The 57,671-nt window shown below is 58.9% G+C and carries 46 protein-coding genes and 1 tRNA gene (2 of these 47 only partly in view); 31 read left to right on the top strand and 16 right to left on the bottom strand.

Annotated elements, in window-relative coordinates; genetic code table 11:
- Together HPY65_04150 and HPY65_04155 are read right to left on the bottom strand one after the other, a co-directional pair.
- Nucleotides 1–2,470, bottom strand: the 5' portion of a protein-coding gene (locus HPY65_04150; GenBank protein NPU83659.1) for a CHASE2 domain-containing protein. The gene continues 152 nt to the left of window position 1, outside the view; 2,470 of the gene's 2,622 nt are visible here — the first part of the coding sequence; it begins with the start codon at nt 2,468–2,470; the stop codon falls past the left edge of the window.
- A 39-nt stretch (nt 2,471–2,509) separates the two neighbouring features.
- Nucleotides 2,510–4,198: a LysM peptidoglycan-binding domain-containing protein gene (locus HPY65_04155; GenBank protein ID NPU83660.1), complete on the bottom strand. Its 1,689-nt coding sequence runs from the start codon at nt 4,196–4,198 to the stop codon at nt 2,510–2,512.
- Between the two features lie 530 nt (nt 4,199–4,728).
- On the opposite strand from HPY65_04155, the gene HPY65_04160 reads away from it, so the two are divergent.
- Nucleotides 4,729–6,411, top strand: coding sequence for a glutamine--tRNA ligase/YqeY domain fusion protein (locus HPY65_04160; GenBank protein NPU83661.1), 1,683 nt, complete (start codon nt 4,729–4,731; stop codon nt 6,409–6,411).
- A 542-nt stretch (nt 6,412–6,953) separates the two neighbouring features.
- Here the strand turns inward: HPY65_04160 and HPY65_04165 are convergent.
- Together HPY65_04165 and HPY65_04170 are read right to left on the bottom strand one after the other, a co-directional pair.
- The gene (locus HPY65_04165; protein NPU83662.1) at nt 6,954–7,814 is read right to left on the bottom strand and encodes an alpha/beta hydrolase; all 861 of its coding nucleotides are present in this window, start codon (nt 7,812–7,814) and stop codon (nt 6,954–6,956) included.
- Between the two features lie 32 nt (nt 7,815–7,846).
- The gene (locus HPY65_04170) at nt 7,847–8,935 is read right to left on the bottom strand and encodes a DMT family transporter (protein NPU83663.1); all 1,089 of its coding nucleotides are present in this window, start codon (nt 8,933–8,935) and stop codon (nt 7,847–7,849) included.
- A gap of 83 nt (nt 8,936–9,018) precedes the next feature.
- Between HPY65_04170 and HPY65_04175 the strand changes: the two genes are divergently transcribed.
- Nucleotides 9,019–9,558, top strand: a complete 540-nt coding sequence (locus HPY65_04175) for a DUF2284 domain-containing protein (protein NPU83664.1) — start codon at nt 9,019–9,021, stop codon at nt 9,556–9,558.
- A 148-nt stretch (nt 9,559–9,706) separates the two neighbouring features.
- On the opposite strand, the gene HPY65_04180 is transcribed toward HPY65_04175, so the two are convergent.
- Nucleotides 9,707–11,326: an NAD(P)/FAD-dependent oxidoreductase gene (locus tag HPY65_04180; protein ID NPU83665.1), complete on the bottom strand. Its 1,620-nt coding sequence runs from the start codon at nt 11,324–11,326 to the stop codon at nt 9,707–9,709.
- 612 nt (nt 11,327–11,938) lie between these two features.
- Between HPY65_04180 and HPY65_04185 the strand changes: the two genes are divergently transcribed.
- The 5 genes from HPY65_04185 to HPY65_04205 all read left to right on the top strand — a co-directional run bounded on the left by HPY65_04185 (nt 11,939) and on the right by HPY65_04205 (nt 22,051).
- Complete coding sequence (locus tag HPY65_04185; protein ID NPU83666.1) at nt 11,939–14,308, top strand: PAS domain S-box protein; 2,370 nt, start codon at nt 11,939–11,941, stop codon at nt 14,306–14,308.
- Nucleotides 14,309–14,375: 67 nt separating this feature from the next.
- The gene (locus tag HPY65_04190; protein ID NPU83667.1) at nt 14,376–17,681 is read left to right on the top strand and encodes an AAA family ATPase; all 3,306 of its coding nucleotides are present in this window, start codon (nt 14,376–14,378) and stop codon (nt 17,679–17,681) included.
- A gap of 190 nt (nt 17,682–17,871) precedes the next feature.
- Nucleotides 17,872–19,146: an alpha/beta hydrolase gene (locus HPY65_04195; protein NPU83668.1), complete on the top strand. Its 1,275-nt coding sequence runs from the start codon at nt 17,872–17,874 to the stop codon at nt 19,144–19,146.
- A gap of 49 nt (nt 19,147–19,195) precedes the next feature.
- Nucleotides 19,196–20,773 carry a carboxylesterase family protein gene (locus tag HPY65_04200; protein ID NPU83669.1) on the top strand — a complete coding sequence of 526 codons (1,578 nt, stop codon included), beginning with the start codon at nt 19,196–19,198 and terminating at the stop codon, nt 20,771–20,773.
- Nucleotides 20,774–20,839: 66 nt separating this feature from the next.
- Nucleotides 20,840–22,051 (top strand): DUF1624 domain-containing protein, encoded by a 1,212-nt coding sequence (locus HPY65_04205; GenBank protein ID NPU83670.1) that lies wholly within the window; start codon nt 20,840–20,842, stop codon nt 22,049–22,051.
- A 298-nt stretch (nt 22,052–22,349) separates the two neighbouring features.
- Here the strand turns inward: HPY65_04205 and HPY65_04210 are convergent, their stop codons facing one another.
- The 3 genes from HPY65_04210 to HPY65_04220 form a co-directional block, all read right to left on the bottom strand.
- Nucleotides 22,350–23,189, bottom strand: a complete 840-nt coding sequence (locus HPY65_04210) for an OmpA family protein (protein ID NPU83671.1) — start codon at nt 23,187–23,189, stop codon at nt 22,350–22,352.
- A 216-nt stretch (nt 23,190–23,405) separates the two neighbouring features.
- Nucleotides 23,406–24,197, bottom strand: a complete 792-nt coding sequence (locus tag HPY65_04215) for a 1-acyl-sn-glycerol-3-phosphate acyltransferase (protein NPU83672.1) — start codon at nt 24,195–24,197, stop codon at nt 23,406–23,408.
- 62 nt (nt 24,198–24,259) lie between these two features.
- On the bottom strand, nt 24,260–24,748 hold the full coding sequence (locus tag HPY65_04220) for a hypothetical protein (protein ID NPU83673.1): 489 nt from the start codon (nt 24,746–24,748) through the stop codon (nt 24,260–24,262).
- A gap of 272 nt (nt 24,749–25,020) precedes the next feature.
- On the opposite strand from HPY65_04220, the gene HPY65_04225 reads away from it, so the two are divergent.
- Entirely contained in the window at nt 25,021–25,260 is a 240-nt protein-coding gene (locus HPY65_04225; protein NPU83674.1) for a tyrosine-type recombinase/integrase, read from the top strand.
- A 663-nt stretch (nt 25,261–25,923) separates the two neighbouring features.
- Here HPY65_04225 and HPY65_04230 read toward each other — a convergent pair.
- From HPY65_04230 to HPY65_04245, 4 genes are all read right to left on the bottom strand, one after another.
- Nucleotides 25,924–26,214: a hypothetical protein gene (locus HPY65_04230; protein ID NPU83675.1), complete on the bottom strand. Its 291-nt coding sequence runs from the start codon at nt 26,212–26,214 to the stop codon at nt 25,924–25,926.
- A 141-nt stretch (nt 26,215–26,355) separates the two neighbouring features.
- Nucleotides 26,356–26,429: transfer RNA gene (locus HPY65_04235), tRNA-Gln, on the bottom strand.
- A 135-nt stretch (nt 26,430–26,564) separates the two neighbouring features.
- On the bottom strand, nt 26,565–27,059 hold the full coding sequence (locus HPY65_04240; protein NPU83676.1) for a PaaI family thioesterase: 495 nt from the start codon (nt 27,057–27,059) through the stop codon (nt 26,565–26,567).
- A 106-nt stretch (nt 27,060–27,165) separates the two neighbouring features.
- Nucleotides 27,166–30,312, bottom strand: a complete 3,147-nt coding sequence (locus HPY65_04245; GenBank protein ID NPU83677.1) for a sigma 54-interacting transcriptional regulator — start codon at nt 30,310–30,312, stop codon at nt 27,166–27,168.
- A 297-nt stretch (nt 30,313–30,609) separates the two neighbouring features.
- Between HPY65_04245 and HPY65_04250 the strand changes: the two genes are divergently transcribed.
- The 11 genes from HPY65_04250 to HPY65_04300 all read left to right on the top strand — a co-directional run bounded on the left by HPY65_04250 (nt 30,610) and on the right by HPY65_04300 (nt 43,540).
- On the top strand, nt 30,610–31,770 hold the full coding sequence (locus tag HPY65_04250) for an isovaleryl-CoA dehydrogenase (protein ID NPU83678.1): 1,161 nt from the start codon (nt 30,610–30,612) through the stop codon (nt 31,768–31,770).
- A 36-nt stretch (nt 31,771–31,806) separates the two neighbouring features.
- Nucleotides 31,807–32,949, top strand: coding sequence for a thiolase family protein (locus HPY65_04255; GenBank protein NPU83679.1), 1,143 nt, complete (start codon nt 31,807–31,809; stop codon nt 32,947–32,949).
- Nucleotides 32,950–32,960: 11 nt separating this feature from the next.
- Nucleotides 32,961–34,127 (top strand): hypothetical protein, encoded by a 1,167-nt coding sequence (locus HPY65_04260; GenBank protein NPU83680.1) that lies wholly within the window; start codon nt 32,961–32,963, stop codon nt 34,125–34,127.
- Nucleotides 34,128–34,150: 23 nt separating this feature from the next.
- Entirely contained in the window at nt 34,151–34,612 is a 462-nt protein-coding gene (locus HPY65_04265; GenBank protein NPU83681.1) for a Zn-ribbon domain-containing OB-fold protein, read from the top strand.
- A gap of 250 nt (nt 34,613–34,862) precedes the next feature.
- Nucleotides 34,863–36,194 (top strand): 4-hydroxybutyrate CoA-transferase, encoded by a 1,332-nt coding sequence (locus tag HPY65_04270; GenBank protein NPU83682.1) that lies wholly within the window; start codon nt 34,863–34,865, stop codon nt 36,192–36,194.
- Between the two features lie 174 nt (nt 36,195–36,368).
- Complete coding sequence (locus HPY65_04275; protein NPU83683.1) at nt 36,369–37,523, top strand: isovaleryl-CoA dehydrogenase; 1,155 nt, start codon at nt 36,369–36,371, stop codon at nt 37,521–37,523.
- Nucleotides 37,524–37,734: 211 nt separating this feature from the next.
- Nucleotides 37,735–39,102, top strand: a complete 1,368-nt coding sequence (locus HPY65_04280; protein NPU83684.1) for a hypothetical protein — start codon at nt 37,735–37,737, stop codon at nt 39,100–39,102.
- 324 nt (nt 39,103–39,426) lie between these two features.
- Nucleotides 39,427–40,569: an acyl-CoA dehydrogenase gene (locus HPY65_04285; GenBank protein NPU83685.1), complete on the top strand. Its 1,143-nt coding sequence runs from the start codon at nt 39,427–39,429 to the stop codon at nt 40,567–40,569.
- Nucleotides 40,570–40,740: 171 nt separating this feature from the next.
- Entirely contained in the window at nt 40,741–41,991 is a 1,251-nt protein-coding gene (locus HPY65_04290) for an acetyl-CoA C-acyltransferase (protein NPU83686.1), read from the top strand.
- Between the two features lie 216 nt (nt 41,992–42,207).
- Nucleotides 42,208–42,735 (top strand): GNAT family N-acetyltransferase, encoded by a 528-nt coding sequence (locus HPY65_04295; protein NPU83687.1) that lies wholly within the window; start codon nt 42,208–42,210, stop codon nt 42,733–42,735.
- Nucleotides 42,736–42,775: 40 nt separating this feature from the next.
- A complete protein-coding gene (locus HPY65_04300) occupies nt 42,776–43,540 on the top strand; it encodes a 3-oxoacyl-ACP reductase FabG (GenBank protein ID NPU83688.1) in 765 nt (254 codons plus the stop codon).
- A 76-nt stretch (nt 43,541–43,616) separates the two neighbouring features.
- On the opposite strand, the gene HPY65_04305 is transcribed toward HPY65_04300, so the two are convergent.
- The 4 genes from HPY65_04305 to HPY65_04320 form a co-directional block, all read right to left on the bottom strand.
- Nucleotides 43,617–45,047, bottom strand: a complete 1,431-nt coding sequence (locus HPY65_04305; protein ID NPU83689.1) for a sigma 54-interacting transcriptional regulator — start codon at nt 45,045–45,047, stop codon at nt 43,617–43,619.
- Nucleotides 45,048–45,205: 158 nt separating this feature from the next.
- A complete protein-coding gene (locus HPY65_04310; protein ID NPU83690.1) occupies nt 45,206–45,550 on the bottom strand; it encodes a hypothetical protein in 345 nt (114 codons plus the stop codon).
- Entirely contained in the window at nt 45,550–46,431 is an 882-nt protein-coding gene (locus HPY65_04315) for a patatin family protein (protein ID NPU83691.1), read from the bottom strand. Before HPY65_04315 ends, HPY65_04310 begins: the two co-directional genes overlap by 1 nt.
- Nucleotides 46,432–46,482: 51 nt before the next feature.
- Entirely contained in the window at nt 46,483–47,931 is a 1,449-nt protein-coding gene (locus HPY65_04320) for a 4-hydroxybutyryl-CoA dehydratase (protein NPU83692.1), read from the bottom strand.
- A gap of 646 nt (nt 47,932–48,577) precedes the next feature.
- Here HPY65_04320 and HPY65_04325 point away from each other — a divergent pair.
- The 12 genes from HPY65_04325 to HPY65_04380 form a co-directional block, all read left to right on the top strand.
- Entirely contained in the window at nt 48,578–48,937 is a 360-nt protein-coding gene (locus HPY65_04325) for a hypothetical protein (GenBank protein NPU83693.1), read from the top strand.
- 10 nt (nt 48,938–48,947) lie between these two features.
- Nucleotides 48,948–49,322, top strand: coding sequence for a hypothetical protein (locus HPY65_04330; protein ID NPU83694.1), 375 nt, complete (start codon nt 48,948–48,950; stop codon nt 49,320–49,322).
- 210 nt (nt 49,323–49,532) lie between these two features.
- A complete protein-coding gene (locus HPY65_04335) occupies nt 49,533–49,835 on the top strand; it encodes a hypothetical protein (protein ID NPU83695.1) in 303 nt (100 codons plus the stop codon).
- A 29-nt stretch (nt 49,836–49,864) separates the two neighbouring features.
- Nucleotides 49,865–50,218, top strand: coding sequence for a hypothetical protein (locus tag HPY65_04340; protein NPU83696.1), 354 nt, complete (start codon nt 49,865–49,867; stop codon nt 50,216–50,218).
- 413 nt (nt 50,219–50,631) lie between these two features.
- Nucleotides 50,632–51,033: a hypothetical protein gene (locus HPY65_04345; GenBank protein NPU83697.1), complete on the top strand. Its 402-nt coding sequence runs from the start codon at nt 50,632–50,634 to the stop codon at nt 51,031–51,033.
- Nucleotides 51,034–51,185: 152 nt separating this feature from the next.
- Entirely contained in the window at nt 51,186–51,539 is a 354-nt protein-coding gene (locus tag HPY65_04350) for a hypothetical protein (protein ID NPU83698.1), read from the top strand.
- A gap of 22 nt (nt 51,540–51,561) precedes the next feature.
- Nucleotides 51,562–51,942: a hypothetical protein gene (locus HPY65_04355; GenBank protein ID NPU83699.1), complete on the top strand. Its 381-nt coding sequence runs from the start codon at nt 51,562–51,564 to the stop codon at nt 51,940–51,942.
- Nucleotides 51,943–51,966: 24 nt separating this feature from the next.
- Nucleotides 51,967–52,434: a hypothetical protein gene (locus HPY65_04360; protein NPU83700.1), complete on the top strand. Its 468-nt coding sequence runs from the start codon at nt 51,967–51,969 to the stop codon at nt 52,432–52,434.
- A 161-nt stretch (nt 52,435–52,595) separates the two neighbouring features.
- Entirely contained in the window at nt 52,596–52,955 is a 360-nt protein-coding gene (locus HPY65_04365) for a hypothetical protein (protein NPU83701.1), read from the top strand.
- 852 nt (nt 52,956–53,807) lie between these two features.
- Nucleotides 53,808–55,382: a TolC family protein gene (locus HPY65_04370; protein ID NPU83702.1), complete on the top strand. Its 1,575-nt coding sequence runs from the start codon at nt 53,808–53,810 to the stop codon at nt 55,380–55,382.
- 13 nt (nt 55,383–55,395) lie between these two features.
- On the top strand, nt 55,396–57,180 hold the full coding sequence (locus tag HPY65_04375) for a PAS domain-containing protein (GenBank protein ID NPU83703.1): 1,785 nt from the start codon (nt 55,396–55,398) through the stop codon (nt 57,178–57,180).
- Nucleotides 57,155–57,671, top strand: the 5' portion of a protein-coding gene (locus tag HPY65_04380; GenBank protein NPU83704.1) for an ABC transporter ATP-binding protein. 173 nt of this gene lie beyond the right edge of the window; 517 of the gene's 690 nt are visible here — the first part of the coding sequence; it begins with the start codon at nt 57,155–57,157; its stop codon lies beyond the right edge, outside the window. The genes HPY65_04375 and HPY65_04380 overlap by 26 nt, the downstream gene beginning before the upstream one ends.

Raw genomic sequence — 57,671 nt, forward strand, 5'->3', positions numbered from 1 at the left:
TGGCGCGAAGGGCGTCAAACGTCTGCCCGCCTCCCATCCCCGGCATGACCATGTCCAGGATGACCAGGTCGATCGAGTCTTTTCTCATCATGAAGACGGCCGTTGCTTCCTGACCGCTGCCGGCGCAGACGATCCGGTAGCCGAGATCCTCCAGAAGCTCCTTCATCACGGTGATGTTTTCCTGCTCGTCGTCGACCAGCAGGATGGTTTCCCGGCCTCTGGAGCTTTCCATCGCCGGTACGGGCTTTTCCGTGGTTTCATTCTTTTCCGATGCCGGGAAGTAGATCTCGAAGGTCGTCCCTTCGCCCACGGCGCTCTTCACTTCGATGAATCCGCCGTGGTTCTTGATGATCCCGTATGCGGAGGCCAGCCCCAATCCGGTTCCCTTTCCCGGTTCCTTGGTCGTGAAGAAAGGTTCGAAAACCCGTTTCCGGACCTCTTCATCCATGCCCGTACCGGTATCGCTCACGGAAATTTTCACGTGACGGCCCGGCTGAATGTCAAAGGATCGATGGTGCGAGCTGTTCAGGACGACATTTTCCGTCGTCAGCGTCAGGTCTCCTCCTTCGGGCATGGCATGCCAGCTGTTGATATACATGTTCAGCAATACCTGCTCGATCTGCCCCTGATCGGCGTCCACAAGCCAGATGTTTTCCTGCAGCCGGCGGCTGATCATGATTTCCTTCTTGGTCCGGCTGAACATGTCGGAAGTCTTTTCCAGCAGTTCATTGAGATTGGTCGGCCGGACCTCGTATTTCCCGCCCCGGGCGAATCCGAGCAGCTGCCGCGTCAGGTTCGCCGCACTCTGAACCTGCGTCTCGATTTTCTGGAGTCGCGAATAGCGTCGGTCTTCCGCGGGAAGGTCGATCTGCAGCAGGGATACGTATCCCTGAATTCCCATGAGGATGTTGTTGAAATCGTGGGCCACGCCGCCCGCCAGCGTCCCGATGGCCTCCATTTTCTGAACCTGGGCCAGTTCCGCTTCCAGGCGCTGCTTTTCACGGGCCGCCCTCTTCTGTTCAGTAATATCCTGGATTACCTGGACAAATCCGATCAACCGGTGTGAGCCGTCGATCCGGGGGAGCGTCTTGATCGAATAATTCCGGGCGGTGCCGGCGTAGATGATTTCATCGTGAACGGGCATGGCAGTGAAGGGGTCACGAAACCCTGCATCCGCGGTTTTCCCTGTTTCCTTGAACCCTTCCGTGCATTTACGGCTAAGGAGTTCCAGCAGGCGACGATCCTGTGCCAGCTCTTTCGCGGCTGCGTTCATCTGAATGGGGACACCGCTCCGATCCGTCACCATGATGGCGTCATCAATCGTGTGGAACGAGTCCTCCCACATATCCTTGGCCTCGGCCAGCTGGCTCTTCGACTGTTCGAGCCGAACGATATAGGCAATGAAAAACATGAAAAGCAGGAGCACGGAGAAGAGGACCGGGCTGAACCAGATATCCAGAGCGGCAAAGAGAGCAAGAGAGCCCAGGAATGCGGCCAGCATGGCCGCTGCCCACACTGCAATCGCCCGCCCGCCGTCCATTCTCATCAGCAGGACCAGGCCGAGGATCGCCAGGACGACGGAGGCGGCACGGACGACGGATTCGGGGGCCGCGTCAATCTGACGGCCCTCGATGAGGTTGCCGAGGATATGGGCATGCACCTCGATGCCGTTCATCGGCTTCCGCCGCTGGCTGAATGGCGTCAGGAATTGTCCGTCCAGTCCCGCCGCGTTGATTCCGACAAGGACGATTCTGTTTTTGAAAAATTCGGGAGGGTAACGGCCCTCCAGCACGTCGGCAAAAGAGAAACGGGGGTAGGTGCCGGGAGGCCCGTAAAAATGGATGTTTCTCGAATCCAGCTGGACGATGTCCGGCGGGAAGGCCGTTTCCGGATTAACGCCGGCAGGGGCTTCCCGGTGGAAGACGTTTCCCGGCAGGGTTTCATAGACGGCGGAGGCAAAGGAGGGGAGCTTCCGGCCTCCGTGATAGATGGTGTGATGAACGGTTCGGATGACGCCGTCGATATCCGGTTCCAGATGGGTGTGGCCGGACCGCAGGTTGGAAAATGCGGAATGGAACGGGGCGGACTGCGGGTTTTCGGGAATGTAGGTCGGGAAAACCACCCGTCCGTGCCTGCGGACTGCCTCTGCGAGCCGGGCATCACTGGCCGTGGGTTCCGTCATCAGGATGTCCAGGCCGACGGCGCCGGCCTGACTCAGCCGGCTCAGGAGACGGACGTAGTTGTCCCGTTTCAGGGGCCATCGGCCGAGCCTGTTCAGGGTGCTGTCATCGATGACCACAAGCAGGATGCTCTTTTCCGGTTCGACGGCGCCCCGGATCCGGAAGAACAGATCATAGCCGTGACGGCTCATTCCGTCAAAAAAACCGAAATACTCCATGAACAGGATCAGGACGATCCCGATGAGGATGGTGACGAGATGCTTTCGTGCGGGCTTGACGATGCACTTCAACGGGGGAGCCGCCTTTTCGGATATGCCGGGTGCCGCTGCCTACGGCAGAATCAGGATCATCATGAGCATCGCGGTTAACGTTCCGAATGTCGCCCAATACTTGGCACGGTCGGGAATCTCAAAGCTTTGGGGCGGAGAAAAACCGCCTTCAAAGCCTTCGGCGTCGATCGTGCTCGTCCTTACATAATAAACACCGGGGTCTGCCGGCCTGGACAGGGTGATTTCCGGCCGGTTCACTTTTTCGTCGACGACCGGTTTCCGGAAGCTTTCCTCCCTGGCAATCTGGCAGCGGTACGTCATCTTCGGGCCCTGATCCCGCCATCGGATATGGATGTTCTTCCCTTCCAGCGCCGGTTTCTCCAGGACGGGAGAGGGGGGAGGGGGAATGAGGGTAACCTTAAGGGTGTCGGACCAGCCTCCCTCGAAACCGTCGGATGCCTTGGAGCGGATGCGGAAGGAGTAGGTGCCGAAATCCGGGAACGACAGGTCTTGCGCCGTCTCGGCGGTTTCCGTGAGGCCCTCCGCCGTTTCCGGCGGTGTGGAAGCCCGGGACGTCTGGATCTGGTAGCGGACGGCGTCCGGGACTTTCATCCAGCGGAACGGAACGGTTTTCCCTTTCAACCGGGAGCCGTCGACCGGCGCCTGGATGAAGGGGGGCAGCGGCCTGGTGCGCACGTTGATTTTCTGGGGGGCGAGGGGCAGACCCTCGATCCCGATCTCATCGATGCTTCGCCCGTGAAGATAGTAGGGCCCGTCCTCAATCGCCGGAAACTCGGCGGTGTCGCCGGCGCGGATCACCTCTTCCCGGATTGCGTCTTTCCCCTCCGCATCGGATGTGAGCAGGATGCGATGCGAAACGGCCCCTTCGGCGGGCGCGAAACGGAACCGTAACGGCATGTTCCGGTACACGGGCAGCAGGTCGGTCGGACGCGGCGGGGGCAGCAGCCTGCGGGGCTTCGCGGGTGGGGCGCCCTTGACAACGCGGGTCCCTTCCCCCTCCTTCAGTGCAACCGACTGGTTCATGGCCTTGACGTCGACAATTCCTTCGAGGACTTCGGATGTCAGGTTCTCCTGTTCATCGACAGAAACTCTGAATTCCGTTCCCCTGGCCAGGGCGACGGCAGAGGGGGTCCGGATTTCCATCTGCGATTCCCGTCCCAGGATGCGCCGCAGCTTCACCAGCAGCTGCCCGCTTTGCAGGATCATCCGCTTCAGGAAGAAATCCCCCTCCTTCCGCTGTGATACATTCACATCGAGGATCGTGTCGGGGCGCTGCAAGAAGGTGGTTCCGTCCTCGAAGACGATTTCGACGGCGCTCCCGCCGCCGGTCCGGATCATGTTCCCCTGGAGGATGTAATCGTTCAACCGGACGGGTTTCCATGGACCTTCCGCCCCGGCCCGCACCGCGACATTCCCTTTTACAAAAATCACGTGTCCGCTGACGGGGAGGCCTCTCAGAAACCCGACGGGGATGTTCAGCTTCTGTCCCGGATATATCAGGTCATAGTCCTTTAACCGGTTGATTCGGCCGATTTTAGGCCAGTTCAGCGGATTCTCGAGGTATTTTTTGCAGAGGTCGATCAGGTTGTCGTTTTTGACCACGGTTATTTCAATGGTCTTCCCATCGGCGGCCCCGGCGGGGAAGGGCAGGAGAAAAAGCCCCGCGACAAGGAAGAAAGAGGCGAGAAGGAGCGCTCGTGCCGACCTTTTCTTTTCAAGCGGAACCATGGGATAACCTCCATGTCAGTCGCGATGTCGCGGATCTTTCATACCCGATTTCATGCAACGGTCTATAGTCACGCCTGTTTCAGGAGATCTTTTCCCCTCGGGACATGACGGATACATTCCCGGGTTTTGACGCGGCCCGGTCGGAGGACGGTTCTGCGGAAGGGTCAACATGCTTCCGACCACGGGAAATGCCGGTCCGCAATGGCGCATGGGGCGGTTGCGGTCTTCCGTATGCAACCGTCTCTAAGGCGTACATACGGAACAAGGCCCTCCATATTATATCGAACAACAATCAAAAAATCTTTAGCCGGCAGGGATTTTTTTCAGAGTTCGGGTTGGAATGAGGGTGTACAGGTCATGCGCCTGCCATATTCTCCTCTTCCCGGCGACGGATTCCCGCCCTCTCATTTCCTTGACGCGAATGATCAAATTCCCTATAGTTCACCGGCTTTCCCGGATCTCTGCGATGCCGCTCCCGGCGTCCGGCAACTCCGGAGGCAGGCTGGAATATTCTGAAGGAGCCCGCAATCATGATCGAGACACCCTCCCCTCCGCCCACGGATTTCATCCGCGACATCATCGATGAAGACAACCGGACCGGCAAGCACGACGGCCGGGTCGCCACGCGCTTTCCGCCGGAGCCGAACGGTTACATTCACATTGGCCATGCCAAGAGCGTGTGCCTCAACTTCGGCATCGCCGCCCAGTACGGCGGCACCTGCAACCTCCGGATGGACGACACGGACCCGGAAGGGGAGTCCCTCGAATTTGTCGAGTCGATCAAAAACGACATCCGGTGGCTCGGGTTCGACTGGGAAGACCGCCTTTTTTTCGCCTCCGATTATTTCGAGGCCCTCTACGACTTTGCCTGGCGGCTCATCGAGGACGGCAAGGCCTACGTCTGCGACCTGACGCCCGACGAGATGCGGGAATACCGGGGCTCCTTCACCGAGCCGGGGAGAGAGAGTCCCGGCCGGAACCGCTCCGTGGAGGAAAACCTGGACCTGTTCTCGAGGATGCGGGGGGGGGAGTTCGCCGACGGGACTTACACGCTCCGGGCGAAGATCGACATGGCCTCTTCCAACATCGTCATGCGGGACCCCATCATGTACCGCATCAAGCGGGCGCCCCATTACCGGACCGGGGACGAATGGGTCATCTATCCCATGTACGACTTCGCTCACGGCCTCTCCGACGCCCTCGAGGGAATCACCCATTCCATCTGCACGCTGGAGTTCGAGAACAACCGTCCCCTTTACGACTGGTTCGTGGAGCAGCTCATCCCCGGCGACCGGCCGCAGCAGATCGAGTTTGCCCGCCTGAACGTGAGTTATACTGTCCTCTCCAAGCGGCGCCTCATCGAGCTGGTGACGCGGGGGTTCGTCAATGGCTGGGACGATCCGCGCATGCCCACGGTGGCGGGCATGCGGAGAAGGGGCTATCCGCCCGCGGCGATTCGTGCTTTTGCCGCCGCCATCGGCGTGGCCAAGAACGACAACCTCGTGGATATGGGACTCCTGGAATCCTGTGTCCGCGACGACCTGAACGAAACGGCACACCGGGCGATGGCCGTTCTCCGTCCCCTGAAGGTCGTCCTCGACAACTACCCGGAAGGGGAGAGCGAGGAATTCGACTGCGCGAATCACCCCCAGAAACCGGAACTGGGGTCACGCAGGGTTCCCTTTTCCCGAACCCTGTATATCGAGCGGGAAGACTTCGAGGAGATCCCTCCGAAGAAGTACAAGCGCCTGGCGCCCGGGAAGGAGGTTCGCCTCCGGAATGCTTACGTGATCCGGTTTGAGAGCCTTGTAAGGGATGAGAAGACGGGAGAGATTCTGGAACTGCACTGCACGTTCGACCCGTCAACGAGAAGCGGCCCGCCGGCCGACGGCCGGAAGGTCGAGGGGGTCATTCACTGGGTGTCGGCGAACCATGCCGTGCCGGCGGAAGTGCGGCTTTACGACCGGCTGTTCACGATTTCCGATCCTGCCGGAGAAGATTACCTGGATCATCTCAATCCCCAGTCCCTTCAGGTCCTCGCGGGCTGCTTCACGGAGCGGTCCCTCGGGGACGCGGCACCGGGGAGCCGCTGGCAGTTCGAGCGGATCGGCTATTTCTGCGCGGACATAAAGGATTCCCGTCCCGGGAAGCCCGTTTTCAACCGGATCGTGCCCCTCCGCGATACCTGGAGCAAGATCGCCGCCCGGAAATAGGAAGCGGCAAACAGATGGGAGACGGGCGGAAGCCCGGACTCCGACCTCTAAAGAGGAGCGGATTTCAAATCCGCTCCTCTTCCTTTTTTTTCTTTTCCCAGGAAGCCAGGACGCGGATGGAACGCCAACTCATTGGAGGGGGGCTTCCCTCGCGCTCAGAAGAGTTTTTTCGACCCTGCAACGTCTCGCTCCGCTGCAAAGTCATAACTCGCGCCTGGCGGCGCTCAGACAGATGACTTTGCGGGCGCTTCACTGCGACGGCAGGGTGCCCCGAAAAAGCCTCTATTCGCGCTCCGGGAAGCCCTTCCTCCCCGCCATCCGCGGGGGCGCGGCCGGGGGTTCCCAGAGGAGCAATTGGGAGAATTTTCCTCTCGGACAGCCGTACAGTCGGACAATGCGCTCCATGGAAAATTCTCCGTGACGGCGGGAATCCTCGTGACAGCCCCCGCGCCGATGCGCTGAATGCAATGGGAAAGGGAATCAGGCTTGGCAGGAAAGGAAAAGAAAGAAGGAAGAGGTGCGGATTTGAAATCCGCACCCCATTATTTGACGCTTGACACGAATCGCTCGAAGTCCCCGGCCAGGGCGGCGGAATGCATATAGAGGTTCGATTCGCACGGAATGATCTTCGATCCGGGCAGTTCCGCGGTCAGGCGCCGGATGTTCTCTTCGGCGTGGAGCTTGTCCGTCGACGCCAGGGTTACGGCAATGGGGATGGTGACCGTCTGCAGGTCCTGCCAGATCGTGTAGCCGATGGCGGACTGGGCGGTTCTCTTCAGCCGACGGGGATCGGCGGTGAGCAGGGTGTCCCGGTAACGCTGGAGCTGTTCCGGTTCGCGGGCCGCGTCGATCCGGAAGTTCTTCAGGTACCAGAGGACGAGGTGTTTGACGAGATGATAGGTGCCGGCAGGCAGGAGCAGGAGCCCCTTGATGAAGATGGGTGCCTTGAAATCGGTGTTGGGGCCGATCATGAATCCGGCCTTTGCCCGAAGCCGCCCGTGCTTGAGGGCCTCTATCAGGGCGGTCGCCCCGAGGGAACTCCCGGCGACGATTGTCGGGCAATCGTCGAGCCCCAGCGATCGGCAGGCCTCCACCAGATCCTGCGCCATCCGGGCGATGCTGAAGTCCGCGGGCAGGAGGCGTTTCCGGCCGATCCGAGCCGATGTCTTCTCCCGCGATTCGATGTAATAAACCGGCCGGAGCGGAACAATCTCCCGGAGGAAGTCGATCCAGCCGTAGATCGCCGAGGCGAACCCCGGGACAAAGACCAGTGGATCCAGAGGAGTGTCCCGGCGCGGACGGAATTGAAGAACCCGGAGCGAAACATCTCCTTCCACGGGAACCATCCGGACGGAAAACTCCACTTCCGGATGACGGATCGGGTCGGTCATGTCAGCGCTCATCGTCGACTCCTGCAAGACCGTCACGGTCATCGTCATTCCGGGACAACGGCGATTGGAAGCCGCCGGTTGTCCCGTCCCTTCATCCAGGTCAGAATGGAAAGGGCCGTCAGGATCATGAGGATCCCCGCCGTTTCCCAGGCGTCCATGCGCTCTCCGATCTCCAGTACGGACGCGGTCATGCCGATCACCGGGACGGCCATGGTTCCCATTCCCGCCACGCCGGCGGGGAGCTTGTTCATGATATACGTCCAGAGCAGAAAAGCCAGGGCGCAGACGAGGACGGCATTGTAGGCGATCGCCGTGACGAGATAGGGCGTCCATTGCACGGGCGGGGAAGGGACAAGGGCGGCGGCGATTACAAGGGGAACCGATCCGTAGAGGAACTGCCAGGCCGTAGCGGACACGAGGTCGAAGTCGGGCCTCCGCTGCATCCATTTGATGACGATGGCGCTGAGCGCCCAGAAGACGCCCGCCAGGACGGCCAGGATCTCGCTCATGAACGTGGCCTTCAGGGACCAGGGCTCCAGGATCAGCAACAGTCCGGTGAAGGCCAGCGTGACGGGAATCCAGTCGATGCCGCGGATGGTTTCGCCGAGGATCGGACGGGCGAAGATCAGGATCCAGAAAGGCATGGTGTAGACCAGGACGGACGTTTTCCCCGCCCCGCCGCTGGTCAGCGCCCAGATGATCAGTCCCGTCCCGGCGGCCGTCTGGAGCAGGCCCAAGAGGATCGTGAGGGGGACCTGCTTCGGCCGGAGCGACATGCCCCTGCCGGCCATGACGGCAAGAAGAATCAGTCCTCCCAGGAGCATCCGGGTGGCATTGAAGTCGAAGGGTCCCATGAACTGCAGGGACTTCTTCATGACGACCCAGTTGTAGCCCCAGATCAGTGCCAGCAGGGCCAGTGCTGTGAGGGGACGTCCGTTGGTTGAAAACCGTTTGATCACGATGCCGGCGGATCCTTGTGAGATATTACGCTCATGTCCTGTTCCCGATCGCCCTGAGCGTATCGAGATTTGCCGGGACAATATACGGAAGAGGGCGGGCTTTTCCCATCTTTTTTCGGTCTGTGCTTTCGGTACGGTAAAGAAATGGCAGGCCGGTCGATTCGGGAGCGACATCCCGGGCTTCCGGACGGATTCCCGTTGACAACGACATTTTCCCGACATTATGGTGCTTTTCATTATCCATAAGGGGGAAGGCCATGAACACATCCGATCTCGAGAGATACTGCGAAAAGGCGATTCAGGCGGGTGCCACGCATGCGGTCGTCACGACGCCGCAGACGGTGGTCACCGCGCCCTGGGTGCGGTTCAAGTGCCTGTACGGTTGCCCGTACAAGGAACGGTACAGCTGTCCGCCCCATACCCCCACGCCGGAGGAGACCCGGGCGACCCTCGATTCATACAGCCGTTTGATCCTGTTTCATGTCGAGGCGCCCTACTCGAAGGAGCGGGGCAGGAACATGATGGCGTACCTGGATGTGCTGGTGAAACTGGAGGGGGAACTATTCAAGGACGGCTACTACAAGGCGTTCGTCATGCTGGCCGGCCCGTGCGTGCTATGCAAGGAATGCGGCAAGGTGGAAGGGATCCCCTGCCGCCTGCCCGCCAAGACCAGGCCTTCCATGGAGTCCTGCGGGATCGACGTCTTCCAGACCGCCCGCAACAACGGCTTTTCCATCTCGACGCTGAAGGAAAAGTCGGAGACGCAGAATCTCTACTGCCTGATGCTCGTGGACTGAGGAAACGTGAACGGGGGACAGATTTGAATCTGCCCCCCGTTGTGATTAGAACTGCGGGCTGCCCGGTTCCTTCCGATCCTGTCGCAGGGAGTCGCCGGGAAAAGGCAACCCGCATGCTGCTTCCGCTAATGCCAGCCGGCGCAGCCCGTTACCAGGTCTCTCTCGGTGCGGGCATGGCACGGTGGTAGAAGGGGAATACCTTCTCTTCGGTGTTGGAGTCCATCATCCTGTCGACGCAAAGCGTCACGCTCAGAGCCGCCGCATCGACGCCGCAGCCCCACAGGCGCCTGCCGTACTGGTCGCCCGCGAAGTACAGGCCTTCGATCTCCGGGGACTTCACGTCGATCCGGTCCTGCCCGATAGGCTGGATCCAGGCGAAGGCGTGGTCGGTGCACATCCAGATCAGGTGGTCCATTTCGGATTCCCACTTGGCCCGGCCGAAGGTCTGTTTCCACCAGTTCTCGTTCCACTCGATCACCCGGGAAACTTTCTTCGGTGTCCTCATTTCCTCATGGGTCATGGCGGTGGAGAAGATCCACCCGTGCTTGCCCTCCGGCGCCGAGCCGGTTTCCTTGGTGAGCGAGGGGTTGGCGTTGCTTCCGTGGGCGCAGGAAGCCAGGTTCCAAAGGACCATGTCGATGCAGCCGCTGTATCCCTCTTCCGCACCGATCACGTCCGGCATGTAGATGAAGCTTCTCTCCTCGATCCCGCGCTCCTCCCAGATGTTCGATTTCATGTTGCCGTACCCGGTGATCATGCCGGCGCCCCAGTATTTCGTCTGGACCGTCTCCACGAGGTCCTGCGGGAAATACCGGGGGTGGATGACGTTCAGCATCTGCTTGGAGGGAACGGTGCAGATGACCCTGTCCGCCCAGGCCGTTTCGAAGCCGTCGGCGGTCTGGTAGGTGACGCCCTTCACGGCGCCCTTTTCGATGATGACCTCCGCAACGGGGGTGTTCCGGAGCACTTCCCCGCCGTTTTCCTTCAGCGCCTCTTCCATCAGGAGCGGGAAGGCCATGGTTCCGGGATTGGCCACGGTCGCGCACGAGCCGTCGACCAGGTTCATCCGGATTGGGCCCGCGGTGGACATGTGCCCCAGGACGTCCGGTGCCGGTGTCAGGTTGAGGTCCGCCTGGCCCGTCTGGGATGCCGCCAGGACCTTGATGTAATCGTACGCCTCCTGGGGGACGTTCCGGGCCCGGATCCACTGCTCGAAGGACATATGGGCCGTCTGGGCGATGTCGGCGAAGGTCATCATCGCCATGTCCCGGAGCGCGATCATGGTTGCCCGGAAGCCCTCCTTGCTCATCCACCCGTAGGGCTCGCCTTTCGCTACCTGGTAGGCCTTGTTGCCTTTCTTGTAGTCGACGAAGGCGAATCCGACGTTGCACGGCATGTCAACGGGCTTGTTGATGTAGTCCATGAGCATGCGAATCTTGCCCTTGTTCCCCCAGAACAGCCCGTGCCCTGTGTCGATGGTGTATCCGTCGAACTTCTTTTCCTTGAAGCAGGTTTCCAGGTCCGGCGTGCATTTCGGGATCCAGCAACCGACCAGGCCCAAGGCGCGCTTGAAGCCGTTGGCATCCAATTCCAGGCCGTCGATATGCACCTTGTCCCCTTTGCCGACGAAGGAAGCCACGCGGCCGCCGATGAAGGGATTCTTCTCCAGGACGAGGACCTTCTGCTTGAAATCCCGGGAAAGAATGGCCGCGGAACCCAGGCCGGCGATTCCGGCTCCGACTACGATGACATCATACTTTTTTGACATGCCGTATCCTCCTTGTTTAATTTTCAGAGTCGAGCTTCCTGCATTGACGGGAACAACCCTCGAACGGCGCCCTCTCCGTCACTGCGCCTTGACGCATACGCTACGGACTGCAGCATCCAGCGGTGAGCGGACCGAAATGCCACGGTATCGAAGAGATGACGCAAAGAAAGTGCCACCCCTATTGCTGGAGAATATCGTGTTAAAACGAATAGTTGTTTAGAGAGTTTCTGAGGCGGGTCCGGCGGAGGAGCGGTATGTTGTTTTCGCGGGTCCATATGTTGTGCAGAGAAGGGCCTCCGGTAGCGATTGAATCCGCTGTCCGGTTTTCGCTTTTCTTCTTCCCCCGGGGGGAAAGCGGCTGGGTGCGGTGAACGGCATGCCCGTCAACAGGCTGAATATCATACCGGAAGGCCGGCTGATGCGGAACCATTGGGTCGTTCCGGTCCCGGCGCTTCTGAACGCTTGACATCTCCCGGAAAGTTCTTCACGGTCATTTCGCGAACCATGACTATGAGATCTCGTATGACGATATACGTACGGTTCGTTCCGATTATGCCGGCCTGATTGCAGGCAAGGAAATTTCTTTATCACCGGGCGTTCCGGGGATTTCTCATGACGGATTCAGAAAAGACAAAAGAACAGCTGATGGAAGAACTCGGGGAACTCCGACGGCGGTTGTCCGCGGTCGATGCGGCAAGATCGTACAGTCCCGTGCAGGCGGAAGATATGATTGCGGACGTGCTGGAACAGTATCGCGGTTTGCTGGACAAGGCGAATGAAGGCTTTTTTATCCTGCAGGACGGAAAATTTGTCTTTGTTAACCAAAGAATGGCCGAGATCCTGGGATCGACGGTATCGGAACTCGAAGGATTCCCTTTCAACGGAAATGTCTGGCCCGAGGACCGCGAGTACGTCGTTGCGACTTACTGGAAGCGCGTCAAGGGGGAGGATGTCCCTGCTCTGTACGAATTCAGGGTCATCGGCGCGGGAGGCAAGCCTGTCTGGACGTATCTATCCGCCACTGCCAGGCTGCAGTGGAAGGGCAAACCGGCGACGGTATATTTGCTGACCGATATCTCCGAACGCAAGCGGGCGGAGGAGGCTCTCCGGCAATCCGAGTCCCGGTACCGGACCATTTTCGAAAATACGGGAACCGCCATCATTGTGGTGGAGGACGATACGACCATCAGTTTCGCCAACACGGAGTTCGAGAAACTGTCCGGATATGCCAGACACGAAATCGAGGGCAGGAAGAGCTGGACCGAATTCGTTATCCCGCAGCATCTGGAAAGGATGATTGCCCAGCATCGCCTGCGCAGGGTGGATGGAGGGGCCTCCCAGAAATACTATGAGTTTCGGTTCATCGATAAGGACGGCGGGATCAAGGATATCGCCCTCAGCGTGGACGTGATTCCCGGGACAAAGACCAGCATCGCCTCCCTTCTCAACATCACGGATCGCAAACAGGCCGAAGAAGCGCTCCGGAAAAGCGAAGAACGCTTTCGAGCGCTGAGCGAAAATGCTCCTGATATTATTTACACAATGGATCTGACGGGGGCCATCACGTATGCGAATCCATCCTGGAAATTTGTCCTGGGACATGATCCGGAAGAAATAATCGGCCGGTATTTCACTGAATTCACGAGAGAAGAGGATCAAAAAGCCTACCGGAGACTGTTCAAGAGCCTCCGTGACGAAATGCAAACCGTCACCAACCACATCGGAGTCATGCTGACCCGGGACGGGAGGGAACGGGTCTTCAACATGAACAGCGCCTTCAACCGGGATTCGGACGGCTGCGTGACCGGCGTGATCGGCACCCTGAAGGACGTTACGGAAGGGATGGAAATTGAAAAAAAGCTGAATCAGGCCCAGCGCATGGAGGCCATCGGCACCCTGGCCGGGGGCATCGCCCACGACTTCAACAACCTGCTCATGGGCATTCAGGGCTATGCCTCCCTGATGCTGCTGGACCTGGAGCCGTCCCATCCCCATTACGAAAGGGTCCGGCGAATCGAGGAGCAGGTGAAAAGCGGGACGGACCTGACGCGGCAGCTCCTTGGCCTTGCCCGGGGGGGAAGGTATGAAGTGAAGCCCTCCGACATGAACGACATCGTCAACAAGACCTCCGACATGTTCGGGCGCACCAAGAAGGAAATATCCATCTATCGGAAATACGCAGAAGACCTGTGGAGCGTGGAGGTGGACCGGGGCCAGATGGATCAGGTGTTCATGAATCTGTATGTCAATGCCTGGCAGGCCATGCCGGGAGGCGGGGAGATCTTCCTGGAAACGGAGAATCTGATTCTGGAAGATGAAAAAACGGTTCCCTATGCCGCCAGGCCCGGGAAATATGTAAAGATCACGGTTGCCGACACCGGATCGGGGATGGATGAGAAAACGAGAGAGAGGATTTTCGATCCCTTTTTCACGACCAAGTCGATGGGACGCGGAACGGGCCTGGGCCTGGCGACGGTCTACGGCATCATCAAGGGGCACGGGGGCATGATCCACGTGGAGAGTGAGCCCGGCCAAGGGACGACGTTCATGCTCTATATTCCCGCGTCGGAGGAAGAGGTCGTAAAGGAAAAAACGGAAACGGGAGCCGTCCGGGGCGGCAGGGAGACGATCCTGCTGGCGGACGATGAGGCGATTGTTCTCGATGTGACCAGGGACTTGCTGGAGTCTCTGGGGTACCACGTGTATGTAGCCGGGGGCGGTCAGGAGGCCGTTGCCGCGTACATGGAAAAAAAGGACGAAATCGATCTCGTGATCTTGGACATGATCATGCCGGGAATGTCGGGAGGGGAGACGTTCGACCGCCTCCGGGAGGTCAATCCCGAAGTCAGGATCCTTCTTTCCAGTGGGTACAGCATCAACGGGCAGGCCCAGGACATCCTGGACCGCGGCTGCAACGGGTTCCTTCAGAAGCCTTTTCATCTCGAACAGCTCTCTGGCAAGGTCAGGGAGATCCTGGGATGAAGCGGCCGCTGAAGGGAAGGGGCATGATATCCCGAGATGCTGAATCGTACGGGTTCCTGGAGGGAACATGAAGGCAGAGGGAGCGGAGTCCGTCAAAATAACGCGCCCCGGCCTTTCCCGGGTGGTTCAGCGGAGCCGGCTTTTTGCCCTTCTTGATCGCAAGCTGGAAAAGACGGTCGTCTGGATAACCTCGCCGGCCGGTTCCGGAAAGACGACGCTTGTTGCAAGCTATCTGGACGCCCGCCGGCAACCCTGTCTCTGGTACCGTTGTGACGAAGGAGATTCGGACCCCGCCACGTTCTTTTACTACATGGGGCTTGCCGCCCGGAAGGCAGCGCCGCGTTACAGGACCCCCCTTCCTCTTCTGAAGCCCCAATACCTGGCGGGCATTTCCCTGTTTGCCAGAAGATATTTCGAGAATCTCTGCAGCCGTCTCGTGAGTCGAGCCGCGTTGCATGGCAGCTCCTCCGCCGCTCCTTCGGGAAAGGGAGGCAGCAAGAAGGAGAAGCCGCCGGCGAAGACGGGTGTTTCTCATCCGCCCGGGAAGGAGGAGTTCACCATCGTCCTGGACAACTATCAGGATGTGCCCGTCGATTCTCCATTTCACGACATGATCGCCCATGGTTTCGATATGATCCCGGAAGGCATTCACGTCGTGGTAATCAGTCGAAGCGGTCCGCCGCCGGCATTCGCGCGCCTGCAGGCCGGCGATCGAATGGACGTGCTCGAATACGGCGACATTCGTTTTACACTTGGAGAATCGGAGAAACTCGTTTGGGGACGCATCCCGGACCTGGACCGTAAACGCGTAGCGGCGATGCATGAAAGCGCGGAAGGGTGGGCCGCGGGCATTATTCTGATGCTCGAAAGGACGAAGCTTGAAGGAGAAAGAGCGGAATCGGTGCCGGACGGTGCGTATGAACGGGTGTTCGATTATTTTGCCGGTGAGATATTCAACAAGACCGAAAAAGGGATTCAGGACTTTCTGCTGAAGACGGCCTTTCTGCCCGTGCTCGCCGTTCCCCTGGCGGAGAAACTGACCGGTGTCGTCGATGGAAGGCGAATCCTCTCCGCGCTGAACCGTAATAATTATTTCACGGAAAAACTCGCCGGGAGCGGGCAGGATTATCAATACCATCCATTGTTCAGGGATTTTCTCCTGAACAGGGCCAGGGCGAAATTCACCCCCGATGAATGGACAGTCGCCCAGAGGGAGGCGGCGCTGCTCCTCGATCAGTCCGGACAGATCGAAGACGCCGCAAGGCTTTACGGCGACGCCGGAGACTGGCAGGGGCTCGCCCGGATGGTTATGGATCATGCCGAGGACCTCCTGGCGCAGGGAAGAAGCAAAACCGTTGAAGAATGGATCGCCGCAATCCCCGGCGGGATCACGGACGATCAGCCGTGGCTGCTGTACTGGGCCGGAATGTGCTCGTTTCCATTCGACATGCCCCGAGCAAGACGATACCTGAAGAGGGCCTTTGCCTCGTTCAAAACCATGGACGACACGGCGGGCATCTATCTTTCATGGGCCGGAATCGTGGACGTCTATAGCTACGAGATGGACGAGTGGAGGCGCCTCGACGACTGCATCGAGATCTTCGAGGGTCTGAGAAGAACGCATCCTTCCTTTCCCTCAAAAGAAATAGCACTCATCGCATCGTCCAGGATGCTGATCTCGCTCACTCTGAGAAAAACGGACCAGCCGCAGAGGGTGCATCGCTGGCTGAGGCGCGTGGATAACCTTCTGCAGGAGACGCCGTCCATTGACATTCGGATGGATATCGTCTTCTGTACGAGCCTCTATAATTTATGGAAAGGGGAGTATCACAAGAACGCCATCCTGCTCGAAACGGCGGAGGCCGATATCCGCCATCGCAAACCGTCTCCCTTTTCCGTCATTCGCATCAAATTGATGAGGGGGATCCATTTCTGGGTTACGGCGCAGTACGATTCCGCCCTGCATACGCTGTCCGAAGGGCTGGATATTGCCGGGAAGAGCGGCGTCCATGTCTTTGATTCCCTTCTGTGGAGTTTCATGGCGGCGGCGCAGATGGCACCCGGCCGCATGGAGATGGCGGGGGAATCGATCCGGAATCAGATGACCGCCTCTCCCGGTACGCCGAAGGCGCTGGATCTCTATTTTTATCACTTCAACTCCGCATGGCATGCCATCCTTGCCGGGAACGCGTACCTCGCCGCTGAAAATCTGGAGACGATCTCCGCGAACGTGGCGAAGATGGGCAATCCTTATTACCGGGCCCTGTGGCATATCGGCATGGCGCAGGTGGCCTTCATGCAGGAGCGATCGAGGGAGGTCGGGAACCATATCCGCGCAGCACACCGGATAGCCCGTGATATGAAGAGCCCCGTCGTGGAGTGGTACAGCCTGCTGATCGATGCCTATTTCCTTTTGCGGCAAGGCAGGGAGAAGGAAGGGCTTCTGTCGCTGCGGCGGGGACTGTCGCTGGGCGGGAAGCACGGCTATGTCCACCTCGAGTTCTATCAGCCTTCCCTCATGCGCTTTCTTTACGCCAGGGCGCTGAAGGAAGGGATCGAACCGGATTATGTGAAGGGGCTGATCAGGAAACTGGGGCTCACTCCCCCCTCCCCGGAACATGACCCCGGAGAATGGCCTTACCCGGTCAGGATCTACTCTTTGGGGAGGTTTGCGGTGATCAGGTACGACGGGGTGCTCGAGTATGCCGGGAAAGTGCAGAAAAAACCGCTCGAAATGCTCAAGGCCGTCATTGCCTTTGGAGGCGTGAATGTGCCGGCGGATCGTCTTGCGAATGCACTCTGGCCCGATGCTGATGGCGACCTGGCGCATAAATCCTTTGAAATGACGCTGAGCCGTCTGCGCCGTCTGCTCGGCGGAGAAAACATCGTCCGCTACAGCGCAGGGCAGCTGAGCCTGGATCCGAATTATTGCTGGGTCGACAGCCTTGCGCTGGAGCATATCATCGGACTGATCAGGAAATCCCCGCCAGATGATGTTGCCGGGCTCTGCGAGAGGGCCGTCAGCCTTTATGAAGGGCCTTTCCTTCCTGCGGACAGCGGTCTGCGGTGGACTCTGTCAAAGCGTGAAATGCTGCAGATCGGCCTGCTCCGCATCATCGATACGGCCGGTCGTCATCATGAGAAGGAAGGGCAATGGGAAAGAGCGGCTGAGTGTTACCGGAAGGGGCTGGATACGGACGATCTGGCGGAGGCATTCTATCAGCGTTTGATCGTCTGTTATCGGGAACTGGGCGACAGGGTGGAGGCGGTCAGGACATACAACCGGTGCCGTCGCATTCTGAAGGAAAAGCTTGAAATCGAGCCTTCCGCGGAAACCCGGGCCGTCTATTCCTCCCTGCTTCAGGCGACGTAGTCCCCCCTCTCTTTTCTCCTATTTTTTTCGATCTGTGGGCAATCTGTGGGCGTCTCCATGCTATGAATCCCGTCCATAAAGGACCCCCCGACTTTAAACAGTTTCATTGTACGCATGCAGGAGGAGGCAGGGGATGAAGAAAAAAATCGTGTGGATGACGGCGTTTGTTTTCCTGGCGTCGGCATTTCTGATGTCTTCCGGTGGAGTCGGCGACTGCCCGGCCGCGCAGACCGACGGAGCAGTGGAGGGGAAGGCGGCGCAGGAGGGAGAGCAGAAGAAGGTTTTCGACGCCCACGACACCGGCGTCCGTTTTCATTTCAATGACAAGGACATGGACTTCCATTTCGGCACCCTCGTTCTCGGTTCCACGGTGAACCACGGCGTCGAGATCGGCGAGGCCTTCTACGCGGCCTCCCGGATCAAGGACGGCGACGCCGCGAGCTGGCAGGAGGAGTGGTTCCAGCTGGCTCGGCGCGTCGAAGCCCGGGGCGAGGCGTCCCTGGCCGGCGGCCACAAGGTAAGCGCCCGCGACCAGTTCCACCGGGCCGCCTATTACTGCCGGATCTCCCTCGTCTCCATGCTGCCGACGGATCCGCGCTTCCGCGAACGGGCGCTGAAGAGCCGGGGCCTGGTGAAAAAGGCGGGAGCGCTCCTGGATCCGCCGCTGGAATATTTCGAGATTCCCTATGAGGGAACGGTGCTGCCGGGGTATTTCCGCAAGGCCGCCATGGGAACGAAGCCGACAAAGACCCTGATCATGGTCGGCGGCGGCGAGACCTTCGCCGAGGACTTGTACTTCTACATCGCCGCCCAGGCCAATGAGCGCGGCTGGAACTTCATGACCGTCGACCTGCCGGGGCAGGGGATCCTTCCCCTGGAGGGGAAGGTCTTCCGGCCGGACATGAACGTTCCCATGAAGGCGGTTGTCGACTACGCCCTGAGCCGCCGCGACGTGGATCCCGGGCGGCTGGCCGCTTACGGATACAGCGGCGGCGGCGGGTTCGTGCCCCAGGCCGCCACGCACGATTCCCGGATCCGGGCCGTCGCCATGAATTCCGCCGTGGTGGACGCCTATCCACTCTTCTCGACGATGCCGGTCGTCCTGGCCGATCAGAAGGAGATCGACTCCTGGACAACTTTCCACGGCAACATCGTCAAGGTCATCAACTGGCGCTGGGGTGTGCCCATGGACAAGCCGTCGGCGCTCGCGGCGGCCAACAGGGGCTTCACCTTCGACCCCGCCAGGGTGACCGTTCCGGCCCTGATCATCGTCGGCGAGGGCGAGTACAGGAGCGTGGAGGTGAAGCGGCAGCAGAAGGTCAGCATGGACAGTTTCCCCAACCCGTTGAAGAAGATGGTCGTCACGCCGTCCGACGAGGGTGCGACGAACCACTGCATCATGGAGAACCGCAGCATTGTGGGCCTGGTGCTCTTCGACTGGCTGGACGAGGTTTTCGAGCGTTAGAATAGGCGGCGGAGAGCACCCGGCTTTCCGCTCCCTTCCGGAGGATCGGATGAAAACCATCACGAGAGCGGCGATGATGATTTTATTGCTGATCGCCGTCCCGGGCGGAATCTTCGCCGCCGGGAAAACACCGGATGTTATTCCGATCGACAGTGGACCGATCAGCGGAAAGGCCGAAGACGGGCTGCAAATCTTCCTGGGCATCCCCTATGCCGCCCCGCCCGTCGGGGACCTGCGCTGGAAACCCCCGCAAGAGGTTGCCTTGTGGACGCAGGTGAGGACCTGCAGGGAATTCGGCCGCTCCTGCCCACAGACGGGACAGTCCGATCCCGGCACCTTCAGCGAGGACTGCCTCTATCTCAATGTCTGGACGCCGGCCAAAAAGCCCGATGAAAAACTGCCCGTCATGGTCTGGATTCACGGCGGCGGCTTCAATTTCGGCTCCGCGTCCCTGCCGGAATACAACGGTGGGAACCTGGCGAAAAAAGGCGTCGTCGTCGTGACCCTCAATTACCGCCTCGGGCCGCTGGGATTCCTGGCCCATCCGCTCCTGTCCACGGAATCCGCCCACAACGTGTCCGGCAACTACGGGCTGCTGGACCAGATCGCCGCGCTGAAATGGGTGCAGAGAAATATCGCCGCCTTCGGAGGGGATCCCGGCCGCGTGACCGTGTTCGGCCAGTCCGCCGGTTCCAGGTCGGTTACGCTCCTGATGATCAGCCCCCTCTCGGCGGGGCTTTTTCAGCGGGCCGTCGCCCAGAGCGGCGGGCCGATCATCGGCTCGGAGTATCTGAATCCTGTCTTCAACGGCGACATGGCCGGCGTTTCGAAAATGGGCCGGAAGCTGGCCTCCAGGCTTGGCTGCGACAAGGCGGCCGACGTCCCGGCCTGTCTGCGGGCCCGGTCCGCACAGGAAATCCTGGTGGCGGCGGACTGCAAAACAGGCCTGTTCGACGAAGGCCTCTTCTTTGCGCCGGTCTTCGACGGTCGGGTGCTCCCCCCGAATCCGCGGATGGCTTACCTCGACGGACGGCAGCACGACGTGCCGATCATCGTCGGAAGCACCCTGAACGAAGGCAATATCTACCTGGCCGGCGTAACGGATTTGACGGTCGACAAGTACATGTCATTCCTGAAATCCAGGTTTGCCGGCGATTCCGGGAAGGCCCTCGGGATGTTTCCCGCCCTTGAGGCGAAAGACGTCGCCCCGGCCGTCGACCGGGTCGTGACGGTTGCGGCGAACGCCCACCCGGCGAGGCTCGTGGCCCGGTCCATGGAACGGAAGAAATCCAGGGCTTACCTCTACCAGTTCACACGCCGGCCCGGCACCGCGATGGCGCGCAAACTGGGGGTGCACCACGGCGTGGACCTGGCGTACGTCTTCGGGAATATGAAAAAAGAAGACGGCTACAACGACATGGACCGGCTGCTTTCCGCTCAGATGACGGCCTATTGGGTGAACTTCGCGAGAACGGGGAATCCCAACGGGCCGGGCCTGTCCGACTGGCCGGCCTACGATAGCGAATCCGATCTCAACCTGGAGTTCTCGGATACCCTGCGCATCAACAGGAATCTTTTCAGGAAGGAATGCGACTTCATCGACGGGAGGTCGATCTATCGCCGATGATCCCGATGAGCCTCCTGTCAAAGCTTCCCTGACTTTTTTTCAAACAGCCGCGATGAAAAAAGCGCCATGAACGGTTCTGAGGTGGAGAATATAACGCCGGGGCGGGTTCTCTCCGTCGACGTCATGCGGGGGTTCGCCCTGATCTGCATGGTGATGGTCCACTTCATGGTTTACCTGGTCGACGCCGCCTCCGCGGATACATGGCCTTATTTTTTTCTGAACCATATCCTGGCCGACTGGGGGGCGTCCTGCTTCCTGATGATGATGGGGATGAGCCAGGTGCTCTCGGCGCGGAGGCATGCCGGGGAAGACAACCGGCTGATTTTCAAACGGACGATGATCCGCGGGGGCTTCATCTTCCTGGCGGGCATCGTCATGCTGGCCCTGGCCTGGGGACCCGGCAGGATCTGGCAGTGGGATATCCTGACCCTGATGGGATTTGCCACGGTCATGCTCTTCTTCTGTCGCTTTCTGCCTTCATGGGCCATCCTGTTCCTGGCTGTGTCTCTGGCCGTCTGCACGCCCCTGCTCAGGATGGGGATCGATTTCAACGCCGTATGGGGTGGAAATTTCGTCCATGTGCCCGTGATTTCGCGCTATCTCCCCGGCATCCTGCTCGATCCGGCCGCGGAGTATGAACCGGCCTGGCAGGCCGGGGAGATTGTCCGGGGCTTCCTGTTCACCGGCGAGTTCCCGGTCGTTCCCTGGTTCATCTTCCCTCCGCTGGGATTCGTCCTGGGGAGGCGGATCGTCAGCAGCCGGCTGCGGCAGGATCTGCCTTTCCTGTCGATCATCGGCCTCCTGCTTATTGCGTTGGGCCTGGGCTGGGCGTATGCCGCCATGGGCCGGCCGGGGGCATCCGTCGTCTTCGATTACATTGCGCCGCTCAGCTTCTATCCCGACTCCTTCACGATGATCTGCTACCAGCTCGGCGTGGCCCTTGTCGTCTTCAGCGGCCTCTATTACTGCTACGATGTGCATAGGACGGATAAACAAAAAGAGAGTTTTCTTGTCCGCGTCTACCTTCGCACGAGCCGCTCTTCCCTCACGTTTTACTTTCTACACTACCTGCTGATCGGGTGGCCCCTGGCCCTGGTTTATCTCGTGACCGGCAGGTATCTCAAGTATGGGTTCCTGGGTTCGATTCCCACCCTGCTGTGGGGTTTTACGGTGGTGGTTCTGCTGGAGTTGCTGCTGGTCGTCTGGGGGAACCACGGGAATCAATACAGCCTGGAGTGGTTCCTGGGTGCCCTGACGAAGCGCTTTGCTTCTTCCTGAGAGACACGTCCCTGCTCCCGGCGGGGCGGATGCCCCGACAGTGCTGGTCCGACGACGGAAATGGAACCGCCGGGCACAGGGATCGGACGAGGAGCGTCCGCAAAAAGAAGGGGCTGCCGATGTTTGACATCTGCAGCCCCTTTCCTTCCGGCAGACTCAATGACATGTCCGTTACAGGATCATAGTCGGCGCGTTTCGGCAATGCTCCCAAATTCCATGTCGCTCCAATCGAAGGCGCAATGCTTCTGCAATCCGTGAGCGTTGCTTCGGATTGCAGGCTCGACCGGAGCCCTTGTCGTTATTGCTTCACCAGTTCGACGCGGCGGTTCTTTGCCCGCCCCTCTTCCGTATCGTTTATTGCGACCGGGGCGAACGGACCATTTCCAAAGGGCCTTAGACGGGAAGCGGAGATGCCGTGATTGCTGACCAGAGCCTGTACGACCGCCTCTGCACGGTCCATGGAGAGCTTCAGGTTGGAATCGACCCTGCCCACGGTGTCCGTGTGGCCGACCACGTAAACACGAAGCCCGCGGTCATTCTTCAACAACCGGGCAATCTCGGTGATCGCCTGCTCCGACTCCGGCTTGATCTCCGATTTGCCGGTATCGAAATGAATACCATAGACCGCGGTGTGGCCCGCCGTCTTGAGGTCGCCTGCAAAAACTTCCGCGTTGGCCTCGATGTCCTGTTTCATGGACTCCTTTTCCACGATGAAAAGGCTGTGTTTGCCGGTAAACTCGGTTGTCACTTCAATCCACACCTCTTTCCCGTCCTTGACCACCCGGAGCGTCTCCCTGCTTTTGTCCACCCACAGGGCCTTTCCTCCGATCCGCTTGACGGCGTTTTCGAAGTTCCGCAGGATTTGAAGCTCGCTCGGCTTGGATTTCATCGTGGCCTGTGGGTAGTATCGGATTTCGTAGTATCGCCCCTCCACACGTTCCGTCTTCCCCTTGCCGACAGGGAAGGAGCGGGCGTTGAAATCATTCACCACGCAGTTGTGGATCCAGTAGGTCGGCATACGGTTGAACAGGGGGTGGTCCTGGCATTTCGGATTGTCCTTCTGTTGGGCGACAGCCGGAGAGGCCAGGCAGACGACGGCAAAAAGAATTCCGAGAAAAACGCATACGGACCTGTTCATGTTTCTTTCCTTTCCTTACACATGATTTGTGCCGCCGGACGACGGCTTGTCTCTGAATCGCACACTCGGCCGCAGTCAGACAAGCCCCATGTTTTACAAACGGAGACACTCCCGGAACTTCCTCTGTTTTCAAGAAGAAGGTCATCCGGATACCGTTGCCAATGGATCCGTTTTCCAAAAGGCAGTGCCGGGAAGTCTGATGAGGATTCGGGAAGATTACGGTTGATTCATGACGCTTGTGATCGTGTCTCTTGCCCGCTCCATGAGAAGGGTGAGGTTCGCCTCCGAGTAGGGGGTGATGGAAATGGGGGGATGGATGATCATCTGCGCCAGTCCCGGACGGACATCGACGCTTTTCGTGGGCAGAATCGCCCTGGTTCCCTTGATCGTGATGGGCAGAATGGGCAGGCCCAGGTCGAGCGCCATCTTGAAGGCGCCTTTCTTGAAGGGGCCGATCTCGCCGGTTCTGCTGCGGGTTCCTTCCGGGAAGAACAGGACGGACGTTCCATCGACGATCTTCTCCTTGGCCCGGTTGATCGCCTCGATGGCGGTCGTACCATCGGAACGGTCGATATAGATGTGTCCGATGGCCTCGCAGGCGGCACCGAGGAATGGGACCTTCCGGAGCTCCTTTTTCATGACCCATTTGAAATCGATGCCGAGCCAACCGTAGAGGAGAAAAATGTCGTAGAGGCTCTGATGGTTGCAGACGATGACATAGGACTGCTTCCCGTCGATGTTCTTCCTGCCGGATACCTCCACGAACATGGGGGTTGCCCAGGCATTGAGCTTCGCCCACGCGACGCCGGGAAGCCGGCTCGCGAGCTTCGGGTCTACGAACAAGGCGATGAGATAAGCGGTAGTGCCCAGCACAACCGTGGTGACGGCGATAAACGGTACCAGAAAAAGCCATTTGTAGAACCGGTACACAAACAGGCCGCCCTTCCTGAAGAACTCCGGCACCTGAATGAACTCGAAATGTTTGGGGATTTCGAATATTCCGGGCATGACGACCTCACTTTCTCTTCCGTTGATCCTGCCGATGCTCCAGCGCCGCCAGGCGGCCTGGATCAAATCTTGTCTTTGATGAGATTCCAGAAATCGGCGACACCCGTCTGCCATCCGGTGATGAAGGAATCGATGTTTTGCCTCACCGCTTTTCCCGAGGTCTCGAAGAAGTCGGACAGATTCTCCTTCTTGAAATAGTCCGTAAAATAAGAACCGAGCATCTTGTTCTGAAGAGGATCCCGGTCCTCTTCGGGTCTCCAGGTGAGGGCGTAGCAGAGTTCTTCGTAATGGGCGATCCTGGCCCATCGGAGCCCCTCACGCATTCCCCTGTCCACGATCCTCGCGACGGCCTCCTGCTTCTCTTTTCTCAGACGCTTGACGATCTCGGCGAGATTCGCATCTTCCGCGATCCTGCGTTGAAGTTCCTCCTTTCGCTGGATCGCATCCGTTACCACGTCCTGAAACATCTGGGAGAGGTTGAAGGAGGCGCGCCAGTTCTCTATCTTCTGGTAGAGCGATTCGGGGACGCTCAAGGTGATCTTCTTGGCCATGACAGGAATCCCTCCGCTGGTGATGGCAAGCACGTACTTATGAAATTGATACGTGCAGATTTTCAAAACACGTATCAAATATCAGCGCACGTATCAATGAAAAATGTGCCTTTGGATCCTGTTGCCTATCCCTCGGTTGACACGGAAAGATCCTGCAGAATGCCTCGGCTCGAAAGAGATACGGGTGATCGCTCAGAAGGCTGTTTTGGGAAGCCGCCAGGCCGTAAAAAAGCGAAGGGGTCGCAGACCGTGGTCTGAAGAAGAACCGGTCGGTGGACACGCTACCGTTGAATGCGACTGCGCTGGGGGTTCTGCAGGAGAGATATAGCCGGAGAGAGAAGGATTCTGATTATGTGTTTCCGAGCCGGAAGGGTACACGGTACATGAAATGGAATATCTTTCGCGCATTCGAGGATGCTTCAACGAGGGCGAAGATACCCAAGATCCGATTTCACGATCTTCGCCACCCTTTCGAAACAAGGCTCGTGCACAGTGGTGTTGACCTTTACTAGGTCCAGAAGCTCGGAAGATGGAAAAATACCGCAATGATGAACCGGTATGCCCATCATAATCCGGAAAGCTTGAGGGCGGGTATCGAGACCATGGACATGGAAAAAAGTCGGTTATCACAATGTTATCAAAGTCACAAAAAATAAGGGGTCACAAGCCATCTCTAAGACTCGTAACCCCTTGATTTCGATGGTGGGCCAAGGAAGAATGAAACTGCCGACACCCGGATTTTCCGTTTGAACTAAGTCATAAGCAGAACTTTATGCCACAAAACTGACTTTCCTTCAGCCCTCTTGCACCCTCGGGTGAGCCTTCCTGCCTCACCCGAGAATGCGAAGAAGCTACTCAGAGAGAAAAGAGATATATTCAAAGCCCCTTGGGGATTTCGATCGGGGTGGCCATCGGGTCGACCCAGCCGGCAACGGTCTTCCTGGTCAAACCCTTCGCGCGCTTCGTAGTGTCTACCTTTTTCATGACCCTTCCTCCTTCTTTCTTTTATGCGTTATCGCTCTCTTTCCGTTCTGCAGATTACTTGCCGATGTAAGGGAAGCACATGGGATCGACCCAGATCCCGCCGACCTTATGAGCCTGATGCTTGCCCTCAACCTTCCTTCCTAATCCCTTTGTCGCCTTCATGATAAGCCTCCTCTCTTTCCGGCAAATCCTTAAATGATTTTATAAAGTGCCCCTCTGACGACTTCCCTTCCGCCGCGCGGGTAATCGGTTGTGGTTCTTCCCAGAATGTTTCTCTGGGGGTTGAATTCCAGCCGTCCGCTGGTCCTGATGCCGATTGTCCCGGTTTCTGTCATCATGGTCTGGGCACCTCCCTTTCTCTTCTTTCGAGTGTAAAATAATGCAGCCCACATTTTTAAACAATCGGCGTTGGTCTCAATTGCAAATACAAAGCTAACGGGATCTGTCTTCGGAGAGGTGACGGACTCTGCATAGGTGTTCATCTGATGGCCGCAAAACGGGGGTCTTGCAAGGGAGAGAATGTGTTGCAGGTGATCTCTCGGAGGGCTATTGAGGGGTAGCTATAGGTTGCAAAAGAAACGAAGGGGTTGCAGAGCGTATCTTGCAACCCCTTGAATTTTCGATGGCTGGGGGAAGAGGATTCGAACCTCTATTCACGGAGTCAGAGTCCGTTGTCCTGCCGTTGAACGATCCCCCATCGCTTGGAAGCGACCCGTGATATAAAGCGGCCTTTTTCTCCTGTCAACAGTTTTCTCCGTCCCGCAGGAGGCCACGGATATTCCATCTCCGATGGATCCGGGCGTGGTGAGGTCCCGTGCGTTTCCCGGCGGGATCACCGTCGCGTTATCTGCCCTTTTCCGTTCGCAGCCAGGAATTTCGGCGGCAGGGGTGGCGCCCCGGCAAGGCCGAAGCCGGGCAGGACGATCAGGCCCGACGTTCCATGGGCGACGATCCGGCCCGCAGCGTCTTTCATGGCTGCCTCCGCCAGCCCGAGGGTCTTGCCCATCCGGATGCACCGTCCTTCGGCGGTGAGCTTTCCTGCCTGGACGGGGGCCAGGTAATTGACCTTCAGGTCCACCGTCGTGATGCCCGTGCCTTCCTCCAGCCCGCAGAAGGCGGACCAGTACGTCGCCGTGTCGATCACCGAAGCGAAAACGCCGCCGTGGACGTACCCGAAGGCCTGGATGTGTTCCGGTTTGATCTCGATGTCCAGGACGGCGTACCCGATGCCCAGTTTCCGGATCGCCATGGAGAGATGCCGGAAATAGGGGCACCCATTGGCATGCCCGCGAACGGCCCGGACGTAGGCCGGATTGAGCTTTTTCATGGGGTTCCTCCCCGAAACGGATGTTGTCCCGATGCGGTCGTCCCGGCGCCGTGCCTGTTCCCTGGTTAAGTCCATGCCGCAGGAGGCTGCATTCTGCCCGGTACCCTCACTCGCTCCTGGAGGGACTGCGCTCCAGGGTGATTCCCAGTTTCTTCATCCGGTTGATCAGGGTCGTCCGTTTGAGCCCCAGAAGGGCGGCGGCGCCGTCCTTTCCGCCGATCTTTCCCCGGGTCGCTTTCAGGGACTGGAGGATATGGAGGCGTTCCATTTCCTGGAGGGGCAGCGGTTCATCCCCCGCCGTCGCGGGGAGTGCTCCCGCCGCCAGATCGGGAAACCGAATCCTCGATCCTCCGAGAATGACGGCCCGCTCCACCATGTTGGCCAGTTCCCGGATGTTTCCCGGCCATGGATAGGCCTTCAGCGCTTCCATTTCCGTCTCGGGGAGGCGGACATAGGGCCGGTTGTACTGGGTGGAGAAGAGCTTGAGAAAATGGCCCGTCAGGAGCGGAATATCCTCCTTGCGTTGCCGGAGCGGCGGCACGGAGATGGGGAAGACGTTGAGCCTGTAGAAGAGGTCGTCCCGGAATCGCCCTTTTTCAACCTCCTTCTGGAGGTCCTTGTTGGTGGCGGTGATGAGGCGAAAGTCCGAGAAGAGGAGCCGGGTTCCTCCCACGCGCTGAAACTCTTTTTCCTGGAGGATTCGAAGCAGCCGGCTCTGGGTCGACGGCGGCAGTTCCGACACTTCGTCGAGAAAGATGGTACCGTTGTTGGCCAGTTCGAAGCGTCCGGCTTTCATCTTGATGGCCCCGGTGAAGGCCCCTTTCTCGTGTCCGAAGAGCTCGCTGTCGATGAGGCTCTCCGGCAGGGCGGCGCAGTTGACACGGATGAAGGGTCCCTTCTGCCGGGGGCTTTCCCGGTGAATGGCCCGGGCGATCAGCTCTTTTCCTACACCGGTCTCGCCTTGAATGAGAACGGTGGAGACCGTGGGGGCCACCTTGGCAATGAGTCGATGGATCCGGACAATGACCTCGCTGGTTCCGATGATGTCGCCGAAGGGCCGGAATTCCTCCGTTTCCTCCCGATAATACACGTTCTCCTGGAGGAGGCGGTCGTTCAGTCGGGCGATCTCGTCATAGGCCTGGGCGCGGTCGATGGAAACGGCGATCTGGGAGGCCAGGGCCGAGAGAAGCTTCAATCGCCCGGCGCTGATGTCGAAGGAGAAAAAGCGGCTGTCCTGATAGAGGGCGCCGATGACGTTCTTGCCGAGAGTCAGCGGCGTGATGATCACCCGGCGGAAGTCGATGGCGTCGGGTCCGCTCACATCGTACTGCATGATGTGGCCTCCGGGGTCCTCCGTGGCGATTCGGATCCGCTGGATCGTATCGCCGAACCGCTCGTCCCGGAGGGTCTCCTGCGACAGGTTTCGGGAGGCCACCATTTCGAGATCCCGGGGATCCTTGCCCCGGATGAAAATGGCCGCCCGCTCCGCGCCGGTAAGACGGGTGAGAGCCGTGATGACGTTGGTGAGGAGCTGTTCGATGTTCTTCTGGTTTGTCAGGGCCTCCCCCATCTCGACAACCAGATCGAACAGGCGGTCCTTTTCACTGATGTCCTCCTGGGGGAGAAGCGGGAAGATATCCCGGGGAAAGACGTCCCTGGCGACCGATTTCGACACTTCCCAGGCCTTGAAGGCGTAAGTCTCGGCCATTCTCCAGTTGTTCGTCTGCAGGAACAGCCTCGTGAGGGTGATGCGCAGCTTGGCCAGTTCGAGGACGGCTCCCAGCTCTCCGAGGGACTTCTCGATTTCCAGCAGTTCGCTGATTTTCTCAACCGGGGCCGTTCCCCGTTCGATCAGGAGAATCTGGCGGTGCCGGATGATGCTGTACAGGAAAGGGTTCACGTGGTCCTTTCCCAGGGAATAGAGAAAATTGAAGACCGGCTCCAGTTCCACCGGCGAGCGTCCCTTGCGATGCAGCACGTAGCCCGCCTCGAAGACGTGGGGGCTGTTGAGGGTGTGGTACCAGCTTGACTTGCGGAGTTTCCAGAGGGTCTTGAACTGCTCCGCCGCCGTATCCAGGTCGCCCTCGAAACAGGCAATGTTCGACAGTCCGATGCCTGCCATGACCTCCGCCATGGGGATGCCCTCACGGCGGGACACCTCGAGGGCCATGTCAAAGTAGATCCGGCTGTTCTTGAGCTGGCGGATCTCCAGGAAAATGATTCCCGTCGTCGCCAGCGCCACGGACAGGAGAGGTCCGTTTTCGGCCCGTTTCGCCTGCTGGTGGATGGCCTCCGTGATGCCGAGCCCCCGCTGGGGCATGCCCACCTGGGTATAGCAGAGGGCCAGGTGGAGGGCGATGAGCTGGGAGAAGTCGTCCGCCGCCACAGAGTCCAGCTCTCCCAGGGAGTCCTCGTAGGCCTGCACGGCCCCGTTCAGGTCGCCCCGGATCCAGGCCGACAGGGCCTGAAGCTGAAGTCCCCGGCGGTACAGGGCGTCCTTTTCCCCCTTGTCGATCATGCTCCAGCCGGTGTCGAAATGCTCGACCGCCCGCTCGTGCTGGAACGCCATCCAGAAGTTCTGACCGATCAGGAGATGCAGGGAGGCGAGGGCCCGGAGATCGCCGAGCTTCATGGCCGCGTCCATCGCCGTTGACAGGAACGTATTGACTTTCTTCAGATTGGGATGGAACAGGGACAGGGAAGCCCTCCGTTCGATGGTCTGGACGAGGATTCGGCTCAACTCCGGGGGCAGGCCGCCCTCCGCCTCCCGGGCGGCAGACTCGATATATTCGAGAAGGCAGTCGTAGAGTTCCACGGCCGAGGAGATCTTGTGGTTTTCTTCTTCGTGCAGCGCCGCCAGGAGGATGCCCTCTATGTCGTCTTCCCGGAGGCCTGCCTGGACGCACAGCCTGGCTGTCCGAAGGAGGCTCTCGGCGGTCCCTGGCAGGTTCCGGCGGAGCATGTCGGCGGCGGAGCGGCAATACCGGTTCCAGAGGGAAGGAGTCACGCGGGATGTCAGTTCTTCCCTGGGGAACTTCCGGGTCCATCCATAAACTCCCGGTTGACCGTCGCGCTCGGCGATCCATTGCTGCCCCTCGAGCAACCGAATGGTGGACAGGAGTTTCGAGGGCGGCATATCGGCCAGTCCCGAAAACCAGTCAATCGAGAAGGCATCGGTGAACGGCAGAAACCGGAAGAGCAGATCCTGCTGCTCATCCGTCATCTTCTGTAACAACGGGTCGTTGCGAGACATGGCCGGTTCTCCAGTTCGAAAGGGGACGCGCTGATCCCGGGCGTGGGTTTCATACGGCGGGTACCCGAAGCCGGCGGCATGGTAGCGGAAGGTCTCTGAACTGTCAACCATTGTGTCCACATGCGAACATCTGACCGAATAGCGACTTCCCGGGTGTTCCCGATATTCATCCATTGTAACGTAATATGCTGATATGGCAAATGATTATAGCGAAAAATCCATGGCACCTTTTGTGCAATTAATAAAAGAAGACCCGATGCCCTCGCGACCAGGAGGACCGGGAAAAAGGAGGTATCGATGGATTTCGAGTTGAAAGACGAGCATCGGATGCTCAGGGAGAGCGTGGCCCAGTTTGCTGCCAAGGAGCTGAAGCCCATCGCGGAAGAAACGGATCTGGAAGACAAGTGGCCCGAGGGCATGTGGAAGAAGCTTGGGGACTTGGGTGTTCTGGGTATTACCATCCCCCCTGAATACGGCGGCGCCGGATCGGACGTTCTGGCGGGCGCCCTGGTCGTTGAAGAGCTGGCACGGGTTATCCCCGCCGTGTCTCTTTCCTACGGAGCCCATGCCAACCTCTGCATGCACAACCTGTATCACAACGGAAACGAGGCCCAGCGGAAGAAATACCTGCCCCCTCTCTGCACCGGAGAGCATGTGGGAGCCCTGGGACTTACGGAGCCCAATGCCGGATCCGACGCGGTCAGCATCCAGACGACGGCCCGGCGCGATGGAGACTTCTATATCGTCAACGGAAGCAAAACGTTCATTACCAACGGACCGGATGCCCGGACCGTAATCCTTTACACCAAGACGGACAAGGCAGCCGGTCCGAAAGGCATCACGGCCTTCATTCTGGACACGACCCTGCCCGGCTTTTCCGTGTCCCGCGCCCTGCACAAGGTGGGCAACCGGGGTTCCCGGACGGGGGAACTGCTGCTGGAAGATTGCCGCATCCCCGCGGAGAACGTCCTGGGCGTCGAGAACGGCGGGATCGCCGTCATGATGCGGGGCCTCGACGTGGAGCGGGCGTTCCTCTCCACCTTTGCCCTGGGCATTGCGGAGGGGGCCTTTGCGGAAGCCTTCAAGTACGCCAAGGAAAGGGTCCAGTTCGGCAAGCCCATTGCCTCGTTCCAGCTGATCCAGGCGAAGCTGGCCGACATGTACACCCTCATCGAGGCGTCCCGCCTGATGTGCTACAAGGCCTGCATCCTCGCCGGCCAGGCGGAGCGGGGTGGCAAAGGCACCGAGGTCCACAAGCTGGCGGCGGCGGCCATCCTGTTCACAGCCGAGGCTGCCGACAAGGTGTGCACCGAGGCGGTCCAGGTCCACGGCGGTTATGGGTACTGCCTCGAATACCCGGTCCAGCGTTTCTGGCGGGATTCGAAGCTTGGCACCCTGGGTGCGGGCACGTCGGAAATGAGAAGGCTCATCATTGCCCGGGAACTGCTGATGAGTTGACCGGATTCATCCCCCGGATGGAAAGGAAGGAAGTCTATGTCGAAAAAGGTAGCGATTGTATCCGTGGCACAGAGTGCCGGGCCTGCATCGAAGGACAACTTCTATGACCAGGCCTATCGGGTGACGCGGGAATGCCTGGACAAGGTCGGGATGACCCGGGACGACCTGGGAACGGTCGTGTCGGCATCGTCGGACATTTTCCACGGCGGAATCTCCTGCGCAAACGCGTATTACTGGGAAACGACGGGGGCCTTCCTGAAGAACGCCTCACGCCAGGACGGTGAATCCCTGTTTGCCTTCATGTACGGCGCCATGCGGATCATGTCCGGCCAATATGACAACTGCCTGCTCCTGGCTCTTTGCAAGGGTTCGGAGAACCCGGAGAACGACACCTGCACGCTGATGTTCGGCGACCCCTTCTATCACCGGGATCTCGGATTGACGGAAACGACATCGGCGGCTTTCCAGATGCAGGCGTACATGGAGAAATACGGAGTTACGAAAGAGCAGTGCGCAAAAGTGGCTGTGAAGAACCTCGGCAATGCCCTCCGCAATCCTTATGCTCACCGCCGGGGAAAGTACTCCGTGGCGGACATTCTGAATTCCGCTCCCGCCGCTGCCCCGCTGACGGACCTCCAAATCGCACCGAAGTCGGAGGGCTTCGTGGCAATGCTCCTGGCTTCGGAAAAGAAAGCGAAAAAGCTGACGGACAAGCCCGTCTGGTTCAAGGGCTACGGATCCTCCCTGGACACCTATTTCCTCGGCGACCGCAATCTTCTGGATACCCAGCTGAAAAATGCCGCGGCCCAGGCCTACAAGATGGCGGGCATCAAGGACCCGAAGAAAGAGATCGACGTTGCGGAAATCACCGAGCCCTACGCGTTCCAGGAACTGCTCTGGTGCGAGGAGCTCGGATTCTGCAGGCCCGGTGAGGCTGGCAAGATGCTCGATAAGGGAACCACGGGAATCGGCGGCGCCCTGCCGGTCAATCCCTCCGGCGGAGTCCTTGCGAACAACCCCTATGTGTCCCGGGGGCTGCAGAGGCTCGTGGAGGGATTTCTGCAGATCCGCGGCGAGGCGGGCGAGCACCAGGTGGACAAGAAGGTGAAGACGGCCCTGGCCCATGGGACCCATGGGTTCGCCGGGCAGTGCCATGCCGTCGCCATCATTGGCGTATAGGAGGAGGGGTTATGGGAAGACCAGTAGGAATCATCGGAGTCGGGCAGACGAAGCACGGCCGGCGCATGGATGTGGCATATCCGGAGCTTGTCCGCGAGGCGGTGCTGCGCGCATTTGAGGACAGCGGGCTGGAGCCTTCCGACATCGACGGGGTGGTCTCGGGTACGATGCCATCCATGATGGAAGGGGTGGCCCTGACGCATTTTTACTTCGCCGACGCCATGCAGGCGGTCGGAAAACCGATCCTGAAAACGGAGACCTGTGGATCCACGGGCGTTTCCATCGCCCACACGGCCTACTACTGGGTGGCCTCCGGCATGGCGGACGTCGTGCTGGCGGTCGGTCACGAGAAGATGAACGAAGGGGACGCCCAGGCCACCATGACAACCGTTGCGGAGCCCTTCTACCAGCGGTATTTCATTGCCGGAGCGCCGGGTGTGTTTTCCATGCAGTCCCAGATGTGGGCGGAGCGCTACGGGATTCCCGAAGAGAAAATCCGCGACGCGGCGGCGCACATCTCCGTGGAGCACCACAACGCGGCCTTCGAAAATCCCTATGCCCACGTGAAAATCCGGGTGACCATGGACGACGTGAAGAACGCCCGGGTCATCACCTATCCCGTGCGGCTTCTCGACGTCTGTCCCACCTCGGACGGGGCTTGTGCCATGATCTTCGTCTCCAGGAACAAGGCGAAGAAATTCGGCCGCAAGACGGCCTGGGTCAAGGGCGTCGGTTACCGGGGCGAGGAGTACTTCTTCGGCGACAGCGACAAGGGGCTCTGGCAGGGAGCCGTCCAGGCCGCGAAACAGGCCTATGATCAGGCAGGGATCAAGAATCCCCGCAAGGATCTGGACGTTGCGGAAGTCTATAACCCCTTCACTTTCCAGGAGATGCTCTTCTACGAGTGCTTCGGTTTCTGCGAGCCCGGCGGGGCTCCCGATATGGTCCTGAAGGGGACCTTCGACAAGAAAGGTCAGTTGCCCTGCGATCCCTCCGGGGGAGTGCTCTGCACGAATCCCATCGGCGCCACCGGCCTGATCCGGGTTGCCGAGACGGTGCTCCAGGTGACGGGTAAGGCGGGGGAACACCAGATCCCCAAGGCGAAGACGGCCCTGAGCCATGCCATGGGCGGCGTGGACCAGTTCAACGGGATCATGATCGTGGGATCCGAACTTTAAGAATACGGACGGAGGATAATGCTATGTCGAAGGAATATAAGACGTTGATGACGGAAATCCGGCTTCCCTACGAACTCGCATATGGTCCTGTCTGGACGCGGTTCTTCGAGGGGATGGCGGAAAAGAAGATATTCGGAACCAAGTGCGCCAAGTGCAACCGGATCCTCGTGCCGGCCCGGAGCTTCTGTCCCCGCTGCTTTGTCGATACGGACGAATGGGTCGAGGTAGCCCAGACAGGCACGCTGACGGCGTGGAGCTATGTCAACTATCGCTATTTCGGCATGCCGACGGAACCGCCGTTCATCAGCGCGCTGATGCGCCTGGACGGCACGGACGTCGACTTTCTGCATATCCTTGGCGGCTTCGATCTGGCGGACTTCGAGAAGGCCAGAAAAATCGTCAAGAACGGAATGCGCCTGAAGGCGGTCTGGAGCAACGACAAGAAGGCGCATATCATGAACCTGAAGTATTTCAAACCGCTGTAATTCGGGTTGGTGCCGCATCCCTCCTTGAATCCGTCCCGGGGCAGGGGAGTGTCGCCTCTCCCCGGGCGCGGTTCAGGCGGGGTTGATCAGGGGATGCGGATAGAAGTCTCTCCAGGGGGAGCCGGAGGCCGGAGTCGGCCGCGGCCAGTCTTTCTTTTCTTTGCGAGCCAAACGGGAACGTCTTCAGCGGGGTACTAGCACCCGCTGCCGGGCGGGGCCGTGCGCAATAAAATCAACAGGAGGGATATTCATGAGTTGGAAGGAAGTTTACACGAGCAGGCTGATGTCAGCGCAGGAAGCGGCGAAGATCGTCAAATCGGGTGATCGTTTTTGGACGCCTCTGCTTTTGGGGCAACCAGCAATGCCGATCATGGACGCCATTGCGGACCGCAAGGACGAGTTGAAAGATGTGGAGTACTGTTTTGCCCTCGTCCTCAGGCCCTACAAGATCTTCAAGCCCGAATACCGCGATACCTTCAAGCTGGTCTGCGGTTTCTACAGCACACCGCACCTGCAGGAGCTGGCCAAGAGCGAATGGTCCAATTTCTGGCCTACCCAGAGCTCCGACATCGCCATCAAGAACGCGCATCGGAACCGGGTATACCCGCGCCGCACGGGGATCATCACCCAGGTAACCCCGCCGGACGAGCACGGCTTTGTAAATCTCGGGCTCGACACCTTCTACACCGAGCACATCATGGACCAGTGTGACTGGATCATCGCCGAGGTCAACCCGAACATGCCCCGGACCTATGGGCAGAGCAACTTCCACGTCAGCCGCTTCACGGCCTTCGTGGAGAACCCCAACCCGATCATCGCCGTTCCCACGCCGGATGCGAACGAGCAGGAACGAAAAATGGCCGAAAACGTCGTCGGCCTGCTCCGCGACCGGGACTGCATCCAGGTCGGCATCGGGGCTGTTCCGGCGGCCATCAGCAAGCTCCTGGAGCACTCGGGGCTGAAGGACCTGGGCGTCCACACGGAAATGGCCCCGGCGGGGACCCACAAGCTCGTGGAAAAGGGCGTCGTCACCTGCAAGTACAAGAAAGTGAACCCCGGCAAGATCGTCTTGGTTTTCACCATGGGCGACAAAGAGCTCTACGACTTCCTGGGAAACAACCCCATGGTGGAATTCCGTCCCACCATCTACGCAAACCACATCGGCATCATTTCCCAGGAAGAGAACATGGTGGCCATCAACGGGTCGATCGAGGTGGACCTCACGGGGCAGATCGTTTCCGAATCCGTAGGGAACCTGATGAGGACGGGCTCCGGCGGCCAGTTGGACTTCGTTGTCGGCTCCTTCTGGTCCAAGGGCGGCCGGGCGATCAACCTGGTGCCGTCGACGACCCTGAACGATACGGTTTCGCGAATTGTACCCTACACCACGTGGGGATCGCGGGTCACGGTACCGAGGCATTACGCGGGCTTCGTCGTGACCGAATGGGGCGTTGCGGACCTCTATGGCCGGTCCGAGCCGGAGCGGGCCGAGGCGCTGATTGCCATCGCCCACCCGAAATTCCGGGAGGAGCTGGAGAAGGCCGGCCGTGAGCGGGGCCTCATCAAGAAGAAGACGTTCTAACGAAACCCGGTTTCCTGCCCGTCCCGGTGTTTCCCCGTCCGGGGCGGGCTTCGGGAAAACCTGCGGTTCGGCAGCGAGGCTGCCAGGGTGCAATCATGAAGTTCCTGTAACTGGACAGACGAGGGGGCATGCCGCGAGGGGCATGTCCCTTCACTACTCCCGGGAGGTGCCGACATGATCCCTTTCACCGATGAGCAGAAGATGCTGCGGGAGACGATGCGCAGCTTTGCCGAGAAGGAAGTAGCGCCCCTGGCCTATGAAATCGACGAACAGGAGCGCTTTCCCACGGAAAGCTTCCGGAAGCTTGCCGCCATGGGACTGGCGGGCCTGACCGCGCCGGCCGAATACGGCGGTGCCGGGGCGGGATATACGGAACTGTGCATCATCACGGAAGAACTTTCCGCGGTGTGCCTTTCCACCGCCGCTTCCTGGGGGACCCACGCCTGCCTGTGCCTGGACAACATCCGCCGGAACGCGACGGAGGCACAGCTCGCGAAACATCTTCCACCGCTCTGCCGGGGCGAAAAAATCGGTGGATTGGCCATGACGGAACCCTCCTCCGGGTCGGACGTCATGTCCATGAAACTCCGGGCGGAGGACAAAGGCGACCACTACCTCTTCAACGGCTCCAAGATCTTCATCTCCAACGGCCCCGTGGGGGACGTCTTCGTCGTCTACGCCAAAACGGCCCCGGAAAAGAAGGCCCACGGCGTATCGGCCTTCATCATCGAGAAGGAATTCCCCGGCTTCTCCCGGGGGAAGAAATTCGAGAAGATGGGGTGGCGCGGCTCCCCGACGGGAGAGCTGATTTTCGAGGATTGCCGGGTGCCCAAGGAGAACCTGCTGGGGAAGGAGAACAAGGGATTCCTGGTCCTGATGAGCGGACTGAACACGGAGCGGGTCTGCTTGGGGGCCATGTCGCTGGGGCTCGCCCGGGGGGCTTACGAGGTGGCGCTCAAGTACGCAAGGGAGAGGGTCCAGTTCGGGAAGCCCATTGCCGCCTTCCAGCTCATTCAGGCCAAACTGGCCGACATGGCCATGGAGATCGAGCTCGGACGTCTCATTACTTACAAGGGAGCCCTCCTGGCGGATCAGGGAAAGCACCGGGAGATGAACCTGACGGCCGCCTATGCGAAGCTCTACACCTCCGAAGCTGCCATGCGGATCACCACGGAGGCCGTCCAGATCCTTGGCGGCTACGGGTACATCAAGGAGTTTCCCGTGGAGCGGATGATGCGGGATGCCAAGCTTCAGAGTATCGGCGGCGGCACGTCGGAGATCCAGCGCATGATTATTGCCCGGGAGATTCTGGGTGACGTGGCGGGATAAAGTCGCACCGCCGGTATGCATAATTGCCGAAATGGGCTGATCTGCACAGGGCGGAATCGCCTTCCGGATTTTTTCTTATTGGTTATGGTCCCGAATATGGCAGGTATTTTTATCCTCTCTCAAGTGGCTCGTCTCTTGCAACTGAGCGAAGCGCTGCCTCCGTTCGGCCGGGATGGCACGCGGGGGTAAGTAACAGGAGGGAGGTTTCGCGATGTCCAAGTACGGTAACAAACTGGTGACCCCGGAACAGGCTGCGGCTTTGGTCAAGGACGGCATGTGGGTGGACTATGGGACGGTCCAGATGCCCCGGGCCTTCGACAGGGCCCTGGCCGCGCGGGCGGGGGAAGTAAAGGGCGTCAAGGTGCGCATGCTGGGCCACCTGACCCCCCTGGAGATCATGGAAAAGGATCCGGAGGGGAAGAGCTTCTGGACGGCCAACTGGCACATCCTGGGGCATACCCGCCGCTACATCGCCGAGAACAGGGGAACTCACATTCCCTATAATTTCGGGGAGAGCGCCCGGATCTACCGGGAGGACATCGAGGTGGACCTGGCGGTTCAGGCGGTGACCCCCATGGACAAGCACGGCTATTTCAACTTCGGACCTCTGAACAATTTTAAGAAGGCCGTCTTCGAGAAGGCGAAGATCCGGGTCGTGGAAGTGGTGGAAGACATGCCCTGGTGCTACGGGGGCTATGACGAGTGCATCCATATTTCACAAGTGGACAGCGTCATCGAAAACAAGACGGACAAGCTGATCACCATTCCTTCCGCGCCGGCTTCGGATACCGACCGGGCCATTGCCGCGCACATCGCCGAATTGATCCCCAAGGACGGACCCTGTCTCCAGATCGGAATCGGCGGTCTTCCCGACACGGTGCTCCGCCTCCTGGCGGACAGCGGCGCCCGGGACATCGGGATCCACACGGAAATGGTGACGGAGGCCATCATGGAGCTTCATGAGGCCGGCCTCATCACCGGCCGCAAGAAGACCTTCCTGCCGGAGAAGATCGTCTGGGCCTTTTCCATCGGAAGTCGCAAGCTCTATGACTGGATCGACCATAACCCGGCCCTGGCCATGTACCCGGTCGATTTCACGAACGACCCCAATGTGATCGCCCTGAACAAGGATCTGATCTCCATCAACGCAGTCCTGGGCGTGGACCTCCAGGGACAGGTCAGTTCCGAGTCCATCGGTTTTAACGAGTATTCCGGAACGGGCGGTCAGCTTGCCTTCGTCCGGGGAGCCTACTACTGCTCGACAAAGGGTCTGCCGCCGATCGGCTACCAGGGGAGCAAGTCCATCCTGGCGTTCCATTCCACGTACAAGGACAAGAACGGAAAACTGCAGTCCAAGATCAATCCCACCCTGCCTCCGGGAGAGATCGTAACGGTGCCGCGGACGGATGTTTCCTACCTGGTGACGGAGCAAGGCGTGGCGTATCTCAAGGGACTCTCCATTCCGGAGCGGGTCCTGGCGATCGTGAAGCTTGCCCATCCGGATTTCCGGGATGAGCTCCTGGAGGAGGCGCAAAAAATGCACTGGCTTAATAAGCAGTGGGCGCTGGGCGGATTCTGATAGGCGGGCCGTTGAAAAAAACCCGTCTGCTTCGTTTCCCTTGTCCCTCGCCGCTCGACGGACGAAAAAGTACGCCTCGCAGCTCGGGACTTCGGGGGCCTCGCATCCGGGCCTTTTTGAACGGCCCTCAGGGAGTTTAATGGCAGACTGTTGGGGAAGGGGAAAAGATCTTAATCTGTCCCCCTTCCCTGAACTGCTGTTGGATAAAATCCGTCTGCCCGGTTCAGGCGGAGGCGGCCGTTTCGGCGGTAAGATCAGGTCGACACTCCACCATCGGTGGATGAAGGCCCTGCCGGGCCTTCCAATTGAAGAAGGAGGTTTGCGATGGATTACGAGCTTTCCGAAGAATTGAAGATGTTGAAGGAGATGGCGTACAAGTTCGCGGTGGCGGAGTTCACGCCGATTTCGAAGGAGTGCGACGAGCACGAGAAGTACACGCCGGAGATCCGGAAGAAGGCGGCGGAGAACGGCCTGGTGGGGGCCTGGATCCCGGAGGAGTATGGCGGGGCGAATGCGGGAAGCCTGGGGAACGCGATCATCACGGAAGAGCTGTCGAAGGTGGACATGGGGATCGGCTTGAACGTGGTAGCGGCGTGCTTTGGCTGCGAGTCGATCTTCCAGTACGGCAGCGAGGAGCTGAAGAAGAAGTACCTGCCGCCGGTGTGCGCGGGCGATTGGGTGAGTTCCGGTGGCTATACCGAGCCGAACGCGGGGACGGACGCGTCGGGATACAAGACGCGGGCCGTGAAGGACGGGTCGGACTACGTGATCAACGGGAACAAGATGTTTATCACAAATGGTTCGGTGGCGGACTTCATGGTAACGGCGTGCATCACGAACCCCGATGAAAAGAAGCACAACAGCTTCAGCCTGATCATCGTCCCGATGGACACCCCGGGGATCACCCGGAACAAGATCAAGGGGAAGCTGGGGATTCGTGCGAGCGACACGGCGGAGATCGCGCTGGAGGACGTCCGTGTTCCGCAGGCGAACCTGATCGGGAAGGAAGGCAAAGGATTCATCCAGCTGATGCACTTCTTCGACACGACCCGCGTCATGGTTTCGGCTCAGGGTCTCGGGCTTTCGGAGGCGTGCCTGGAGACGTCGGTGAAATACGTGAAAGAGCGGACGGCGTTCGGGCAGCCGATCGGGAACTACCAGCTTTCGCAGAAGAAGCTGACGGAGATGGTGATTCAGATTGAGGCGTTGCGCGGATTGGTGTACAAGTCGGCGTGGCTGATCGACCAGGGCAAGCCGGACTACACGCTGGCAGCGATGGCGAAGTTCTACAGCGGGCAGACGGCGGTGTTCTGCGCCAATGCGGCAGTGGAGCTCCACGGAGGCTACGGGTACATCGACGAGTACTCGGTACAGAAGTGGTACCGGGACGCGAAGATCCTGGAGCTGTACGAGGGGACGAAGGAAGCGGAGATCATGACCATCGGTCGGTATCTCCAGACGAGATAGGACGGGCCGGTTCCCGCAACAGGGACGTATTATTCCTTTTCACTCCATCGTTGAATGAGGTGGAGAGAACCGGCCGTCGAATGGGGACGCACCGTTTCTCTCCGCCCTTTCATCAGGGAAGAGGGTTCAGGAAGAGATGCGGGCAATCGCGAAAAGGGAGGAATGCGAGAGATGAAAGATGTAGTTATTGTATCGGCGTGCCGGACGGCCATCGGCGAGTTCGGCGGATCGCTCCGGGACATGCAGCTGCCCTACATCGGCGCTGTCGTCATGAAGGAGGCCATCAAGCGGGCGGGGATCGACCCGGCCACCATCGGGGACGTGCGGTTCGGATGCTGCATGGAGCCGGCGGAGGCGATGAACGTGTCCCGCGTCGCAGCCCTGATTGCTGGGATCCCGGAGACGGTCACGGCCTGCACGATGAACCGGGTGTGCATCTCCGGCATGGAGGCGGTCGTTTCCGGTATGGCCATGATCCAGGCGGGGATGGTGGACATCGTTCTGGCCGGTGGCATGGAGCACATGTCGGGAGTTCCCTACATCGTGCCGGCGGCCCGCTGGGGCTGCCGGTTCCAGGATCAGATCTTCATGGACGCCCTGGTCCACGGCCTCCACGCGGGGTCGCACATCCTGCCCGGCCCGGAGCTGGGGCCCATCAAGGACGGACCGATCATCGACAAGTTCCGGGGGAAGCCCTACATCATGGGCGTCACGGCGGAACTGATCGCCCAGAAGCACAACCTGACCCGTCAGGAGATCGACGAGGTGGCCCTGCGGAGCCACAACAACACGGAGCGGGCCACCGTCGAGGGCGACTTCAGGGAGGAGATCGTCCCCATCGAAGTTCCGACCAAGAAGGGCAAACCGCCAAAAATCTTCGACAAGGACGAGCACTTCCGTCCGGGCCTCACCATGGAGGACCTGGCGAAGCTGCCGGCAGCCTTCGTTCCGAAGATCGGTCTGGTCACGGCGGGGAATGCCTCGGGCATCAACGACGGCGCTGCCGCCGTGGTCATCATGTCCGCCGAGAAGGCGAAGGAACTCGGCCTGAAGCCCATTGCAAAGATCAAGGCCGTGGGTCGCGGCGGCTGCCACCCCTCCGTCATGGGACTCAGTCCCGTTCCGGCGGTGAATGACCTGATGGCCCGGTCGGGCATCAAGCTGTCCGATTTCGAGCTCATCGAGCTGAACGAGGCCTTCGCCGCCCAGTACCTGGGCTGTGAGCGAGAACTGGGGCTGAACCGGGAAATCACGAACGTCAACGGGTCCGGCTGCGGCCTGGGGCATCCGGTCGGCGCCACGGGCTGCCGGCTCATCGTGTCGCTGATCCATGCCATGAAGAAGCGGGGCAAGACCCTCGGAATGGCGACCCTTTGCGGTGGCGGCGGTGTGTCCCTCGCCACGGCGGTGGAGATGCTTTAAGAGCCCGAAAAAGGTGTCCGGAGAAGGCCTTCAGGCTGTTCCGGGAATGAATCTGAAGGGGAAGGACCACCCGGTTCTTCCCCTTTGCTTTGTCCGCGGCGCGGGGGCTGTCGCGGGTTGCGGAAACGGTTTGTTTCCGCTACAAATGAACGGCCGGAGGCTGATTTGCATTGTGCCGGCGGCGGCCGGAATCCGGGGACAGGGAATGATCGGTCCATGCCTGGGATCGAGAGTGGAGAAGAACCTGTGAGCCATTGGAATGTCATTCAGGTTTCTGAATACATGCCCGGTCTCCTCGGCCGGGTGACGGATCTGCATGGACGGTATTACCACCGTCACTGGGGGTTCGATCTCTTTTTTGAAGCCAAGGTGGCGACGGAGATGGCCGCGTTCCTGGAGCGCTTCGATCCGGCCCGGGACGGCCTCTGGGTTGCCATGGTGGAGGACCGGATCATAGGGGCCGTCGCAATCGCCGGCCGGGACGCCGATACCCTCGGGGCCAGACTGCGCTGGCTGATCGTCGCGCAGGAGCATCAGGGGCGGGGAATCGGGAAAGCCCTGATACGGGAAGCCGTCGCGTTCTGCCGGCATGCCCGCTTCCGGTGTGTATATTTGACGACCTTTGCCGGGCTCGATGCGGCCCGCTGTCTTTATGAGCGGGAGGGCTTTCACCTTCTGGAGGAACGGGAAGACGCCCACTGGGGCAAGACCGTGCCGGAGCAGACATTCGAGCTTCAGATTTGAAGAGTGCCGGCACGTTCCGGCACTGCGCGAGGAAACAGCAATGGGCATCATGGATCAGTTCAGACTGTCGGGACGTATTGCCGTTGTAACCGGCGGGAGCAAGGGATTGGGCCGAGCCGTGGCGATCGGTCTGGCGGAAGCGGGAGCCACGATCGTCGTGGTAAGCCGGACGAAGAACCTCATCGAGGAGACTGCCGCCGAGATCATCCTGAACGGGGGAGAGGCGATCGCTGTTCCTGCGGATGTGAGGAGTGAGGAGGACATCGAGAGGATGGTCGCCCTGGTGGCGGAGAAGTACGGCCGCATCGACATCCTCGTCAACAATGCCGGAATCGGGGGCTCCAGGAAGGTCGTCGCCCTGACAGTGGACGAGTGGAACACCATGATGGACACCAACGTGAAATCGATCTTCCTCACTGCCCGCGCCGTGGGAAAGGTGATGATCCGGCAGCGGTCCGGAAAGGTGATCAACATCAGCTCGGTCCTGGGGAAGGGGGCGCTCCCCCGCTCCATGCACTATGGGGCATCGAAGGCCGCGATCATGCACATGACCAAGACCCTGGCTCTCGAGTGGGCGCCTTTCAACATTCACGTCAACTGCATCGCCCCCGGCTGGTTTCTGACGGAGATGACGAAAGATCAGCAGGAAGGCGAAAACCGGAAATTCCTCATCCAGAGAATCCCCTTCGGACGGTTCGGGGAGCCCGAGGAAATGGTCGGTGTGGCCGTGTTCCTGGCCTCGGAGGCGTCGAACTACATCACGGGGGATACCGTCTTCATCGATGGCGGGTATTCCCTCTGGTAGAGACCGGGGAGGCAGACAACGGGAGAACGGAGCCGCCTGCAGCAACAGGGGATACGGAGCCGACAGGCCGCCCTGTTCAGCCTGTTGCCTTGACTGTTCCCGTGAGGCCGTATTTCCTGTTCTTGCGGGTCAGGGTGGACAGGTCGATCTGCAGTTCCTTCGCCGCATCGTTCAAGTTCCCGAATTTCCGGATGGTTCTCCGGATGAGGATTCGCTCGAATTCCTCCACCTGTTTACGCAGAGGACCCGTCTGCCCGCCCTGCAAGGGGCTGTCCAAACGCTGCTGGTAGGGGCCCCCGTAAGCCGCCCGGATCTCCCGGGGCAGGTCTTCCATGGTGATCACATCCCCTTCGCTGGTGACGACGATCCGCTCAACGGTGTTCCGGACCTCCCGAACGTTTCCTGGCCATTCGTGCTGGATCAGGGCGTTGAGGGCGTCGATGGACAGCGCCTTGTCCGTCTGGTAACGCTGGTTGTAGATCTTCATGAAGTGCTTGATCAGGGGCAGAACATCCTCCCGCCGATCCCGGAGCGGGCTGACGTGCATGGGGATCACGTTCAGGCGGTAATAGAGATCTTTCCGGAATTTTCTTTCCTTGACCATCCGTTCCAGGTCCATGTTCGTGGCGGCGATGATGCGCACGTCAATGGGGAGGCTGGCCAGGCCCCCGAGGCGCTTGATGGACCGGTCCTGCAGCACGTTGAGGAGCTTGGGCTGCAGTTCCAGCGGGAACTCGCCGATCTCGTCGAGAAACAGGGTACCGCCATGGGCCAGTTCGAAAAGCCCCTGCTTGCCCTGGCTCCGGGCGTCCGTGAAGGCCCCCTTCTCGTAGCCGAAGAGCTCCGATTCGAGGAGCGTCGGTGGCAGGGCGGCGCAGTCTACCTTGACGAAGGAGCCCAGGCGGTGGCGGGAACTGTGATAGTGGATGAACTGGGCCAGGACGTCTTTGCCGACCCCCGAGTCACCGGTGATGAGAATCGTTGCGTCCGACGAGGCAACCTTCTTGGCCACCGCGAGGATATGCCGGAACTCGGTGCTCCGGGCGACGAAGAACTTGTTTGTATTCCCGAGCTGTTCCTCTAGGTAGTCGATCCGCTTCTTGAACTGTTCGATCAGGACCTGCGATTTTTTCAGCTCACGGCTGATGGTGTTCAGCTCCGTCACGTCCCGCAGGGAGCTGATGACCGCCAGGGGATGTCCGTCCCTGTCCCAGACGATGGCCGCCGTCACCAGCAGATCGCGCCCGCTTGGATAGCGGACCAGGCGGCTGCGGCTCTTGTGATCCTTGAGGACCTCCAGGTTCACGGCCCGGGGAACCCAGTTTTTTTCAATGGCGAAATTCGTATGCTGTCCCGCCAGCTCCTTGCGGTTGATGCCGCTGATGCGTTCGAAGGCCCCGTTGGCCATCAGGTAGTAGCCGTTGAGATCGGCGATGTAAATGCCGTCGGAGACGGACTCGATGACGGACTTCATGACGCTCAGGACGTGGTCGGAAAATCCGGACACGATATCGACTCCTTGAGGGGATTGCGGCACTCAGGCACGGCCTCGGCCGTGCCTGCGCTGAACGGACAGTAATCCAGCGGGAAGCGGATGTCAATGGAGGGAACGGGAGTGTCGGGATTCGATTCCCCGAGGCTTGTGCGGCCGGGGTCCGGCCGGAATCAGGACCCCCCGGCGGTCTCCGGAGGCGGTTCTTCCTCCGCCTCGATCCGTCTGATTTTTTCCGCGACCCGCGCGGCCAGACCCTCCGGTGGCACGGATTCGCAGTCGATCGTGGCGCCTCCCACCCGGATCCAGCGCCGGGCCATGCCCCGTACTTCCGGGCGGTCCGCACAGGCCGCCGGGCATCCACAGATCAGGACCGCGATCCTGCCGGCATGGGAAGGGCGCAGCGTCTCCAGGCGGCTGCCCGGTGACAGGAGCGATCCGATTTCCGCCGCCAGGGCCGTCCGGTCGATCTGCGGATTGCAGCCGCCGCAGTATTTCAGTCCGACGCTTCGGCTCATCACCCCTCCCAATGCCGGATGGCCTCGGTTGCCAGCCTGCGTCCCTGTTCGTAGCCCTCATCGAGAATCCGGCGGTTCCGGCTCAGCCGGGAAACGCGAAAGTCCGCGGGCGGGCAGATCTCGATGATGTCCACGCCGGCCGGCGGCTTCCGGATCAGGGCCACCGATTCATTGTAGCGCGCCGCGCGTAGATTCATCGCGTCCCCAAGCAGAGGGCAGTCCCGTGTGTGGCGGACGAGCAGTCTGTCGGAGAGCCCCCGACGCTTGACGTAATCCCGGGGACGCGAGCGGATGACCATGACGCGGCGGGCCCCACGCCGGATCGCTTCGCCGACCGGAATGGCATCAGCGATGCCGCCGTCCGTGGAGGGGCGTCCGTCCACTTCCGGGTAACGTCTGTAAAGGAGAGGAATGGCGCTGGAGGCCTTGAGCGTGTGCTCCAGGTCCTCTGCCGCCGTCTGCCGGTAAACGGCCTGTCCCGTCAGGACGTCCGTCAGGACCACGACGAAAGGCTTTTGCCGGGCGTAGATGGTCGCCAGGTCGAGTCGGATTTCCCGGATGGTGATCTCCCAGAGCCAGTCCAGATCCAGCAGGTGGCCGCCGCGGAGGAATCGGCCGAAGTCGATGAACTCCGGCCGGAGCGAGTAGTCCCGGTAGATGCGGCCGTTGCGGCCTTTCATGCCGGCCAGGTAGGCCGCGAGGTTGGAGGCGCCCGCCGAGACGCCGATATAGAGGTCGAAAGGATTGAAGTCCGCTTCCAGAAATCCGTCCAGGAGACCCGTGGAGAAGACGCCGCGCAGGGCGCCCCCCTCGACGACAAGGGCCGACATCCCGTTCCCGGTGGCCATATCCCCTTTGACCGTTGCGCTGTCCGCGGTCATGAACCTTTTGCTTCCCGCATTCGTCGCCGTTTGATCGGACGCCAATCGAATCTATTTTATCCTGGCGATTTCCCGGGCCAGCTTCTTCTTGTAGTCCAGGTTGCCCTGCCGGGAGATCATGATCCGCTGCGCCTGGGGCGATCCGGCGCCGTGCATGGATTCCGTACGGTAGCCCACCGCCGCCGTGCCGAGGGTGATGTTCTCGATGAGGCGCAGGATCCGGCAGCGCGACTCCGTCCGCACCGAGGCGATCCCCTTGAAGTACTTCTCCACGACCGGGCCGATCTCGGGGTGCTTCAGGTCCCGCTCCGAGGCCATGGTGACCATCAGCCCTCCTGCGATGTCTTCGGCAAGCCGGGCGATCTCGTAGGGGAAGCGCGTTACGTTCTGCTTGCAGACGTTCGCCAGGAGAAGGTCGATCAGGTAGTTCCCGGATGCGGTAGGATGCCCCTCCGCCGAGCAGGCGATCCCGCAGGCATAGAGCGTCTCGTTGAGGTGGATCATCTCGATGAGCTTGTCCTTCACGTGGGAAGCCTTCGCCGCACCGTTGAAGTCCGCCGCCAGGGCCGCCGCGCCGATCAGGACGTCTCCGACGCCCACCTTGCAGCCGCCATAGCTCTGGCGATGGTAGCCGGCGAATCGCTCCACCAGGGCGCCGCTGAACTCATACTCGCCGCACATGAAGACGTTCTCCCAGGGGACGAACAGATCGTCGAAAACCATCAGGGCCTCGTGTCCTCCGTACAGGAGGTTGCCCACGTCGATCTCGCCGCCTTCGAGTTTCCGCGTGTCGCAGGACTGGCGCCCATAGATGTAGAAGATCCCCTCAGCGTCGGCGGGGGCCACGAAGGACAGGGCGTAGTCGGCGTCCTCCTTCGTCATGGTCATGGTGGGCATCACCAGGATCCAGTGGGAGTTGATCGCTCCCGTCTGGTGGGCCTTGGCGCCCCGGACGACGATGCCGTCCTTCCTCCGCTCCACCACGCGCGTGAAGAGGTCCGGATCGGCCTGCTTCGAGGGCGGAAGCCCCCGGTCGCCCTTGGGGTCCGTCATGGCGCCGTCAACCGTCCAGTCCTCCTCCTGCATCCTCTGCAGGAATTTCAGGAAGCGCGGGTAGTAGGACGTGCCGAGCTTCCGGTCCATCTCGAAGGTGACGCTGTCCACGGCGTTGATGGCGTCCATGCCGACGCAGCGCTGGAAGCATGCCCCGGTCTTCTGGCCCAACAGGCGCTGCATCTTGACCTTTCTCACAAGGTCGTCGGTGCTCCGGTGGAGGTGGCAGAACCGGTTGATCCGCTCCCCCGACAGGTGGGAGACGGCGGTCATCAGGTCTTCGTGGGCCGGGTCCTGTGCCAGGGTGTAGGTCATCTTCACGGAATTCATGGAGGGCCGGATGATCGGGTGATCCACGGGGGTTTCCACCTTCTCGCCCATCAGCCAGACCTTCAGGTTCATCCGGCGCAGGCTTTCTTCATACTGCTCGGGGGTCATGAGGGCCATGTCGTTTCCTCCTTTTTGACGGGCCGGGGCCGAACGGCCTGTAGCTGTTCGCTGTCCTGCCAGCGGCGGAATGTGCCGGCGATCGATCATTGCCACAGGCTGGGCAGTTCAATCCGCCGGGTCAGGGAGCCATGTGCCGGCAGGATCTTCATCTGTCTTCCCGGAGCATCGGTTATCCTTGGGGATGCACAACGGTCCCTGGTAACGGTTACCCGACGCCCCATGATCTATTTTGAGAAGGCGATCTGATATGCACTCCGGGCTATGTGGATGCACCTCAAATATACCGTTTGCCATATTGATAGCAAGAAGTGCCATATTTATAGAGAAATCCGAATTCCCTGTCAATGCAAGGCGTCGCTTGTCGTTCCGAGCGCTGTATCTTCCTGCGACTGAGTGAGACTGCGAATTGAACGACGGAACCGTCACGATGCGACACTCTGTCCATGTCACTATGTAATGCTGCCAATCCCCTATACCGCTTACAAGATTATCAAGCATTGTCATTCAACGGGATTCATCTACCCTGCAATTGCAAACGGAAAATCTGGTTTGCGTATCTTTGATTGGTCGATCTCCGGAAAGATCGGCCCCCATTGTACCTGAGGGATGTTATGCCGGTGAAACCGGGAAAGGAGGAAGAATCATGAAACGAACGACCCTGGTAATCGCATTGGCGGTTATGTTTTTCCTGATTGCGGGCATTTCAGTAAACTCTGCCTTTGCCGTCAGCTGTTCCGATCAGGAGGTGTCCTGCTGGATCAACGCCGATAAATCGAAGAGCGTCGCAAAGACGAAATTCAGCAGGTGCTGGAGCTGGAAACATTTGGGATGCATGCCGTGCGGCGGAGAAAAGGAGTGGAGTTACGCCGCAAAGTGGTGCGACAAAAACTATAAAGATCAATGCAAAGAAAGATGCTGGGCGTGTTTTCGCAATCCAATCGACTCCTGTGTGAATGGAACGGCCTGCTGGAACACGGTCAATGACAAGCTGTGCATTTACTAGAGCCTGGAAAATGAAGACACCGATCCGAATCATCAGCCTGGCGGTCATGTTGCTCCTGAGTGCGGGCGTATCCGTAAACTTGGCCTGTGCTTTCGGGTGTCCGGATTGGGAAGTCTCCTGCTGTATTGATGGAGACAAGTCGCAGACCCTGGCGAAGACTTCCTTCACCATGTGCTGGAGCTGGAAAAGAGTTGGATGCGTGCCGTGTCACGGAGGGGGGAAGTGGAACTGGCTTGCCGACTGGTGCAACGACAACTACAGCGGGTGTCAGGCGAGATGCCAGGGGTGTATTGAGGACGAGACTCCATACTGGACACCCCTGGCTTCGAGCATCAAAGGCAAATTCAGCTGCGTGGACAGCAACGGCCATTGGCATTCTCACTGAGTTTAACTCCATCAAGGGGATGTGTTGTGTCCGCGCGGATGCAGCTGCCTCTGGAGGAGGGAGATCAGGATCAACATTCATTTCAAGGAGGAGAGATTGATGAGAGAGCTGTCGCGGGTATGCATTGCATTGGTCATCGCATGTGCGTTTTTAGCCGGTCAGGCTTTTGCCGGTGAGGCGAAGGATAAGGCATCCGAAAACAAGAGGACCGTGATTTACAGTTTTCTGGGCACGGTGGTGAAGGCGGATGCGGAGAAGAAGACGATCACGATCAAGGCCGTGGCGGACAAGGAAAATTACCTGCTGAAAGACGACATGCCGTTCCGGGAGTTCAGTGCCGAGGGGAAAGAGATCACCTTTGATGTCTCGAAGGCGCAATTTCTGGGGGCAAAGGACGTCGGCGGCATAGTGGGACATCCGCTTGTCAGGGTTGGTTATGACAATGTGGGCGGAGCGTATGTTGCCCACACGGTACTGGTTCTGTCGAAGCGGGAGTTTTCCATGGCCCGATAAGATGAGGGAATACAGAGGGAGGGTGAGCCATGAAAAAAACGGGCTGCATGGTGGCTATGGCGTTTTTTTTGTTTCTGACTGCAGTTGTGTTTGTAAATTCTGCCGGTGCTTTCGACTACTGTGAGAAGCAAGAATATTCATGTTGCATGGAAGGCAAAAAGGATGCGGTGGACAAAACAAAATTCAGCATGTGCTGGAGCTGGAGTTCATTTGAATGTGTGCCGTGTCACGGAGGCGGGAAATGGGGGTATTTAGCCGAGTGGTGTAATGACAACTACCCCCAGTGCGAAGGGAAATGTGATGCTTGCTGGCCAGTTGCCGATCCGGATTCAAAATGTGTCATGCTCTGTTATGACAAGCATGGCCATAAGACATGCAAATGATCTGAAACAGGGAGGATGAAGCATGAAAAAAACGGGCTATATCCTGGGGATGCTGGTCTTCTTTCTCCTGATTGGCTGCATATCCGTGAATTCGGCCTGTGCCATGGGCTGTGAGGATTGGGAAGTCTCCTGCTGTATTGATGGGAATGATTCGCAGACCGTGGCAACGACTTCTTTCAGTATGTGCTGGAGCTGGTCAAAGTTCGGCTGTGTCCCCTGTCATGGAAAGCATAAATGGTCGTATCTCGCAACATGGTGCAATGACAACTACAACCAATGCGAAGGGAAATGCAGAGCCTGTCATTACATGAGTTCTGAGTATTGCAAGAAGTCGCGAACCTGCTGGGACAAGGAAGGGAAATCACATTGTCAATAGGATGGAGGACAGAGAAAAAAGCAAGGAGGGGCGATTTATGAAGAACCTGTTGCGTGTATGCGTTGCAATGATCATCGTATGTGTCTTTCTAGCCGGTCAGGCCTTCGCCGGTGAGGCGAAAGATGCGGCATCCGAAAACAAGAGGGCCGTTGTCTATAGTTTTCTGGGTACGGTTGCAAAGATGGATGCGGGAAAGAAGACGATCACCATCCATGCCGTTGCAGACAAGGAAGAATATCTCAGGGAGGGCGACATGCCGTTCCGGGAGTTCAGTGCCGACGGGCAAGAGATCACCTTTGACGTCTCGAAGGCGGTGTTTCTGGGGGTTAACGACATCAGCAACATCAAGGGACTCCAGCTTGTCAGGGTTGGTTATGACAAAGAGGGAGGAGCGTATATGGCTCACACGGTATTGGTTTTGACGAAGAGGAAGCCCTGAAGCGGGGGTCGGGCTCTCTCCGGTCGGATGACGCTACCAAGTCAAGCTGTTCGTGATCCAAGGTGATGTTGCGGGGGGCCTGGCGGAGAAGCGCTCTTTTTCGCCGGGAGACTGTCTGTTGGTGAAATAAGAGAAAACAAGGAGGACGTAACATGAAAAAAACGAGCTGCATCGTGGCAATGGCGTTTTTCTGTCTCCTGCTTGCCGGCATATCCGCAAACTCAGCCTGGGCTATGGGCTGTTCGGATCGGGAAGTCTCCTGCTGTATTGACGGCAAGCAATCGGAGACGGTGGCCAAGACGAAATTCAGCAGGTGCTGGAGCTGGAAAGACTTTGGATGCGTGCCGTGCCATGGAGGGGGAAAATGGAGTTATGCCGCCGAATGGTGCAATGACAACTACGGTCAGTGCCAGGGGAAGTGCAAAGCGTGTTTTCATGATCCTGGTGATCGGTGTGTGCTGAAACTGACCTGCTGGGACAAGGACGGCCGGCAGACGTGTCAATGATCCGAAGAAGGGAGGATGAGCCATGAGGGAAGCGGGCTGCATTATGGCGATGGCGGTTTGCTTTATCCTGCTTGCCGATGCATCCATAAACTCAAAGGAGGCTGTCGGCTGTCAGGATAAGAAGGTCTCCTGCTGTATCGACGGCGATGAATCGAAGACGGTGGCCAAGACCAAATTCACCATGTGCTGGAGTTGGAGCAAGGCTGAATGTCGGCCGTGTAATGGCGAAGGGCAATGGGCTTATATTTCTCTATGGTGCAATGTCAACTACATCAATGAATGCCACGGAACATGCCAGGGGTGCTTCAAAGTGCAATATCCCTTTTTTATGACACCGCAGGCTTCAGAGGGAGATGACGGGATCTGCTGCGTTGATAATGAAGGCCATAAGCGTTGTCGATGATTCGGGCTTCAACCACGGGAGGCAATGGAGTCGGGAGGTAAACCGTCACTGAAGAGGGTGATCAGGATCAACATTCATTTCGAGGAGGAGCGATTGATGAGAGAGCTGTCGCGTGTATGCATTGCATTGGTCATCGCATGTGCCTTTCTGGCAGGCCAGGCCTTTGCCGGTGAGGCTAAGGATAAGGCATCCGGAAATCAGAGGACCGTGATTTACAGTTTTCTGGGCGCAGTGACGGGGATGGATGCGGGGGAAAAGACGATCACCATCAATGCCGTTGCGGACAGGGAAGATTACCTGACGGAAGGTGACATGCCGTTCCGGGAGTTCAGTGCCGAGGGGAAAGAGATCACCTTGGATATCTCGAAGGTGATGTTTCTGGGGGTGGAAGACATCAAAGGAATCAAGGCACTCCAACTCGTCAGGGTCGGTTATGACAAGAAGGGCGAAGTGCATGTTGCTCACACGGTGTTGGTTCTGTCAAAGCGGTAGCTGTGAAGCCGGGCTCGGGCATTCCGGGGCCTGTACACGCTGTGAATCAAGCCGTTCATGATCCGAAGTTTTGCCGCAGCTATGCCTCCAGCGAAGTGGTTTACCGCTTCGTGGGGGATAAATCCTGATGGTGAAATCGGTGATGACAAGGAGGATGAGATATGAAGAAAACCGGCTGCGTCGTAGCGATAGCTGTTATCTTTGTCCTGCTGGCCGGCATATCGGCAAACCCTGCCTATGCAGTCGGCTGCAAAAACCACTATATCGCCTGCTGCATTGATGGCAAGTCGAAGAAGATGGTGGCGGATACTTACTTCACCATGTGTTGGAGTTGGAAGTCGGCTAAGTGCAAACCCTGTCACGGCGGAGGGAAATGGAGTTGGTTTGCCGAGTGGTGTAACGAAAACTATGCCCAATGCGAGGGAAATTGCCAGGGGTGCTGGTGGGATCAAGACGTTGATTGTCTGCGAGGATTTCGATGCTATGACAAACATGGGAAAAATACGTGTCATTGGCCGTGATTGATGAATAGCGGCATTCCCTGGGGCAACACACAAGGGCGGCCTGATTCATCAGCGGTGGTTGTGACAAGAAGGCACCTGTTTGGCTGGGAGGTCCTCGTTCTCTTGGAGAGACGATTGTGAAACGAGTGGGGGCGGGCTTTCTTTGGTGGGACCACACCCCAAAAGGCAGGCTTTTCGTGATTCAAGATGATGTTACGGTACCCTTGGTTGAGAAGTGCTCCTTTTCACTGGGAGACCTTTGGTGGTGAATTCGAGAAAACAAGGAGGAAGCAGCATGAAAAAATCGGGCTGCACCGTGATCATGGCGGTTTTCTTTCTCCTGATTGTGGGTATATCCGCAAACCCGGCTTGTGCCCTCGACTGTGGGGAGTTGGAAGTCCTCTGCTGTATTGATGGAAAATTATCGCATACCATTGCCAAGACAACATTCAGCATGTGCTGGAGTTGGAGCAAGTTTGAATGTGTGCCGTGTCATGGGGGGCATAAATTTTCGTATCTTGCGAAGTGGTGTAACGAGAACAACGACCAATGCGAAGGGAAATGCAGAGGGTGTTATTCGCATTTTCGTTATTGCTATGGACGAATCTGTGTGGATACAGACGGAAAAGAATATTGCCAATGAGATGAATGAAGGAGCATGGATGAGAAGCAAACCGGTTGCCCGTTACCCATGAAATACGATTCATCTTTCCATGGTTCGGTTGATATTATTAGCGGATTTATTTATATGAACACGGCGTTTTCCGGTCATATCCCGAAAAAAAGGAAAAGGTCAGTCTTCTCGTGGGCTCAAGCTTTTTTTTATAAACATGAGAAATGGGCAGGAAACATGACCTTCAAGCGAGGATAATGGAATCACGCCTGTCGTTATCGACATCTTCGCGAATCAGCATCCTGTGCCTTGTCATTTTTCTCTTCGTATTCTTTGCCTCTTCGGTTCCGGCGCTCTGCGAAGAGAAACAGGAGATTCCAAGCGTACAACAGGGATTGAAGAAACTGACCCTGTCCGATTGTGTTTTTCTTGCCTTGCAGAACAACGTTTCCATCCAGACCGCTTACCTGGACAGAATCTCCCAACGGATGGAGCTCCGCGTCGCCGAGGACAAGTTTGTTCCCCAGCCGAGCCTCAGCTTTTCGACCCGCGCCACGTCCACCTACAATACGGACGGCACCCGGACCCGGGCATCCAATCAGGACGGGTTGTTTGCAACGACCTTGAACCTTCCCACGGGCGGATCCGTAATCTTCAGCTGGGACAACCCGGCGACGAAAGCGGACATCGGCCAGGACTATGGCTACAGCTCAGGCTGGAGCGTCCAGTTCATCCAGCCACTCCTGAAAAATGCCGGCGTGGATGTCGCCACGCAGTCCATCCGGCAGGCCAGGGTGGCCGAGGAACAGTACATCCTCGACCTGAAAGACACGCTGGCCACCACGATCACGACGACCATCACAGACTACCGGGCCTATGTGTCGGCCCTGCGCAGTTACGACATTCAAGCCAAGGGGCTGGAGACGGCCCGCCGAACCCTGGAGACGAACCAGGCGCTCATCGATGCCGGGCGCATGGCCCAGACGGAAATTCTCCAGGCGGAGAACGACGTGGCCAATCGTGAGTTGAGCGTCATAACCGCCAGGAACGACGTCGACTCGGCGCGGCTTACTCTTCTCCAGGTCCTCAACCTGGACAAGAACACAGACTTCCTGCCCGTTGAAGAAGGAGAGCAGTTTGTTCCTCCTCCATCCCTGGAAGAAGCCATTGCCGTGGCCCTGAAAAACCGTTCCGATTACATCAAGGCATTGCAAAACCTGGAGCTGGCCAAGCTGGACCTGGCCGTCAACAAACGAAATCTTCTCTGGGATCTATCGCTGGTGACAAACGTCGGACGGACCGGGACAGGCGATACCTACCGGACGGTGCTGGCGGACCAGCAGATAAGGAAAAGCGACTGGGATGTCTGGCTTCAGCTCAACATTCCCCTGAGAGACCTGCAATCGGAAAGCAGTTATGTCGCCGCAAAAGTGGCCCGCGAAAAGGCGGGCATCAACCTCAAGAAACTGGTGAGCGACATTGAAATCGATGTCCAGAATAAAATCAGGAATATCGACGTAAATTACAGGAGCTATGTGCTTGCGAAAAAGGGGCGGGAGCTTTCGGAGCGAAAACTGGAAATCGAACGGGAAAAACTGCGGCTGGGACGAACGACCAACTTCCAGCTTGTGTCTTTTCAGAACGACGTCCTCGATCAGCAGACGATGGAACTGCTGGCCCTGATCACGTATCTCAACTCCCTGACGGACCTGGATCAGTCGCTGGGGGTTACGCTCGACCGCTGGAGCATCAGCGTCAAGCGCGAGGATCAAAATGTCAGGCTGCCGGAGGACCGGAAGCAGGAAGTCAACGAGAAACTGAAGGCGAAATAATCAAGGGACAGCCATGAACCAGGATCCGATCATCTACAGAAACATTCTGGAAAACATGACCGACGGGGTCATGACCGTTTCGCTCGACGGCCGCATCATGACGTTCAACGAGGCGGCGGAACGGATTCTGGACCTCCGTGCCGAGGATGTCCTCGGCCGGTCGATGAGCGAAGTGTTCCTCGGAAGGGAAGGGAACGATGCCTTCAACCAGGCCATCCTGGACGCCGTTTACGATGAGGCGGTGACTCAGAACGGCATCGTCCTGTATACGGCCGGGGAAAAGCGCATCGTTCTTTCTGTCACGACCTCTTTTCTCGGGTCCGATGAGACGGGACAAAAAAAGAAGGCTGCCGTCATTGCGGTCTTCAGCGACCGGACGGAAGTGGAGGCTCTTCGGGAGACGGAGCACGACCTCACGGAGGAGATCAAGGCGAAGCACAGGGAGCTGCAGACGTCCTATTCCGAACTGGAGGAGTCCAACACAAGTCTCAAGGCCGCCCTGAAAAAAGTGCAGATGATCCGCATTGCCGCGACGGCACTGGTGCTTCTTCTCTTCCTGTCCATCGGGATCCTGACGTGGATAAAAGGCACACCGGGAAGGTCCGGGCAGTCTTCAACCACAGATTCGCAAGCGGGCGCAGTGAAGACGTACAAGGTGGCACTGCAACCCCTTGTCGACAAGATCTCTCTCCGGGGTACTCTCAAACCGATCCAGGTCGTGAACGTGACGAGCCCCTTCGCGGGCACGGTCACGGAAAAGCTTTTCGAATACGGCCAGTCCGTCACCAGGGGGCAGCTTCTTATGCGCCTCGATACCAGAGAAATCGAATCGAAATGCCGCGAAGCGAAATCAGCTTTCATCAAGGCAAATGAAAAAAGAAAGGAAATGAAGGACTGGAAGAACACGGATGAAATGGTCAAGGCGATGCGCTCCCTGGACAAGGCGAAGAGATCCTATGAAGAAACGGAAACTCTTTTCAAGAAAGGCATCGTGTCGGCCGACGAGTACAACAACGAAAAGAACAATTACGAGAACGAGCTCCTGACGTACAAGACCACAAAGGCCAAAGGCGAGGGTGATAACGTAACCCTGGCAAAACTCGACTATTACAATGCAAGAGCGAAACTCGCCGATCTTGAAAATCAGCTGGGAAAAGCCAATGTCCTCGCTCCGGTGTCCGGAACGGTCATCCTCATGGACACCGTGGGGGATAAGGACAGGAAAGGAAAGGCCGTCGAAAAGGGGACTTCTTTCGGCGAGGGGGAGATCATGCTGGCCGTCGGTGACACGACCGGCCTGTCGGTTTCCACCGAAGTGGACGAGATCGAGGTGACGAAGATCAAGAAGGGTCAGCAGGCCATCATCACGGGAGACGCTTTCCCGGATGTGACCCTCAAGGGAAGTGTCGATCACATTTCGTCCCAGGCGAACGTCAAGGGAGGGGAAGGAGGAGCGAAGAAAGCGGCTACCTTCGAAATTCTGATCCGGGTGGACAGGCTTCTCCCGGAAGTGGCGGACAAGATCCGTCTCGGCATGTCCGCCAATCTGTCCATCGAGATCCTGAACAAGCCCGACGGCATCCTGGTGCCCATCGGGGCCGTGCAGACGGATGGGGCGGATCGCTACGTCATGTTGAAGGAGGCGGGAAAGCGGGAGGCGAAGCGGGTGAACGTGAAGACGGGCATTACGACTCTCGACTCCGTGGAGATTTTGCAGGGATTGAAAATCGGCGATGAAGTCCTGGTAAGGGAGGAAGCGGTCCGGAATGTCCATGCTGAGGACAGTGAACATCCATAAGACGTATCCGGTCGGTCCCACGGAAGTGAACGTCCTCAAGGGCATTTCCCTGGAAGTCGAGAAGGGGGAATTCCTGTCCATCGTGGGAGCGTCGGGCAGCGGCAAGTCCACGCTGATGCATATTCTCGGTCTTCTCGAACAGCCGACATCGGGAGAGTATTTTTTCGAGGATGCCCGGATCCGGTACGAGGACGACCGCGAGCTCTCCATTCTCCGCAACCGGAAGATCGGATTCGTGTTCCAGCAGTATTGCCTCCTGCAGCGGCTGACGGCCCTGGATAACGTGGGAATTCCCCTCATTTACCGGGGGATGGGCAAACCGGAAATCCGGGAGCGCTCCATGGCCTACCTACAGAAAGTAGAAGTAGCGGATCGGGCGCATCACCGGCCGAACGAGATGTCCGGGGGACAGCAGCAACGCGTGGCCATCGCCCGGGCCCTGGTGGGAAGTCCGGCCCTGATCCTCGCCGACGAGCCCACGGGTGCCCTGG

The sequence above is a fragment of the Syntrophaceae bacterium genome, assembly GCA_013177825.1.
Lineage (GTDB): Bacteria > Desulfobacterota > Syntrophia > Syntrophales > PHBD01 > PHBD01.

Excerpts from the sequence above, each read along its gene's own strand:
- HPY65_04155 (NPU83660.1), bottom strand. The coding sequence starts at position 4,198 with ATGGTTCCGCTTGAAAAGAAAAGGTCGGCACGAGCGCTCCTTCTCGCC.
- HPY65_04160 (NPU83661.1), top strand. The coding sequence starts at position 4,729 with ATGATCGAGACACCCTCCCCTCCGCCCACGGATTTCATCCGCGACATC.
- HPY65_04165 (NPU83662.1), bottom strand. The coding sequence starts at position 7,814 with ATGAGCGCTGACATGACCGACCCGATCCGTCATCCGGAAGTGGAGTTT.
- HPY65_04170 (NPU83663.1), bottom strand. The coding sequence starts at position 8,935 with ATGTCGCTCCCGAATCGACCGGCCTGCCATTTCTTTACCGTACCGAAA.
- HPY65_04175 (NPU83664.1), top strand. The coding sequence starts at position 9,019 with ATGAACACATCCGATCTCGAGAGATACTGCGAAAAGGCGATTCAGGCG.
- HPY65_04180 (NPU83665.1), bottom strand. The coding sequence starts at position 11,326 with ATGTCAAAAAAGTATGATGTCATCGTAGTCGGAGCCGGAATCGCCGGC.
- HPY65_04185 (NPU83666.1), top strand. The coding sequence starts at position 11,939 with ATGACGGATTCAGAAAAGACAAAAGAACAGCTGATGGAAGAACTCGGG.
- HPY65_04190 (NPU83667.1), top strand. The coding sequence starts at position 14,376 with ATGAAGGCAGAGGGAGCGGAGTCCGTCAAAATAACGCGCCCCGGCCTT.
- HPY65_04195 (NPU83668.1), top strand. The coding sequence starts at position 17,872 with ATGTCTTCCGGTGGAGTCGGCGACTGCCCGGCCGCGCAGACCGACGGA.
- HPY65_04200 (NPU83669.1), top strand. The coding sequence starts at position 19,196 with ATGAAAACCATCACGAGAGCGGCGATGATGATTTTATTGCTGATCGCC.
- HPY65_04205 (NPU83670.1), top strand. The coding sequence starts at position 20,840 with ATGAACGGTTCTGAGGTGGAGAATATAACGCCGGGGCGGGTTCTCTCC.
- HPY65_04210 (NPU83671.1), bottom strand. The coding sequence starts at position 23,189 with ATGAACAGGTCCGTATGCGTTTTTCTCGGAATTCTTTTTGCCGTCGTC.
- HPY65_04215 (NPU83672.1), bottom strand. The coding sequence starts at position 24,197 with ATGCCCGGAATATTCGAAATCCCCAAACATTTCGAGTTCATTCAGGTG.
- HPY65_04220 (NPU83673.1), bottom strand. The coding sequence starts at position 24,748 with ATGGCCAAGAAGATCACCTTGAGCGTCCCCGAATCGCTCTACCAGAAG.
- HPY65_04230 (NPU83675.1), bottom strand. The coding sequence starts at position 26,214 with ATGAACACCTATGCAGAGTCCGTCACCTCTCCGAAGACAGATCCCGTT.
- HPY65_04240 (NPU83676.1), bottom strand. The coding sequence starts at position 27,059 with ATGAAAAAGCTCAATCCGGCCTACGTCCGGGCCGTTCGCGGGCATGCC.
- HPY65_04245 (NPU83677.1), bottom strand. The coding sequence starts at position 30,312 with ATGTCTCGCAACGACCCGTTGTTACAGAAGATGACGGATGAGCAGCAG.
- HPY65_04250 (NPU83678.1), top strand. The coding sequence starts at position 30,610 with ATGGATTTCGAGTTGAAAGACGAGCATCGGATGCTCAGGGAGAGCGTG.
- HPY65_04255 (NPU83679.1), top strand. The coding sequence starts at position 31,807 with ATGTCGAAAAAGGTAGCGATTGTATCCGTGGCACAGAGTGCCGGGCCT.
- HPY65_04260 (NPU83680.1), top strand. The coding sequence starts at position 32,961 with ATGGGAAGACCAGTAGGAATCATCGGAGTCGGGCAGACGAAGCACGGC.
- HPY65_04265 (NPU83681.1), top strand. The coding sequence starts at position 34,151 with ATGTCGAAGGAATATAAGACGTTGATGACGGAAATCCGGCTTCCCTAC.
- HPY65_04270 (NPU83682.1), top strand. The coding sequence starts at position 34,863 with ATGAGTTGGAAGGAAGTTTACACGAGCAGGCTGATGTCAGCGCAGGAA.
- HPY65_04275 (NPU83683.1), top strand. The coding sequence starts at position 36,369 with ATGATCCCTTTCACCGATGAGCAGAAGATGCTGCGGGAGACGATGCGC.
- HPY65_04280 (NPU83684.1), top strand. The coding sequence starts at position 37,735 with ATGTCCAAGTACGGTAACAAACTGGTGACCCCGGAACAGGCTGCGGCT.
- HPY65_04285 (NPU83685.1), top strand. The coding sequence starts at position 39,427 with ATGGATTACGAGCTTTCCGAAGAATTGAAGATGTTGAAGGAGATGGCG.
- HPY65_04290 (NPU83686.1), top strand. The coding sequence starts at position 40,741 with ATGAAAGATGTAGTTATTGTATCGGCGTGCCGGACGGCCATCGGCGAG.
- HPY65_04295 (NPU83687.1), top strand. The coding sequence starts at position 42,208 with ATGCCTGGGATCGAGAGTGGAGAAGAACCTGTGAGCCATTGGAATGTC.
- HPY65_04300 (NPU83688.1), top strand. The coding sequence starts at position 42,776 with ATGGGCATCATGGATCAGTTCAGACTGTCGGGACGTATTGCCGTTGTA.
- HPY65_04310 (NPU83690.1), bottom strand. The coding sequence starts at position 45,550 with ATGAGCCGAAGCGTCGGACTGAAATACTGCGGCGGCTGCAATCCGCAG.
- HPY65_04315 (NPU83691.1), bottom strand. The coding sequence starts at position 46,431 with ATGACCGCGGACAGCGCAACGGTCAAAGGGGATATGGCCACCGGGAAC.
- HPY65_04320 (NPU83692.1), bottom strand. The coding sequence starts at position 47,931 with ATGGCCCTCATGACCCCCGAGCAGTATGAAGAAAGCCTGCGCCGGATG.
- HPY65_04325 (NPU83693.1), top strand. The coding sequence starts at position 48,578 with ATGAAACGAACGACCCTGGTAATCGCATTGGCGGTTATGTTTTTCCTG.
- HPY65_04330 (NPU83694.1), top strand. The coding sequence starts at position 48,948 with ATGAAGACACCGATCCGAATCATCAGCCTGGCGGTCATGTTGCTCCTG.
- HPY65_04340 (NPU83696.1), top strand. The coding sequence starts at position 49,865 with ATGAAAAAAACGGGCTGCATGGTGGCTATGGCGTTTTTTTTGTTTCTG.
- HPY65_04345 (NPU83697.1), top strand. The coding sequence starts at position 50,632 with ATGAAGAACCTGTTGCGTGTATGCGTTGCAATGATCATCGTATGTGTC.
- HPY65_04350 (NPU83698.1), top strand. The coding sequence starts at position 51,186 with ATGAAAAAAACGAGCTGCATCGTGGCAATGGCGTTTTTCTGTCTCCTG.
- HPY65_04355 (NPU83699.1), top strand. The coding sequence starts at position 51,562 with ATGAGGGAAGCGGGCTGCATTATGGCGATGGCGGTTTGCTTTATCCTG.
- HPY65_04360 (NPU83700.1), top strand. The coding sequence starts at position 51,967 with ATGGAGTCGGGAGGTAAACCGTCACTGAAGAGGGTGATCAGGATCAAC.
- HPY65_04365 (NPU83701.1), top strand. The coding sequence starts at position 52,596 with ATGAAGAAAACCGGCTGCGTCGTAGCGATAGCTGTTATCTTTGTCCTG.
- HPY65_04370 (NPU83702.1), top strand. The coding sequence starts at position 53,808 with ATGGAATCACGCCTGTCGTTATCGACATCTTCGCGAATCAGCATCCTG.
- HPY65_04375 (NPU83703.1), top strand. The coding sequence starts at position 55,396 with ATGAACCAGGATCCGATCATCTACAGAAACATTCTGGAAAACATGACC.